Source organism: Sporosarcina sp. 179-K 3D1 HS, from assembly GCF_047228905.1.
Classification (GTDB): Bacteria; Bacillota; Bacilli; order Bacillales_A; family Planococcaceae; genus Sporosarcina.
Genome location: NZ_JBFEGI010000003.1, coordinates 403701 through 461371, shown reverse-complemented (window position 1 = coordinate 461371; position 57671 = coordinate 403701). Strand labels below are relative to the sequence as shown.

50 protein-coding genes and 1 riboswitch (1 of these 51 only partly in view) are annotated in these 57671 nt (G+C 41.7%); of the genes, 46 read left to right on the top strand and 4 right to left on the bottom strand.

Annotation, left to right across the window (positions count from 1 at the left end):
* Positions 1–26: 26 nt before the first annotated feature.
* The 27 genes from AB1K83_RS07395 to AB1K83_RS07265 all read left to right on the top strand — a co-directional run bounded on the left by AB1K83_RS07395 (position 27) and on the right by AB1K83_RS07265 (position 30730).
* Entirely contained in the window at positions 27–227 is a 201-nt protein-coding gene (locus AB1K83_RS07395; protein WP_413057509.1) for a hypothetical protein, read from the top strand.
* Positions 228–304: 77 nt separating this feature from the next.
* Complete coding sequence (locus AB1K83_RS07390) at positions 305–2422, top strand: transglycosylase domain-containing protein (protein WP_413057538.1); 2118 nt, start codon at positions 305–307, stop codon at positions 2420–2422.
* 237 nt (positions 2423–2659) lie between these two features.
* Positions 2660–4339, top strand: coding sequence for a sigma-54 interaction domain-containing protein (locus AB1K83_RS07385; protein WP_413057508.1), 1680 nt, complete (start codon positions 2660–2662; stop codon positions 4337–4339).
* Positions 4340–4349: 10 nt separating this feature from the next.
* Positions 4350–5258: a ketopantoate reductase family protein gene (locus AB1K83_RS07380; RefSeq protein ID WP_413057507.1), complete on the top strand. Its 909-nt coding sequence runs from the start codon at positions 4350–4352 to the stop codon at positions 5256–5258.
* A gap of 236 nt (positions 5259–5494) precedes the next feature.
* The gene (locus AB1K83_RS07375; protein WP_413057506.1) at positions 5495–6640 is read left to right on the top strand and encodes an acyl-CoA dehydrogenase family protein; all 1146 of its coding nucleotides are present in this window, start codon (positions 5495–5497) and stop codon (positions 6638–6640) included.
* 113 nt (positions 6641–6753) lie between these two features.
* Positions 6754–8367, top strand: coding sequence for a long-chain-fatty-acid--CoA ligase (locus tag AB1K83_RS07370; RefSeq protein WP_413057537.1), 1614 nt, complete (start codon positions 6754–6756; stop codon positions 8365–8367).
* On the top strand, positions 8357–9220 hold the full coding sequence (locus AB1K83_RS07365; protein WP_413057536.1) for a 3-hydroxyacyl-CoA dehydrogenase family protein: 864 nt from the start codon (positions 8357–8359) through the stop codon (positions 9218–9220). Before AB1K83_RS07370 ends, AB1K83_RS07365 begins: the two co-directional genes overlap by 11 nt.
* Before the next feature lie 14 nt (positions 9221–9234).
* A complete protein-coding gene (locus tag AB1K83_RS07360) occupies positions 9235–10383 on the top strand; it encodes an acyl-CoA dehydrogenase family protein (protein ID WP_413057505.1) in 1149 nt (382 codons plus the stop codon).
* A 14-nt stretch (positions 10384–10397) separates the two neighbouring features.
* Entirely contained in the window at positions 10398–11594 is a 1197-nt protein-coding gene (locus AB1K83_RS07355) for a thiolase family protein (RefSeq protein WP_413057504.1), read from the top strand.
* Positions 11594–11983: a PaaI family thioesterase gene (locus AB1K83_RS07350; protein WP_413057503.1), complete on the top strand. Its 390-nt coding sequence runs from the start codon at positions 11594–11596 to the stop codon at positions 11981–11983. The genes AB1K83_RS07355 and AB1K83_RS07350 overlap by 1 nt, the downstream gene beginning before the upstream one ends.
* 15 nt (positions 11984–11998) lie before the next feature.
* On the top strand, positions 11999–13162 hold the full coding sequence (locus tag AB1K83_RS07345) for a thiolase family protein (RefSeq protein WP_413057535.1): 1164 nt from the start codon (positions 11999–12001) through the stop codon (positions 13160–13162).
* A gap of 205 nt (positions 13163–13367) precedes the next feature.
* Positions 13368–14666 (top strand): MFS transporter, encoded by a 1299-nt coding sequence (locus AB1K83_RS07340; RefSeq protein WP_413057502.1) that lies wholly within the window; start codon positions 13368–13370, stop codon positions 14664–14666.
* Between the two features lie 107 nt (positions 14667–14773).
* A complete protein-coding gene (locus AB1K83_RS07335) occupies positions 14774–15562 on the top strand; it encodes an enoyl-CoA hydratase/isomerase family protein (protein ID WP_413057501.1) in 789 nt (262 codons plus the stop codon).
* A gap of 40 nt (positions 15563–15602) precedes the next feature.
* Complete coding sequence (locus AB1K83_RS07330; RefSeq protein ID WP_413057500.1) at positions 15603–16580, top strand: NAD(P)H-dependent flavin oxidoreductase; 978 nt, start codon at positions 15603–15605, stop codon at positions 16578–16580.
* A 46-nt stretch (positions 16581–16626) separates the two neighbouring features.
* Positions 16627–17409 (top strand): enoyl-CoA hydratase/isomerase family protein, encoded by a 783-nt coding sequence (locus AB1K83_RS07325; RefSeq protein WP_413057499.1) that lies wholly within the window; start codon positions 16627–16629, stop codon positions 17407–17409.
* 275 nt (positions 17410–17684) lie between these two features.
* A complete protein-coding gene (locus AB1K83_RS07320; protein ID WP_413057498.1) occupies positions 17685–18215 on the top strand; it encodes a histidine phosphatase family protein in 531 nt (176 codons plus the stop codon).
* Positions 18216–18258: 43 nt separating this feature from the next.
* Entirely contained in the window at positions 18259–19032 is a 774-nt protein-coding gene (locus AB1K83_RS07315) for an alpha/beta fold hydrolase (RefSeq protein ID WP_413057497.1), read from the top strand.
* A gap of 132 nt (positions 19033–19164) precedes the next feature.
* Positions 19165–19323, top strand: coding sequence for a hypothetical protein (locus AB1K83_RS07310; RefSeq protein WP_413057496.1), 159 nt, complete (start codon positions 19165–19167; stop codon positions 19321–19323).
* Positions 19324–19754: 431 nt separating this feature from the next.
* Positions 19755–20321 carry a TetR/AcrR family transcriptional regulator gene (locus tag AB1K83_RS07305; protein ID WP_413057495.1) on the top strand — a complete coding sequence of 189 codons (567 nt, stop codon included), beginning with the start codon at positions 19755–19757 and terminating at the stop codon, positions 20319–20321.
* Between the two features lie 320 nt (positions 20322–20641).
* Complete coding sequence (locus AB1K83_RS07300; RefSeq protein WP_413057494.1) at positions 20642–21763, top strand: hypothetical protein; 1122 nt, start codon at positions 20642–20644, stop codon at positions 21761–21763.
* 185 nt (positions 21764–21948) lie between these two features.
* Positions 21949–23169 carry a saccharopine dehydrogenase family protein gene (locus AB1K83_RS07295; RefSeq protein WP_413057493.1) on the top strand — a complete coding sequence of 407 codons (1221 nt, stop codon included), beginning with the start codon at positions 21949–21951 and terminating at the stop codon, positions 23167–23169.
* A gap of 111 nt (positions 23170–23280) precedes the next feature.
* Positions 23281–24486, top strand: a complete 1206-nt coding sequence (locus AB1K83_RS07290; RefSeq protein ID WP_413057492.1) for a saccharopine dehydrogenase family protein — start codon at positions 23281–23283, stop codon at positions 24484–24486.
* A 55-nt stretch (positions 24487–24541) separates the two neighbouring features.
* On the top strand, positions 24542–26080 hold the full coding sequence (locus AB1K83_RS07285; protein WP_413057491.1) for an acyl-CoA carboxylase subunit beta: 1539 nt from the start codon (positions 24542–24544) through the stop codon (positions 26078–26080).
* Between the two features lie 48 nt (positions 26081–26128).
* Entirely contained in the window at positions 26129–27814 is a 1686-nt protein-coding gene (locus AB1K83_RS07280) for a class I adenylate-forming enzyme family protein (protein WP_413057490.1), read from the top strand.
* Positions 27815–27883: 69 nt separating this feature from the next.
* Positions 27884–29437 carry an acyl-CoA carboxylase subunit beta gene (locus tag AB1K83_RS07275; RefSeq protein ID WP_413057489.1) on the top strand — a complete coding sequence of 518 codons (1554 nt, stop codon included), beginning with the start codon at positions 27884–27886 and terminating at the stop codon, positions 29435–29437.
* Positions 29438–29466: 29 nt separating this feature from the next.
* Positions 29467–30408 (top strand): MBL fold metallo-hydrolase, encoded by a 942-nt coding sequence (locus AB1K83_RS07270; protein WP_413057488.1) that lies wholly within the window; start codon positions 29467–29469, stop codon positions 30406–30408.
* A 109-nt stretch (positions 30409–30517) separates the two neighbouring features.
* On the top strand, positions 30518–30730 hold the full coding sequence (locus AB1K83_RS07265) for an acetyl-CoA carboxylase biotin carboxyl carrier protein subunit (protein ID WP_413057487.1): 213 nt from the start codon (positions 30518–30520) through the stop codon (positions 30728–30730).
* A 112-nt stretch (positions 30731–30842) separates the two neighbouring features.
* Here the strand turns inward: AB1K83_RS07265 and AB1K83_RS07260 are convergent, their stop codons facing one another.
* Positions 30843–31037 carry a hypothetical protein gene (locus tag AB1K83_RS07260; protein WP_413057486.1) on the bottom strand — a complete coding sequence of 65 codons (195 nt, stop codon included), beginning with the start codon at positions 31035–31037 and terminating at the stop codon, positions 30843–30845.
* 290 nt (positions 31038–31327) lie between these two features.
* Positions 31328–32173: a GGDEF domain-containing protein gene (locus AB1K83_RS07255; protein ID WP_413057485.1), complete on the bottom strand. Its 846-nt coding sequence runs from the start codon at positions 32171–32173 to the stop codon at positions 31328–31330.
* A 16-nt stretch (positions 32174–32189) separates the two neighbouring features.
* Positions 32190–32273, bottom strand: a riboswitch (cyclic di-GMP riboswitch).
* A 339-nt stretch (positions 32274–32612) separates the two neighbouring features.
* Here AB1K83_RS07255 and AB1K83_RS07250 point away from each other — a divergent pair.
* The 6 genes from AB1K83_RS07250 (at position 32613) to AB1K83_RS07225 (ending at position 39431) form a co-directional block, all read left to right on the top strand.
* Entirely contained in the window at positions 32613–33206 is a 594-nt protein-coding gene (locus AB1K83_RS07250) for a hypothetical protein (RefSeq protein WP_413057484.1), read from the top strand.
* Between the two features lie 420 nt (positions 33207–33626).
* Positions 33627–34979, top strand: a complete 1353-nt coding sequence (locus AB1K83_RS07245; RefSeq protein ID WP_413057483.1) for a sigma-54 interaction domain-containing protein — start codon at positions 33627–33629, stop codon at positions 34977–34979.
* A gap of 526 nt (positions 34980–35505) precedes the next feature.
* Positions 35506–36288, top strand: coding sequence for an enoyl-CoA hydratase/isomerase family protein (locus AB1K83_RS07240; RefSeq protein WP_413057482.1), 783 nt, complete (start codon positions 35506–35508; stop codon positions 36286–36288).
* A 5-nt stretch (positions 36289–36293) separates the two neighbouring features.
* The gene (locus AB1K83_RS07235; RefSeq protein WP_413057481.1) at positions 36294–37463 is read left to right on the top strand and encodes a thiolase family protein; all 1170 of its coding nucleotides are present in this window, start codon (positions 36294–36296) and stop codon (positions 37461–37463) included.
* Positions 37435–38286 (top strand): 3-hydroxyacyl-CoA dehydrogenase family protein, encoded by an 852-nt coding sequence (locus AB1K83_RS07230; protein WP_413057480.1) that lies wholly within the window; start codon positions 37435–37437, stop codon positions 38284–38286. Before AB1K83_RS07235 ends, AB1K83_RS07230 begins: the two co-directional genes overlap by 29 nt.
* 14 nt (positions 38287–38300) lie before the next feature.
* The gene (locus tag AB1K83_RS07225; RefSeq protein ID WP_413057479.1) at positions 38301–39431 is read left to right on the top strand and encodes an acyl-CoA dehydrogenase family protein; all 1131 of its coding nucleotides are present in this window, start codon (positions 38301–38303) and stop codon (positions 39429–39431) included.
* Between the two features lie 126 nt (positions 39432–39557).
* Here the strand turns inward: AB1K83_RS07225 and AB1K83_RS07220 are convergent, their stop codons facing one another.
* Positions 39558–41006, bottom strand: coding sequence for a purine-cytosine permease family protein (locus tag AB1K83_RS07220; protein ID WP_413057478.1), 1449 nt, complete (start codon positions 41004–41006; stop codon positions 39558–39560).
* A 357-nt stretch (positions 41007–41363) separates the two neighbouring features.
* Here AB1K83_RS07220 and AB1K83_RS07215 point away from each other — a divergent pair, with 357 nt between their 5' ends.
* Both AB1K83_RS07215 and AB1K83_RS07210 read left to right on the top strand, forming a co-directional pair.
* Positions 41364–41585, top strand: coding sequence for a hypothetical protein (locus AB1K83_RS07215; protein WP_413057477.1), 222 nt, complete (start codon positions 41364–41366; stop codon positions 41583–41585).
* 120 nt (positions 41586–41705) lie between these two features.
* Positions 41706–42266: a hypothetical protein gene (locus tag AB1K83_RS07210; RefSeq protein ID WP_413057476.1), complete on the top strand. Its 561-nt coding sequence runs from the start codon at positions 41706–41708 to the stop codon at positions 42264–42266.
* 57 nt (positions 42267–42323) lie between these two features.
* On the opposite strand, the gene AB1K83_RS07205 is transcribed toward AB1K83_RS07210, so the two are convergent.
* Positions 42324–43772, bottom strand: coding sequence for a PQQ-dependent sugar dehydrogenase (locus AB1K83_RS07205; protein WP_413057475.1), 1449 nt, complete (start codon positions 43770–43772; stop codon positions 42324–42326).
* Positions 43773–43941: 169 nt separating this feature from the next.
* Between AB1K83_RS07205 and AB1K83_RS07200 the strand changes: the two genes are divergently transcribed.
* The 11 genes from AB1K83_RS07200 to hemA form a co-directional block, all read left to right on the top strand.
* On the top strand, positions 43942–44724 hold the full coding sequence (locus tag AB1K83_RS07200; protein ID WP_413057534.1) for an alpha/beta fold hydrolase: 783 nt from the start codon (positions 43942–43944) through the stop codon (positions 44722–44724).
* A 243-nt stretch (positions 44725–44967) separates the two neighbouring features.
* Positions 44968–46647, top strand: a complete 1680-nt coding sequence (locus AB1K83_RS07195; RefSeq protein ID WP_413057474.1) for an S-layer homology domain-containing protein — start codon at positions 44968–44970, stop codon at positions 46645–46647.
* A 208-nt stretch (positions 46648–46855) separates the two neighbouring features.
* The gene (locus AB1K83_RS07190) at positions 46856–47611 is read left to right on the top strand and encodes a GTP cyclohydrolase II (protein WP_413057473.1); all 756 of its coding nucleotides are present in this window, start codon (positions 46856–46858) and stop codon (positions 47609–47611) included.
* Entirely contained in the window at positions 47604–48719 is a 1116-nt protein-coding gene (gene ribD, locus AB1K83_RS07185; protein ID WP_413057472.1) for a bifunctional diaminohydroxyphosphoribosylaminopyrimidine deaminase/5-amino-6-(5-phosphoribosylamino)uracil reductase RibD, read from the top strand. Before AB1K83_RS07190 ends, ribD begins: the two co-directional genes overlap by 8 nt.
* Positions 48716–49303, top strand: coding sequence for a 5' nucleotidase, NT5C type (locus tag AB1K83_RS07180; protein ID WP_413057471.1), 588 nt, complete (start codon positions 48716–48718; stop codon positions 49301–49303). Before ribD ends, AB1K83_RS07180 begins: the two co-directional genes overlap by 4 nt.
* Positions 49304–49408: 105 nt before the next feature.
* Entirely contained in the window at positions 49409–50383 is a 975-nt protein-coding gene (locus tag AB1K83_RS07175; RefSeq protein ID WP_413057470.1) for a tetratricopeptide repeat protein, read from the top strand.
* 265 nt (positions 50384–50648) lie between these two features.
* Positions 50649–51935 carry a trigger factor gene (gene tig, locus AB1K83_RS07170; protein ID WP_413057469.1) on the top strand — a complete coding sequence of 429 codons (1287 nt, stop codon included), beginning with the start codon at positions 50649–50651 and terminating at the stop codon, positions 51933–51935.
* Positions 51936–52060: 125 nt separating this feature from the next.
* The gene (gene clpX / locus AB1K83_RS07165) at positions 52061–53326 is read left to right on the top strand and encodes an ATP-dependent protease ATP-binding subunit ClpX (RefSeq protein ID WP_413057468.1); all 1266 of its coding nucleotides are present in this window, start codon (positions 52061–52063) and stop codon (positions 53324–53326) included.
* A 129-nt stretch (positions 53327–53455) separates the two neighbouring features.
* Positions 53456–55780, top strand: coding sequence for an endopeptidase La (gene lon / locus AB1K83_RS07160; RefSeq protein ID WP_413057467.1), 2325 nt, complete (start codon positions 53456–53458; stop codon positions 55778–55780).
* The gene (yihA, locus tag AB1K83_RS07155; RefSeq protein ID WP_413057466.1) at positions 55777–56358 is read left to right on the top strand and encodes a ribosome biogenesis GTP-binding protein YihA/YsxC; all 582 of its coding nucleotides are present in this window, start codon (positions 55777–55779) and stop codon (positions 56356–56358) included. The genes lon and yihA overlap by 4 nt, the downstream gene beginning before the upstream one ends.
* A gap of 163 nt (positions 56359–56521) precedes the next feature.
* A protein-coding gene (hemA, locus tag AB1K83_RS07150) for a glutamyl-tRNA reductase (RefSeq protein ID WP_413057465.1) crosses the window boundary here: on the top strand, positions 56522–57671 show its 5' portion. The gene runs 215 nt beyond the window's last position; 1150 of the gene's 1365 nt are visible here — the first part of the coding sequence; its start codon is at positions 56522–56524; the stop codon falls past the right edge of the window.

Sequence of the window (57671 nt, the reverse complement as noted above, 5' to 3'; positions counted from 1 at the left end):
TATTAAGTTTCTAGGAGGTTTTTTATTTGACGAAAAAACGAAGTAAACTCGCGGTAAAGGGGGATTTATCCGTCCCATTCGACGCGCCAATCGAAAACCCGGCGCAACCAACCTACGTATCCCAAAACTTCGGCTTGCCGATTCGGAAGGCGTTAGAAATCGTAGTAAAACAGATGACGACGGCAGGCTTGCGGTCGCGCACACATTTATCGGCCAAATTCAATTAAGTTAGGTTTCTTCTTTCCAGTATGCTAAACTTGAAAGTTCGAAAGGCATTGAAAAAGGTGGAATTGATTTGAGCAGAATGGAACATAAGCAGCAACAGAAACGATTGAATGCAGGAAATAAATGGTCTAACTTAACAAAACCTGTCCGAATACTTTTATTTGGAATGCTGGCTATAGTCATTTGTGGATTGGTCATGATAAACCTATTAATTTCATCAAGTGATGTAAGTAAATTGGAAGAGCCTGAACCGAGGCCGACATTTATTTACGATCAAAATGGAGAGGTCGCTAGTAAAATTTCGAATTCCAACATTGAAGGAGTTCATTTAGACCAAATTCCGAAAGAGCTAATCGAAGCTGTAATCTCTGTTGAGGATCAACATTTTTACAAACATAATGGGATTAATTATTTCGGGATTGCGCGGGCATTTACCCAAAACCTGATAAAAGGTGAAGTCGTTGCAGGTGGGAGTACAATCACTCAACAGCTTTCCAAAAATGTATTTTTAACGCAGGACCGTACGTACTCTCGTAAATTTAAAGAATTGATTCTAACGAAGAAAATTGAGAGAACGTATTCAAAAGATGACATAATGGAACGCTACCTGAATCAAATCTATTTTGGCGAAGGCGCATGGGGTGTTCAACGAGCGGCACAAATCTATTTTGGAAAAGATGTAAGCGAATTAACGTTGAGCGAATCTGCTACATTAGCGGGATTAATTAAAGCACCTTCCCGCCTATCTCCTTATAAAAACATGGAAAAGTCGGTGGAACGACGAAACATTGTCTTATCGTTAATGAAAAGAGAAAAGTATATTAGTAAAGCGGAGTTCAATGAAGCAACAGGACAAGAAATTGTGTTAGCTAATCAAACAATGGTGAATTATAAAGGAAAATATCCATATTATATTGACCACATTGTTGAAGAGGCAGTCAACAAGTACGGGCTAACGAAAAATGAAGTGCTATCTGGTGGATTACATATTTATACAGCGTTAAATCCTGTCATTCAGGATGCCTTGGAAGAAGTGTATGAGGATGATCGTTATTTTCCAGAGAGTAAGCCGGATCAACTCATTCAAAGCGCTTCCGTCTTCTTGAATCCCAAAACAGGTGGAATTAGTGCATTGGTCGGGGGCAGAGGAGAATATACGTATGGACGCTTTAATAATGCGACCCAGCTCATTAGACAGCCGGGATCAACATTTAAGCCACTTGCCGTCTACACTGCCGCGTTGGAGCAAGGCTTTCAAATTTCAGATTTGCTCGTTGACGAACCAATCAATATTAATGGATATTCTCCGAAAAATATCGATCAGCGATATAGAGGGCAGGTGACAATGTACGATGCAGTCGCTCAATCGTATAATATCCCTCCTGTCTGGCTTTTACATGATATCGGAATTGAAAATGGGGTGCGCACCGTAGAACGGTTCGGAATCCCATTGGAGGAAAATGATCATAATCTTGGCCTAGCATTAGGGGGCTTGCACAAAGGTACTTCACCTCTGCGAATGGCCCAAGCCTTTTCTGCATTTGCGAATAATGGAGTCATGATGGAAGCCCATGCCATTTTAGAAATAAAAGATTCAGAAGGCAAAGTAGTTGGAGAATGGCGTGAGCATTCTGAAGAGGTAACAAAACCGGAAGTTGCCCAGCAAATGACCTATATGCTGAAAGGTGCTGTCGAAGTAGGTACAGGCCAGAACGCTCAAATTTTAGGGATGGAAGTGGCCGGTAAAACAGGTACCACCCAGCTGCCATTCACGGGTGTGGGTGGATCAAAGGATCATTGGTTCGTTGGATATACACCAGACATCGTGGGTGCGGTTTGGTTAGGCTATGATAAAACGGATCCCGAACATTACTTAACATCGACTAGTAGTTTTACTGCGCCGCCAATTTTCAGGCAAGTCTTATCAAGATCGATCGGTGAATTACCTACAAAGAAATTTGATTTACCATTAATTGCGAAAAATAAAAAAGAGCTCGAGAAACAGCAAAAGAAGCTGAAGGACAAAGAACAAACAGAAGAAAAAAAGCAAAGGAAACAGGAGAAGAAAGAAGAGAAAGAACGGAAAAAAAGAGAGAAGAAAAAGGAGAAGGAAAGGGAAAAGAAGGAGAAGAAAAAAGAGAAAGAGAAGAGGAAACGAGAAAAAGAGAAAGAAAAAGAGAAAAAAGAAAAAGCATGAGTGGGTCTTTTTGGAACGCTTTTGAATAAAAACTGAATATGATACGAAGTCAGTTGAAGGCTGTAAACATTGTCATATCAATGTTTACAGCTTTTTCTGTTTTTAGAGAATACATTTGAAGACAATTGAAATAAAATCAATTACACACTTTTCCAGGACCTATTCATAAAAAATTTCATAGTCAAAGAGATTTTGCATTATTTCAAAAACAGGGGTAATATTGTTCCAAGAGGGGGGATGAATGTGATAGTAGTAGATACCTTACCGTTTTTCTGTCTGGAAACGTCATTAAATGATGAGGTAATCGATATGAATGAGCGCCTTTTAGCCGACATGAAAAAAGACTTTCAGCATAAGCCAATCAAGGAACTCTTTGATGTATGGCATGTTGAGCGCGGCGGTAAATTGATTCATGCCCGATTGAACGATGATAGCTATATTTTTTTAAAAGAGCAAATGAATGAGAACCGGATTGTCTATGTTGGCATTCGGTCACGGGAACTTGAAAATAAAAACAAGGAACTACAGGAGCTAGAGTTGCTGAACCGGCACCTGGACGCAGTCATTGAAAATTCATATGATGGAATTTACATTACAAATCGGGATGGCGTCACATTGCGAACGAATTCGGCCATTGAAAGAATTACAGGAATCCCGAAAGAATATTATATAAATAAAAATGTGGATGCTTTAGTGAAGCGGGGAATTCTTGAGAATTCCATCACAGATAAGGTCATAAAAAAGAAAAGAAGCGTATCCCTTGTGCAACTCAATTATTCTGGCAAAGAAACACTTCTGACGGGGAATCCGGTATTTGATGATCAAGGCGAAGTGGAAAGTGTAGTGACGAATATCCGTGACTTGTCTGATCTGAATAACTTGCAAACCGCACTCCGGCAAGCGAATGAATTAAATAAAAGCTACCAACTGGAAATTGAAAGATTAAAAGGAAGCGGGCCATACTTAGATGGAAAGACTGTCGTGGAAAATAAACGGATGCGCTCCATCTATGACACCGCCAAGCGAATTGCCAATGTGCCAGCTACGGTGCTGATCCTTGGTGAAACGGGAGTTGGTAAAGATGTGCTGGCAAAATATATTTTCAATGAAAGTGAACGGAGCAGAACTGGTAAATATATTAAAGTGAATTGTGGTGCTATTCCGGCAAACTTACTTGAATCCGAATTATTCGGATATGCTGGCGGGGCTTTCACGGGTGCCAACAAGAATGGGAAACCCGGAATGTTTGAAATGGCAGATAAAGGGGTTTTATTTTTAGATGAAATTGGTGAAATGCCATTGGATCTTCAAGTGAAATTGCTTCGGGTCATTCAAGAAAAGGAAATTCAGAGGGTTGGTGGAACGTCTACGAAAAAAATCGATGTTCGCCTAATTGCTGCAACCAATCGGAATTTAATAGAGATGGTTCAAGAGGGCAAATTCCGTGAAGATCTCTATTATCGTTTAAATGTCATACCGATAACCATTCCTCCTTTACGAGAGCGTCCCGAGGAGATTTATTCGTTCATCAAAATATTTTTGAATGATATAAATGAGAAGTATGGAATGAAAAAGGAATTAGATGCGGAGCTCACTGCTTTTTTTTACCGACACCAGTGGCCGGGAAATATTAGAGAGTTGTCGAATTTACTGGAACAAATCGTGTTGCTAAATAAAGAAGAAATGTTAAAGCTAGAGCATCTTCCAGCCGAATACAAAAAGGAAGAAAGCTTCCATACTATTTTGGATGATGGATTGATTACACTGAAAAAAGCAGTAGAACAAGCTGAGGAAAATGTGTTACAGCAGGCAGCCGAAAAATATATGACAACTTATGACATCGCAAAGGCTCTGGACACAAGTCAACCAACGATTGTTAGGAAATTGAAAAAGTATAATATCGTATTGAAAGGATAGTTGATCGTCTATGAAAATTGGAGTCATGGGAAGCGGTGCAGTCGGCTCTTTTTTCGGCAGTTTCTTTTCTGAAGCCGGGCATGATGTAACATACATTGCACGCGGGGCTCACTTATCCGAAATGAAAAAGAATGGACTGTCCATCATTAAAGAGAAGGAAAAAGTAGTGATTCAGCAAGCGTTTTCCGAAAATGTGGAAGACCTTGCCGATTGTGAACTCATTCTGTTTTGTGTGAAATCTGGAGATACGAAAGAGGCCGCAAAAAGAATGAACGAAGTGATTCAGGATACAGCTTATGTCATGACACTTCAAAATGGCGTGAGCAATGAAGAAATACTTGTCGAGATATTCGGCAAAGACCGGGTGCTGTCAGCAGCGGTATACGTTCAGTCAGCAGTCGAGTCGCCAGGTATTATACAGCAAAGTGGAAGGTATAAACTTGTGATAGGTTCGTTAAGTGAAGTTGGACAAGAAGTAGAAAAACGGTTTTCAGAACTTTTCAACGAAGTCAAAATCCCTACGGATATTTCCAAACAAATTTTATTGAGAAAGTGGAAAAAGTATTTATGGAATTTAATATTTAATCCGTTATCTGCGGCAACCGATAAGTCAGTCGGACAAATACTTGACGATCCTTACTTAAGGCAAATAGCATGGATGATTGGATTGGAATCTATTGAAGTGGCCACATTTTCGGGCTATGCGTTAAATGAAAAGGACATCCAAAACGCTTTTCAAAATGCCGAATTTGCAAGAACGCATACAACGTCAATGCTTCAAGACATTCGAAAAGGAAAAGTGTCGGAAGCGGAAGAGTTGGTAGGCTATTTAGTCACTAAGGCAGCTGTTCACGGAATATCAATTAACACTTTGAAGACGGTTTATTTATTATTAAAAAGTAAAGAAAGTTCCCTTTAAACCTGTATTTTTTACAGGTTTTTTATTTTTTAGAAGGAACGAACAATAATGAATCATTAATTCATTTTTGAATCGCATAAAGAAAGGAATGCACATGTTTTGATTCAAAAGTGAATTAATGGATTAGTTAAAAACATACAAAAAGTCTGAAGATATAAGGAAAGTAGCCATTTTAAACTTGGCACGAAACTTGCAATATAGTAATTGAGATTGACCATTCAAGGGAGGCAACGATTATGGTAATGAAATTGAAACCAGAAATTGAACAAATGAAACAAATGGTTCGGAACTATGTGGAGAAAGAAGTGGAACCTTACGCACAGCAAATAGAAGAAGAGGATAAAATTCCACAGCATTTAATCGAACAGGCAAAAGAACTTGGATTGTTTGGAATGAGTATTCCTGAAGAATACGGTGGAATCGGATTAAATACGGTTGGTAAAGCGATTGTCCTAGAACAGCTTGGCAGGACACATAATGGTTTTGTGAGTTTGATCAGCGCACATACCGGGATAGGAAGTACCGGTCTAGTGAAATTGGCTTCTCCTTATTTAAAAGAAAAGTATTTGCCAGAGATGGCAGCCGGAGAAAAAATTGCGGCATTTGCGCTTTCAGAACCGGGGGCGGGATCTGATGCAACCAATCTAGAAACGAGAGCAGAAAAACGGGGCGATAAATGGATTGTAAATGGTACGAAACACTTTATTACCAATGCGCCCGTTGCGGATGTTTTTACTGTCTTTGCTTTAACGGATAAAGAAAAAGGAGCAAAGGGTGGTATTACTGCGTTCTTGATCGAGAAAGATTTTCCTGGTTTTACGATAGGAAAAATCGATAAAAAAATGGGGCTTCGTGGTTCTTATACTGCTCAGCTCATTTTTGAAGACTGTGAAGTGCCAGACGTAAATGTCATTGGAGAAGTAGGGATGGGCTATATGTCTGCGTTGAAAATTCTTGGTGAAGGCCGTATTGGGCTCGCTGCCAGAGCAGTCGGCTCTTGCGATAAATTGATCGAGATGTCTGCGACGTATGCAAAAGAGAGGAAACAGTTCGGTAAGCCAATTGCGGATAACCAAGCAATTCAATGGATGCTTGCGGATATGGCAACGGAAACGGAGGCAGCCCGTATGCTGACATTGAAGGCAGCCCATATGGTTGATGATGGGAAAAAAGTCATTAAAGAAGCGTCCATGGCGAAACTCTTTGCATCTGATGTATTTAATAGGGTTGCAGATAAAGCTGTGCAAATCCACGGTGGTATGGGGTATGTAGCGGATTATCCGATTGAGAGATTTTATCGCGATGCACGCATAACGAAAATTTACGAAGGTACAAATGAAATCCAGCGGCTTATAATTGCTCGTAACGTTTTAGAAAATTAATAGACGAGCGGTTATTTTCATGAATTGTTGAATGGACAAAGTACAGGGCATCAAATGACGAAAAACACGAATATACAAATAAATCATTGGAAGTGGGGGTGCAATAGGTGAAAATGGCTGTAAATAAACCGTGGAAACAATGGTATGAAGAAAATACATCATCCATTCAGCTTCCAGAATGTTCAATTTACGCTTTGCTTGAAAATACTGTTCAGCAGTTTCCGAATCATACAGCAATCCTATTTGAAGACGTGCCAACAAATTATATTACGTTAAAAACGCAAGTCGACAGACTGGCTGGAATGTGGAAAGAAATCGGATTGAACAAAGGGGATCGAATTGGACTGATGATGGCTAATCATCCTCTTTATATTGTAAGCTACTATGCTGCACAGGCGTTGGGCCTCGTCGTTGTCCAACTGAATCCTATGTATACCCCTCGTGAGTTAATGCAGATTTTGGTTGATTCACGCGCGCAATATCTTGTGTTTGATAAGATTGCGAAACGCACAGTTGAAGAAATAAAAGATATGTATGCGTTTGAGCAGTGCTTTACGAGTGAAGACAACGACAGTGAATATGTATCACTTTCAACTCTGATTGACAATGGTAAGGAGATAAGTGGACCTGTAGACATTGATCCGCATGAAGACATTGCTGTTATCCAATACACAGGTGGAACAACTGGCGTCATGAAAGGGGCAATGCTCACGCATTACAATCTTACTTCCAATGTCGTTCAAAGTGTTGAAATGTACAGTCCAGCAATGAGACGGGGTGAAGAAACGATCCTGACTGCGACACCGCTTTACCACGTCTATGCAATGACAAGCGCTATGAATCTTGGTATTTACATGGGCGCAACGATTCTATTGTTTCCGAAATTTGATATAGAAACCGTCCTTTCGAATGTAAGGAAATATCGACCGACTTTTTTTCCAGGTGTACCTAAAATGTATAATGCGTTCGTCAATTATCCACATATCGAAAAATACGATCTGAAGTGCTTGAAGTTTTGTTCTTGTGGCTCCGCTCCGCTTCCTATTGAAGTCATTAAACGTTTCGAAGAATTGACAGGTGCAGTCATTGGTGAAGGATTTGGTTTATCTGAAGCCTCCCCTTCGACACACCGCAATCCGATATTTGCTAAACGAAAAATAGGGAGCATAGGGATACCGTTTCCAGGCACCGATTGCATAATTATTGACGATAACGGTACGGAGTTGGGACCTTATTGTGTTGGTGAGTTACTTATTAAAGGTCCCCAAATTATGAAAGGCTACTGGAATAATGCAGAAGAAACGAAAAAAGCGCTACGGAACGATTGGTTGTTCACAGGGGACCTGTCGATGATGGACGAGGAAGGCTATTTTTATATTGTCGGCAGAAAAAAAGAAATGATTATTGTCGGGGGCTTTAATATTTACCCTCAGGAAATAGAGAGTGTCTTATACGAACATCCGGATATTCAAGAAGCTGCAGTCGTCAGTATTCCTGAAGCGGAGCTAGAGGAAACGATTATAGCGTTTATTGTTCCCAGGGACGGTGCCACAATTGATTTCGATGAATTAAAGGCGTATTGCTATGCAAGATTAACGCCCTACAAAGTACCGAAGGAATTTGAAGTGATTGAAGAATTACCAAGAAATACAGTCGGAAAGCTTTTAAAACGACTGCTTATTAAAGAAGAATTAGAGAAAAGGGGTTTGGGACATGGTGAAAAATAATGAGATTAAGAAAGTAGCGGTTGTCGGTTCAGGTGTGATGGGTTCGCAAATCGCGATGGTTTGTGCGCTTGCGGGCTATCCGGTTACATTGCAAGATATTGAACGGGATAGTCTTTCTAAAGCAAAGGCGTTTCTCCAAGAACAGATGGACAAGCGAATTGCAAAAGGGAGATATACCGTAGAAGAAGTAGACAACGCATTTACACGTCTCAGTTTTACTGAACATGTTGAGGATTTGTCTAATGCAGATCTGGTCATTGAAGCAATCGTTGAAAAACTGGATGCGAAACGAGAACTTTTTGCCAAGCTCGATAAAATTGTCGCTCCTCATACGATATTAGCCACGAACAGTTCAACAATTGTAAGTTCAAAAATCGCAGATGCCGTAACCCATCCGGAAAATGTTTGTAATATTCACTTCTTTAATCCTGTTCTTGTCATGGAAATGGTTGAAGTGGTGAAAGGGCCTCATACATCAGATGAAACGGCTGAGAGAAGCATGGCATTTGTGAAGAGTATCCGCAAAACCCCGGTCTTGCTGAAAAAAGAAATCTCAGGCTTTATTGCCAATCGCATTCTCGGAAAATTAATGGATGAAGCTTTATTTTTATATGAAAACGGTTACGCCACGCATGAAGAAATTGATCTTGTCTGTAAAAAAGCGTTGAATCATCCGATTGGTCCGTTTGCTTTAATGGATTTAACAGGCCTTGATGTAAATTATTTTGTGCGGATGCAACGATATCACGAGAGTGGTGATGAACAGGATAAGCCATCCCGTACTGTCATTGAAAAAGTAGAAAAAGGCGAGCTAGGTAAAAAGACAGGTAAAGGATTTTATCAATATAACTAAAGAGGTGCCGACCAATGAATTTTCAGTTGGATGAAGATATTCAGTTTTTAAAACAAAATGTCCGTGATTTTGTGCAGAATGAAGTAGAAAAAGTGGCCATGCAGATTGAAGAGGAAGATAAGATTCCAGAGCATATTGTTGAAATGTCCAAAGAGATGGGATTGTTCGGTTTGAGTATCCCCGAAGAGTACGGCGGTCTCGGCATCGGAATGGTTGGAAAATGTGCGTTATACGAGGAGATAGGAGCCACCCATAACGGCTATACGACACTAATCGGTGCCCATACGGGAATTGGAACGGTTGGTATCGTGGAAATGGGCAATGAACAACAAAAGAGAAAATACTTGCCTGATATGGCTTCGGGAAATCGAATCGGGGCTTTTGCCCTCACTGAACCGGCAGCGGGTTCGAACGCTACGAATTTGAAATCGACAGCCGTGAAAAAGGGCGGTAAATATATTTTAAATGGAACGAAACATTATATCACCAATGCGACGGAAGCGGATATCTTCACTGTCATGGCAGTGACAGACCCTTCAAAAGGAGCTAAAGGAATCACTTCTTTTATCGTTGAAAAAGACTTTCCTGGTTTCCATGTTGGGGCAGTTGAGAAAAAAATGGGACTACGCGGCTCTCATTCTGCCGAAATCATTATGGAAGATTGTGAGGTTCCGGTCGAAAATGTGTTAAGTGGAGAAGGCGAAGGGTATGTCAATGCCTTGAAAATCTTAACAAACGGGCGAGCGGGGCTGGCCGCGAGAAATTTAGGCTCCTGTCAGAAATTGCTTGATTTATCAGCCGTGTATGCAAAAGAGCGGGTGCAATTCCAAGTCCCAATTATAGAACATCAGGCGGTCGCACATATGCTTGCGGAAATTGCAGTCGACATCGAAGCGCTTCGTTCATTTACATACCGGGTCGCTTGGATGGTTGATGAAGGACAAAAAGTCATTAAAGAGGCAGCGATGTTAAAGCTTTTTGGATCAGAGGTGTATAATCGCGTTGCCGATAAAGCACTGCAAATCCATGGTGGTATCGGCTATATTTCAGACTATCCGATTGAAAGGTTTTATCGCGATGCAAGAATTACGCGTATCTATGAAGGTACATCAGAAATCCAGAAAAATATTATCGCAGGTCAATTAAATAAAGAATATTCGTAAGGGGGGTCAATTTGATGAGCGAGCGTGTGGTCATTGTGGAAGGGGTTCGTACGCCGATCGGAAGATATGGAGGCACTTTAAAAGAAATCAACTCAGGGTTATTAGGGGCACATGTTATTGAAAAACTACTGGAAAAAACCTCCCTGTCACCTGAGTTGGTCGATGAAGTGATTTTAGGCGAGGTAAGACAGACGACTGAATCTTCGAATGTTGCTCGTGTAGCGGCCATTCGTGCAGGGATTCCCGTTGAAAAACCGGCTTTCACAGTGAATCGCCTTTGTGCTTCAGGCATGCAGGCAATCGCTTCCGGAGTCCAGCAGATTCAGTCCAACCAGGCAACGATCGTCGTGGCTGGCGGTACAGAGAGTATGAGCTGTTCACCTATTTACTTGAGAGGAGCCCGTTTTGGCGGAGATAAAACATATTTGGTCGATTCTAATTTAGAGGCTGGCCAGCAACCGAAGGAACTGTACGGTGAGTCTATGGGGATGGGGATCACCGCTGAAAATGTGGCCGAGAGATATCGGATTTCAAGAGAAGATCAAGATGCGTTTGCGGTGGAAAGTCAGAGAAGGGCTGCTGCAGCGATTGAGGAGTATAAATTTAAGGAAGAGATTGTTCCTTATGAAGTGAAGACGAAAAAAGGAACGATTCTTTTTGACACAGACGAACATCCACGACCGGAAACAACGCTAGAAAAACTGGGCCAATTAAAGCCGGCTTTTAAGAAAGAGGGAACCGTAACAGCTGGCAATGCGTGTGGTCGAAATGACGGTGCTTCAGCCGTTCTCTTAATGAGTGAATCAGCTGCGATAGAACAATCTCTGGCACCACGAGCTGCCATCGTTGACTGGGTAGCAGTCGGCGTACCGCCGGAAGTGATGGGAATCGGTCCTGTGCCTGCAATTCAAAAACTACTGGAAAAGACCAATATACCAATTGAAGAGATTGATTTATTTGAAATCAATGAAGCGTTTGCCTCCCAAGCACTTGCTGTGCAGCGCGAACTTAATATCAATCCAGAAAAGTTAAATGTCAATGGTGGAGCGATTGCGCTTGGACATCCCGTAGGTTCTACAGGATCAAGGATTGTCATCACCCTAATGCACGAGTTGCAAAAACGCAAGGGGCGTTATGGAATTGCATCTCTATGTGTTGGCGGTGGGCAAGGAATGTCCATTTTAATCGAAAATTTACAGGGACCGAAATAATGAACGCTCAAGTTATAAAAGTCGATAGTTCTTCCTTCTTTGAGCATCTCGGAATGGTAAGAGAAGAAAATGATAAGGGAGCAGTTGTCATATCACTAACCATTCAAGATACTCATATAGACGAGGTGGGCCACATCTCCAGTGGCCTTTACTACTCATTGCTTGATGTCGCGATAGGTACGGCCATATCAGACCAAGTAGCAGGCGTTACATCAACCATTGATCTGTATGTTCAAGTGTTTAAGCAAGAACAGATTGAAAAACTCCCATGTAAAGGGTATATCATTCAAATGGCAGGGACCACAGGAAGTGGTAGAGGGGATATATTGGACGAAAGCGGTAACCTTATTTCATATGGTATGGCAACTTTTAAAATACAAAGAGACTAAGTGAAAGAAGGTGTGATTATGACAGAACCGGTTATTGTATCAGCGGTAAGAACAGCGATCGCCAAACAAGGCGGTGCACTCTCGGAAGTACCCTTTTATGAATATGGAGCAGAAGTAATGACAGAAGCGGTTAAAAGAGCTCAGCTTAAAAAAGAGGAAATTGATGATGTCATTTATGGCAACTGTTTAAGTGGTGGTGGCAATGCAGCACGGATGACGTTGCTAGAGGCGGAATTTCCTGTTACTGTGCCAGGACTGACCATTGACCGTCAGTGCGGATCATCGATTAATAGTGTAGCGCTTGCGGCCGACTTGATCCGAGCCGGAAGAGGGACGATCTTTGTAGCAGGGGGCGTGGAAAGTATGTCGCGTTCACCCCATTTGCTGGCGCCGGCATCACGTACTTATGACCGGCAGCCTCCCACTTTTGTTAAAAGACAATTATCACCAACAAAGATAGGTGATCCACCGATGGGAATCACAGCGGAAAACTTGGCTGAGGAGTATAACATTTCACGCGAAGAACAGGACAACTATGCAGCTGAAAGCCAGAGAAGAATGGCGAAGGCAATGGAAGAGGGATTTTTTGTGGAACAAATCGTTCCTATTCAAGTGAAAGTGGGAAAAAATACGGTCTTGTTTGACCGCGATGAGCATCCACGCCCCGGAACGTCAGAAGAAAAACTGATGAAACTTCGTCCAGTTTTTAAAGAAGATGGTTCAGTCACGGCTGGCAACTCTTCCGGCGTGAACGATGGTGCGTCAGCTGTTGTTGTTATGTCCGCGGTAGAAGCAGAAAAGCGTGGACTAGAAGTCATGGCACGTGTTGTCGACTCCCAAGTTTCGGGTGTAGATCCTAATATCATGGGGATTGGCCCAGTGCCGGCTGTACAGGAACTGTTAAAGCGGAATAACTTAACAGTGCAAGATATTGATATTGTTGAGTTAAATGAGGCGTTTGCCGCCCAGGTACTTGCCTGTAATCGCATATTAAAGATACCCCATGAAAAATTGAATGTAAATGGGGGTGCTATCGCGCACGGCCATCCGATTGCAGCTACAGGGGGAATGCTCGTTGCCAAAGCAGTGTATGAAATGAAAAGAAGAAGTGCTAAACGAGCCATTGTAACTGCTTGCATCGGTGGGGGACAAGGAATTGCCTTGCTTCTTGAAAAATAAGTGTTGAAGGAATAGATGAATAATTACCAAAAGTTAGAGTGGAGACGAAAGTGAAAAACGTGCTGGGTAGAATATAAAACAATAGAAAGACAAATCTTGATATGTTTCTGAATCATTGGTCATCTATCATTGTGGGGTACAGGTATTGAAAGTTGCGAAAGGACCTAATAATTAAGAGAAAATATTAGGGAAAAGAGGGATTTTTATGCGCTGGTTTGTTCTTATACTACTATTTTTAGGCATGGTTATTAACTTTGCAGACAAATCAATTGTAGGACTTGCAGCTGTAGCTATAATGAAGGACTTTGATTTGTCTTATTCGGAGTGGGGGTTAGTCGGGAGCAGCTATTATTGGTTGTATCCTGTTACTGGAATTTTTGGTGCTGCTATAGCGGACCGCCTTGGTGCAAAGAAAATACTAGGCTTTCTTATGCTGACATGGGCCGTTTTACAGTTTGGCGTACTGGCAATTACTGCATTGCCACTTCTTATTATTTACAGGATATTGCTTGGCGTATTCGAAGCTCCATTCAGCCCAGTTGCATATAGTCATGCAAACAAATGGTTCCCTCCAAAACAAAGAGGATTTGCAAATTCGGTTGTTGTATCCGGTGGTACAGTCGGTGCAATGGTTGTTGCTCCGATCCTCGTTGCGTTAATCGCCACTTTAGGCTGGAAAGTCGCTTTTGCCTGTCTCGGTGCCGCGAGCATCGTTTGGTTCTTCCTATTTCAATTTTTCACGAAAGAAAACCCAGTCGAAGTGTATAAGGAGAAGAAAAAGACAGAGAAAGCCCAACTTGAGAAATTTAAAATGAAAGATTTTCTAATGGTGCTTGCTTCGCCATCTGCATTATTTACGACATTAGCCTATTTCTCTACGTATTTCGTTGTTGTCTGGATTGCAATATGGTTACCGATTTATTTGGTGGAAGTTGTACAAATGTCTGCAGTTCAAATGGGATATGGCGTTGCGGTAATTGGTGTTGTTTCCATGATAATTTATATAGGTGTTTCGATGCTGTCAGATTACTTATATAAGAAGAATCAAAACTGGCGTTTATCCAGAGTATATGTGGTTGCCGGTGCGATGATTATCGGTGCATTATTTATGGCTTCCATTACGGTTTTTCAAAATCCAGTTTGGGTTGTTGTTGCGATGTGTTTGGCGAAAGGGCTTACATACGCAATATTGCCGATTGGCCCTACCATTATGATAAACGAATTACCTGAAAGGGGTGGGCTGATGACGAGTATTTTAACTTCCTCAGGAAATCTCGCAGGTATTGTAGCACCTCTTCTCACGGGTTACATTGTGGCCTTAGCGGGAGCAAATAAAATAGCGGGTTATAATTTATCGATAATATTTATGGCTGGTCTTGTCTTAATTTTTGGGGTCCTTTTTGCTATTTTTGTTAAACCGGTTTTGAGGAGGAAAAATGAAGAGGTCCAATACACGGAGCAAGAGGGAGACGCGAGGAGAAGTGAGAATTCAGTTCCTGTTTAAACAGATTTTATGAACAATAATAAGTTCGTTTCTCGAAAATTGTTTAGAAGCTGTATAAATCATTCATGGCGTTTGTACGTTATCACCGATAATGGAGGAGAAATGAAATGAACGAGCTTACCATCAGTACACAGGATGGAGTTAGGGTTTTAATGTTAAACCGACCAGAAAGACTCAATGCGATTAACGATTCTCTTAGTTTACAAATGGAACGGGCTTTAACAGAAGCCTCTATGGACGATGAGGTTCGCGTAGTTGTCATCACCGGGGCAGGACGGGGATTTTGTTCGGGGCTTGATTTGACGGATCGGAAAAACAGAGATGCTTCTTCCATGTCACGTCACAGGCGATTGGATGAACTGGATTGGGTCGGACGCCAGGCACTCGGAATCGTTCAGTGCGATAAACCGGTCATTGCTGCGATTAATGGAGTTGCTGCGGGGGCGGGGCTGTCATTGGCTTTGGCGTGCGATATGCGCTTTATATGTAAAGAAGTGCAAGTAACGGCCGGATATATCCGTCGCGCATTGACCCCGGATGCTGGAATGAGTTATTTCTTGCCAAGACTTGTTGGACATGGAAAAGCAGCTGAGCTTATTTTTACCGGGCGTGAAATTACTACTGATGAAGCCGAACACATCGGACTTGTGAATGGTGTATTTGCCGCGGACGAATTTCATGAACGTGTCATGGAATTCGCAAGGGGGCTTGCAGACGGTCCTCCGGTTGCCTTGACACTTTCGAAACGGTTATTGGCGACAAGTTGGGATGAAGATTTAACAACCGTATTGAAAAATGAGATTAAAACCATTCGAACCTGTTTCCAAACGGAAGATTCTACGGAGGGTGTACAAGCTTTCGCGGAAAAGCGTAAACCAGTTTTCAACGGTAAGTAATGACACTTTATATACGTCAAGTAAATGGAGGATGAAAAGGATGAGAACGCGTATAACCGATTTATTGAAAATTGAATATCCAATTATTTGTGGCGGTTTATTTAGGGTTGGCCGTGCACCTTTAGCGGCAGCTGTATCGGAGGCAGGGGGACTCGGAATTATTACGTCGGCCACTTTCGAAACGGCGGAGGAATTACGCCAAGAAATACGCATTGCGAAAAAGGCTACGTCAAAACCCATAGCAGTGAATATCAATCTGTTCCCAAGTGTACGAAAAATGCCGAATGAAGCATATATCGATGTATTAATCGAGGAAGGCATCCGAATCGTGGAAACTTCGGGTCGGAGTCCGGAACCTTATATGAAGGTGTTAAAAGACAACGGTGTCACAGTCATCCACAAAGTTGCAGGGGTTAAATATGCCAAGACAGCAGAACGGGTGGGTTGTGATGCTGTCACTGTGATTGGGTTTGAGGCGGGAGGCCATCCTGGCATGGAAGATGTGGGGAACGTCGTGCTTGTTCCGCAGACAATTGATGCTGTCAAGATTCCTGTTTTAGCAGGTGGAGGAATTGCAGACGGACGTGGATTGATCGCGATGCTTGCTCTTGGAGCGGAAGGGATTGTGATGGGGACCCGTTTTTTAGCGACGCAAGAAGCCCAGGTGCATGACAATGTCAAACAGTGGATGGTTCAGGCGTCTGAATTGGATACAACCCTAATTCAGAAAACAATCGGTTCTACCTCGCGTGTTGCACGAAATGAAGTCGCTTTGCAAGTGATGGAAGCAGAAAGTAGGGGTGCAGAACTTGATGAGCTATTACCATTAATTTCGGGACGTAGAGTAATGAAAGTATATGAGGATGGAAACATCGATGCCGGTATTTTTTCTTGCGGGCAGTCAGTTGGAAGAATTAAAGATGTCCCAACCGTAAAAGAACTCATAACAGAGATGGTGTCAGAGGCAAAGCGGACTGTAAACAAATTGGAGCGAATCACTACTACAATAAATGTTTAAAAATCGGGGAATGCCTTACTACTAAAAAAATGGAGTGGGTGAAAAGATGAATAACTATCAAAACATCTTAGTAGAAAAATCAAATCAGCTTGCTTACATTATTATTAACTTACCTGAACAGCGAAACCCGTTAAGTAAAGAAACACTTGGTGAAATGAAGGACGCACTCGAGAAATTAAAAGATGACAAAGAAACGAATTGTATTATTTTTACAGGGCAAGGAGATAAATCATTCGCTGCCGGAGCGGATATCAGTCAACTTAAAAATCGCGAACCTTTGGATGTATTCACACCCGGCGGTATGCAGGAAATCTATGATTATATCGAAGCGTATGAAAAACCGACAATTGCAATGATTAACGGCTTTGCGCTCGGCGGTGGCTGTGAATTGGCAATGGCGTGCGATATTCGGATCGCCTCTACAAATGCAAAGTTCGGTCTCCCTGAGTTGAATCTTGGCATTATTCCAAGTGCGGGCGGCACGCAGCGAATGGCTCGCTTGATCGGGAAAGGGAAAGCAGTTGACTTAATCTTAACGGGGAAAATTATTACAGCGGAAGAAGCGGAAAGAATCGGACTTGTTTCAGAAACCGTCCCACTAGTCGAGTTAAAAAAAGCGGTGGAAAAAACAGCGGCTCAAATCCTCTCGAAAGGCCCGTTAGCTGTGAAATTTGCAAAGATGGCCATTCATGCTGGATTTGACGCGGATATGAAAACAGGTTTACTAATCGAAAAGCTTTCCCAAGCCATACTTTTCTCAACCGAGGATAAAAGTGAAGGGACAAGCGCCTTTTTAGAGAAACGTACCCCGGAATTCATCTCCAAATGATTTCATACTAGTAAGTGAATAAAATAGCACGTAAGAAGGAATGACCGTAAACCTTGGTAACGAAGGTTTACGGTCATTCTTCTGTTTTTATGTACGTATAAAAATGCCAAGGAGTCCTAAAAGAGTCGATACAGAGGAAAAAGGTATAGATTTAATTGACGAAGGAAATCCTTTTTGGCGTAGACAATTCAATAAATGGCTGTGTAGAGCTAGAAAAGGTTGCCTTTGTTGAGAATGAAAAAACGTTGTAATTAATGATACTAGGAGCGGAACAAATGGATAAAACAATATATCTGGTCAAGCATTGTCAAGCTACAGGACAAGAGCAGAAGGCAGAACTGACTGGAGAGGGAAAAGAACAAGCGAAAGAGCTGGTGCGCTTTTTTGAGAAGCGGAATGTTAAGCGAATCATTTCCAGCCCTTTTACGAGAGCGGTTCAATCCATTCAGCCAACAGCGGACAGCCTTGGCCTGCAAGTGGAAATTGACGGTCGACTAGGTGAGCATAAGCTAATTTCAAAAAACCTCAAAGACTGGATAGAACGCCTTGAAGAGTCCGTGCGTGATATGGACTTGAAAATGGCAGGCGGAGAGTCAAGCCGCGAAGTAGCCAAAAGGGGAATGGAAGTGCTTGAAGCAGCAACCGATGGCACTGTGCTAGCTACTCATCGCAATACAATGGCGCTTTTATTGATGCAAATTGATGGCATACAGGGGCTGAAGGAATGGACAGGATTGTCGAACCCGGATGTCTACGAAGTGCAAGTTAAAAAGGATTCCTATTACGTAAGGAGAATCTGGGGCTGAAAAATTGTCGGAAAATATCTCCTTGAAACGGATGTGCAATGCGTTGCCAATTATAAATGTAGATGGAGTGGACTTGTATTATCATGTTCAAGGAGAAGGGATACCTATCGTGTTCATCCATCCTCCCTTACTCACGAGCACGAATTTTATCTACCAAATGAATGAATTATCGAATCACTTCAAAGTTATTTTATTTGACATACGAGGTCATGGAAATAGCTCGTTTTCCGAAAAAACGTTGACTTATCCATTAATTTCACATGATATTACAAAACTATTGGATCATTTAAAAATAGAAAAAGTTTTCATCTGCGGCTACTCAACTGGAGGGTCCATTGCTCTAGATTTTTTGCTGACATTCCCCCAGCGTTCTCTAGGAGGCATTCTGATAGGAGCCATGTCAGAAGTGAAAGATCCATCATTAAAAAATAAAATCACTTTAGGGGTAAAGCTAGCGGAATCGAAGGCGCATAAAGCTCTTGCTCTATCCGTTTCCTTTACTAACTCCAATACTAGACAATTGTTTAAAGACTTATATATCAACGCGAAAAAGGGAGAAGCCCAAAATATTGAACAATATTATCGATACAGCTTGCACTATAACTGTACAGACCGTTTAGATCAAATTAAATCCCCTGTTTTGTTGCTGTATGGAGAGAAAGATAAGCCGTTGCATCGCTACGCCCATTTATTACACGAAAAGCTCCCTGTCAACGAGTGCATACTCATAGGTGGCGTAAAACACCAGCTTCCTACAAAAGCGGCCGCGGCAGTGAATAATTTCATTAAGCAGTTTGTTTCTAATTATGGAGTATAAAACGGAAAAAATTAAATGCCTGCTATCCTTTTTTGCAAATCAATGGAAGAAAATCACTTGTTTATTTCATAAAGTAATACACAAGCTATAAATGGTTAAGGAATAACAATCAACAAGAAAGGTGGAGTGAAAATGAAGAATAACATTCAGGTATTACCAATCGTAGCGGCCATTGGGATCGGGGCTGCTGCCTATAGCATGATGACTGGGCGCGGCGGACAATTACAAAATATGATACCGCAGTTATCTAAAATGACCAACCAAGGCGCAGCAAACCAACAATCGATGTAGACCTGGAACAAGGTAAACTGACAGTTAGCTATATCATTGATATTAGCTAGCTGTCGTTTACAAATCAGAATTTTTACAACAATTCTGTCATCTAACAAGAAAGGTTCTTGTTTATAATAGGTCTTTTTAAATGCTTATCTTATTGACAGTAAGCATTATTTTTTGTTTTTAAGATAATAGTAATTATTAAATTTTTATAATTTTGAAAATAGTGCTTGAATTATAACTAACTTTCGAATATAGTTTAATCAATATACTGAATATACTGGTTGGTCAGTATAAAAAAAGGAGAGGGTGAAATGGAAATCTTATTCAACTACCGGGGAAATTCTAGTTTGGATGGGAGAGCGCACACATTTTAAGATGTAGCACATGATAAGTGTTTATGGTAAATTGAAGGAAACATAAAAGAGAAAGCTGGTGGGTCCTTCATGAAAAGAAAGTTGACCGAAAAGAGTATTGAACTTTTTGAAAAGAAAGGTTTTAGCCAAACGACGATCCAAGATATCACGGAAGCGCTAGAGGTAACGAAAGGCACGTTTTATTATTATTTTTCGAGTAAAGAGCAGTTGTTAATGGATATTCACAATGAATATATTACTAATTTACTTGAACGCCAACAACAAATCTTGGATGCCAAAAATAAGTCAAATAAAGAAACATTAAAGAAAATAATCGAGTTGTTAATCTATGATATTAAAGATAAGGGTCCAAGTGGCCGTGTTTTCTTTCGTGAAATGCGTCATCTTATGAATGAAAACATTGAATCTATAGAAAAAAAGCGTAAACTTTTCCGCTTGAATATTGAACAGGTTATTCGGGATGGGGTAAACAATGGAGAGTTTCGTTCCGATTTACCAGTGGAAATGGTGACTTTAGGCGTTTTGGGTTTAGCAAACTACAGTTATAATTGGTTTAATCCAAATGGAAAAATAACACCAGAAGAACTTGTAAATACTTATACGGAAATGATTTTAGGAGGAATGGTCAAGGATTGAAAGAGTCTATTAAAGCCATTAATAGGCGTTATGTCTTTTTGTAGCCAACATACTATCCGGTTAGTTAGTGCAAGAGGCGTATCCTTATTAATTCGTAGTATTAAGGATATTTAGTTTAAATCTTGAAAGGATGTGAGAGAAAAAGGTATCAAAATTATTTTTGGTGGACATCATCAGCTGTGGTACTTGAAAAGAAATTGCACAGTGTTTTGAAAGCGATACCATCCTTGTTATTGCAGAAGTCCCGAGGTTTCACGGTAATTGAATTACAGTGAGAAAACTCATTTGGCGAACTGAATTAAAAAATAAGGGGGAGAATTATGAAAGACGGGAACTCGATAGGTTGGAAAAGAATAAGTATTCTAGCCGGTGCCTTATGCGCTTATTTAATTGGGGCCGCCACTGCTACAGGGCAAGAATCACTGCAGTTTTACGCTTCACATGGATATATCAGTATTGCCTCAATCGTAATTGCTTCAATTCTATTTGGATGGGCCGGTTCCTCTATAATAGCGTTGGGTCGAGATACTAGTAATACAAATTCAAGTGCCTACAAACATTACTTTGGAAATGTAATAGGGACAGTATTTGAATGGTTTGTCATAATGTTTTTGTTTTGTTTAGTCGTAACGTTAATTTCAGGGTCTGGTACAGTTATTGCGGAGTTTTATGGAGTAAATAAACTCGTAGGATCAACATTGATGGCGGGATTAATATTCATAACGCTTTTGTTGAGTCTCAATAAGCTTGTGGATGTCCTTGGTTGGGTGGCACCATTGATAATTATATTTATTATAATTATCAGTGTCATTAGTATTACAAATAATATGAATGGACTTATCAATGCCGGCGAGGTATTAGGAGAGATTGAGGCGGTACGAGCTGTCAACTCATGGTGGTTTTCAGGTGTTTTGTATTCAGCCTTTGGTATAACTGTGGCTGCCCCTTTTCTTCTTCAGATGGGTTTAACAGCTAATAGTCATAAAGAGGCGTTTTCGGGGATATGGGCCGGGATTGTGGTATATGCCTTAACAACTGTTCTGATCACTTTAGCATTGCTTGCGAATCTGACATCCGTTTTCGATAAAGAAGCACCCTTAGTATTTTTAGCTAATCAGCTACACCCGGTTCTTGCCATAGTATTTTCGATTGTAATATATGCGGGAATTTATACTACGGCTGCACCGATGTTTTGGTACGTTTGTAATCGGATTTCCTCAGAAAAAACTAGAAAGCATACAATTATCGCATCCATTTTGATAGTAATTGCTTTTATTGGTGGTATATATTTACCATTTGGAAAACTGGTCGGAACTGTATATCCTTTAACAGGGTATTTGGGAATCTTTCTTTACATTGCAATTGGATATAGCCAAATAAAGAATAGGATGAAAAGTCGCGTCAGTTCAAATGCAGAAAAGGAATTGCTTAATAAAAATTAACTGAATATTACGTTATGCCGAATAGTCACTCATTCGGGAAGGTTATTGTTTTATGCACTAGAGGTAACTATACTCTACCATTTTGGAGTCGTCTCAGAACGACTCCAAAAAAGAGTACTATACATGGCATAATCTTGGAAGTTACTCCAGGATATTGGATTTTAATATGAAAGGATGAAGAAATAATGAAATTAGTTATTTTAGGTGGAGCAGCTCATATGGCACAGCCAGCGGTCAAGTATCTACTTGAAAGGGAGAATATAACAAACATTGTTCTTGCTGATATTAATGTGGATCAAGCGAACAAGTTAGCGAACCAACTTGGTTCCAAAGTGTCTGCGCAATTCTTGGATATAAATGATAAGGCTATGCTTGCCGATTTAATCACAGATGCAAACCTTGTTATGAATTTTATTGGCCCTTATTTTCGTTTCGGAACGAAAGCATTAGAGGTTGCTATTGATGTGGGGGTTGACTATTTGGATATTTGCGATGATTATGACGTAACAATTGAAGCATTGAAACTGAATGATGTAGCCAAGAAAAAAGGGATTACAGCATTGATAGGGATCGGTGCATCACCGGGAATTACAAATGTATTATCGCGATTAGGCTCAGATGCACTCGACAGTACCGAGGAAATCAACACCTATTGGGTAGTCGGAGATGCTGAGCCAAGCGGCTTTGGTGCATTAACCCATATGTTTCATATTATCAAGGGGGAGGTACCAACCTTTTCGAGTGGCAAGCAGCAAAATATTAAAGCGTTTCAAAAAGGGTCTTCGGAAATTATCGACTTTGGAGATCCAGTTGGAGCAGTTACTTTATACCATGTTGGGCATCCTGAACCAGTCACATTACCTAAGTTTATTCCTGGAGTTAAAAAAGTCACCAACCTTGGAGCATTATTACCTGAATTTCAAAATCCGATGTTTAAAAACCTTGTCGACATAGGGATGACAAGTGAAGAACCGATTATGTTTAGAGATGAACCCGTCGCTCCACTTGAATTTTTGTTGGCTTTGTTTAAACAAAAACAAGATGAGGATAAGGAGAAGCGAAATTCAGTAAGAAAACAAAAGTCAATTGGTGCCGTGCGTATAGAAGTTATTGGTGAGAACACTGGCGGACAAGCAAGTTATACATTTACCAAATCAGCGTCCGATAGTATGGCGAATGGCACATCAATACCCGCTGGAGTTGCCGCAACCTTAATATTAGAAGGGAAAGTTCCTATTAAGGGTGTAATTCCACCCGAATGTCTGGATCCAAAAGAAATGATTTCCGCTCTTAACCGTGTTAATTATTTTGAAGGTGATAAAGGATTCGAAGTGAAGAGAATGCGTGATGGGAAGACTGAGTCTGGTTCTCTTTTGGATAAAAATATGTTCCCAGAGTTTTGGTGAGAATTACGATTTAAAAATACGTAATTTACTAGAGAAACCAAAGGCATAAAGATAAGCACGCTCGATGGGAGTATGCTTAGAAACTTACTTAAAATAAGGGGGTTAACAACTATGAGGATAGTTATTTTAGGCGGGGCGGGTGCCATGGGCTCAACCGCGGTCAAGGATTTGGCACTTAACGATACTTTTGATGAAATAGTAGTTGGTGATATAAATATTGATTTAGCTCGAAGACTAGCAGAGAGTGTTAATAGCGCTAAGGTTTCAGCGTTACAAGTTGATGTAACGGATGCCGATAGCCTTAATCAGATATTGAAAGGTGCAACCATTGTTTTAAACTTTGTAGGTCCCTATTACAAATTTGCACCTCCAATTATTCGGGCATGTATGGAAGCAAAAGTTCATTATGTAGATATTTGTGATGATTATGATGCTGCGAAGATTATTTTAGATATGGATCAAGAGGTGAAAGAAGCAGGTATTACTGTGTTAACAGGAATGGGAACTTCACCTGGGATAACAAATATCCTTACAAGAATGGGAATGGATGAATTGGATGTAACAAAAGAGGTCGATACGATTTGGGTAATGGGAGAGCCAGAGGTGGGATCGGCAATATTATATCATTTTTTCCATAGTTGTTCAGGATTAGTTCCGGGTTTTGATAAAGGTGAGCATACACTGATCCAACCTTTATCGGAACAAAATGCTATGGAAGTTGATTTTCCGGAACCTCTTGGAAACGTTAAAGTTTATGATATAGGCCATCCGGAGCCAATTACAATTCCGCATTTTTATCCAGATGTTGAAAGAGTAACTAATAAAGGTGCGGTATTACCGGAAAAGGTTTTCGATGTTTTTAGAAAACTCGTTGATTTAGGATTCGATTCGACTAAACCAATTGAATTCAATGGAACAACAATTTCTCCACGTGATTTTATTGTTAGATATCTTCAGGAAAATAAAGAACTACTTGCATTTGATGAACCTTTAGGATTAGGGGGATTAAGGGTGATTGTTAAAGGCGTTAAAGATGGAAAGGAATTAAGTTATGTTTACACAACTGTAAGTTCGGAAACAACCGCGGAGTCTGTTGCAATCCCAGCAGTTGTTGGTGCTGAACTAATTGCTAAAGGGAAAGTTGAAAGCTTAGGTGTCATTGCTCCAGAGGTTTTACATCCAATAGACGTATTTAAAGGATTAGGTAATCGAAAAAAGATAAGTCATGACTCTGTTAACTCGGGTTTGATTGTACAAAAAATTATGTCGGATGGAAAAATCGAGACAATAAGAGCTGGCAGGCCAATTCTTGTCTAATGCTTTTGTGTTTTTTACTCCTATCTATATTGATTGATTATCGGAGGGTATTTAAATGGAAAAAGTCATTAATGAATTATTGGAAAAAAGGGAAAATGCAAAATTTGGTGGTGGCAAAGAAAAAATTGCCCGACTACATGAGGAGGGTTTTTACAGCGCCAGGGAGCGAATCAATATGCTGGTCGATCCTGATTCATTTTTAGAATTAGGAATGCTTGCCCATTCCGACCAAGTTGGCAGTGAAAATAAAAGCGCTGGTGATGGCATCATTGTCGGTCTTGCAAAAGTTGATGGGCGTCCCGCGGTCGTACAAGCAATAGATAAAACTGTGTTTGGGGGCACTGCTGGGATAATTCATGCTAGAAAAACTGAATCCATTCATGCATTCGCTCTTAAGCGTGGTTTACCCATATTTCATTTAACTGAAGGAGGAGGACTTCGTATGCCCGATGGTATGGGGTCCGATGGAATTAGCCAAATGTTATTTCCGGAAGAGCTATTGTTGCATAGACGTGAGGTGCCAATGATTACAGGCATATTGGGTGACAGTTTTGGAGACCCGGCATGGGTGGCAGTATCTTCTGATTTTGCGACACAACGAAAAGGGGTTTCTATGGCAGTGGTGGGTCCGCGTATACTAGAGGTCGCAACTGGTGAAAAGGCAGCTGTCGAAGACTTGGGTGGATGGAAGTTACACGCCAATACGACAGGACAAATTGATCATTTTGGCGAGACCGAAGAAGAATGTATTCAAGAGATGAAAAGGTTTTTTAGCTATATGCCACTGAATGCTACAGAAGAACCACCTTTTAAAGCAACAGAGGATGACCCTTTCAGAAGATTGGATGAAGTCGTTGATATTGTGCCTACTAGGCGGGCACAAGTGTATGACATGAAAAAATTAATAAAAATAATCGTTGATGATGGACAATATCTCGAAATCAAACCAACATTTGGTGCAGCACTTATAACTGTTTTAGCAAGGATAAACGGACGAGTGGTCGGAATTATTGCAAACCAACCTATGAAATATGCTGGCTCAGCAGGACCTCAAGAATGTGAAAAGGCCACTGAATTTATTTGTCTTTGTGATTCTCATCATATCCCTTTGATTTTCTTACATGATAATCCGGGATTCCGTGTCTCGCGTGACGCCGAGAAGTACAAAATGCCAACTAAAATTTTAATTTGGAATCAAGCGCTTGCACAATCCACAGTTCCCAAAATTTCAATTGTTATTAGAAAAAGTATTGGAGCAGCATTCGCAAATATGTGTGGTCCGACAATGGGGGCTGACTTTGTTGTCGCATGGCCAGGTGCTGAGATTAACTTTACGGGTCCCGATGTCGGAATTAATGTTGTGTATGGTCGTAAAATTGAACAATCAGCAAACCCAGAGGAAGAACGAGCTGAGCTACTAAAATCATGGGGGTTTGACAGTTCACCATATAAGGCGGCTGCTAAGTATTTATTAGAAGATATTATTGACCCGAGAGATACGAGGAAGTTTTTAGCGCAAACGCTTGAATATGCGTGTACAAAAAAAGGTTCGAAAAGTGAACGACGTCTTGCGAATTGGCCAACACAATTTTAATTAAAAGAATCGTATTACTATGTTAAGGAATTAGGGAGGGAAGAAAAGTTGGAACAAATATTGAAAAAAAGCTGGCCACAGAATCTTCCGGAAACATTAACCTATAAATTTGGTGAAAAGCCCTTACGTGAATATTTAAAACAGAATGCGATAGATCACCCGAATCGGATAGCTTACCATTTTTACGGGAATCAAATCAGTTGGAGTCAATTAAATGATTCCACATGTCGTCTTGCACAATTCCTTACAGATAAAGGAGTGAAAAAAGGGGAGCGGGTAGCTTTATATATGCAGAACTGCCCTCAATATATAATTGGTTATTTCGCAATCCAACAGCTCGGTGCAATTGTTGTTCCTTTGAATCCTATGTATAAAGGTGCTGAACTGGAATATTTCATAAATGAAGTAGGTATTAAAGCTGTAATGTGCAGTCAGGAATTGTATCACAATTTACATGCTATCCAAGAACAGATTCCGATAGTCGAATTTATCATTACAACAAATTACGCGGACTTTCTCTCAAAAGATATTTCTTTGCCACTTCCCGAGGAATTGAAAATTAAGAAAGAGAAAATAAGAAACACAAATGATTTGCAAGAAATATTGGAAACATATCCGCCATTAAACGAAAGCACAGAAATTAATGTTTGGGAAGATATTGGATTAATGTCTTTTACTTCAGGCACGACAGGAAGGCCCAAGGCGGCTATGCTTACATTCGGCAATGCTTTATTCAAAGCAGCTGCAGTGAGTCATACATTTGGCTATACAGAAGATGATAGAACAATTATCATTCCTCCGCTTTGCCATATTGGGGGAAAAATGGTGGGGATATGCGTTCCAATCTACAGTGCCTGTGAAAGTGTACTTATGACAAGATTTGATCCTGAAGCAACCATTTCCGCGATAGAAAAATATAAAACAAATTTATTATACACATTAGCTCCGATGAACGCCGCAATTTTAAATCACCCGGGCATTGAAGAAAGGAATCTAACTTCTCTAGAAGTAAACTTTGCAACAAGTTTTGGAATCCAGGTAAGTGAAAAGCTTGCTAACGAGTGGAAAAGGATAACAGAGGGTTGCTTAATGCTTGAAGCTACTTATGGATTAAGTGAAACGCATGATGCTGATACTTTTATGCCGAAGAATAAGGTGAAATATGGTAGCTGTGGAATTCCAACCTATGACACAGAAATACGTATTCTGGATTTGGAAAGTGGTGAAAATCTCCCGCCGAGAAAACAGGGTGAAATTGTCATTAAAAGTCCCGGTGTATTTAAAGGATATTTTAAACGAGATAAGGAAACACATGAAACTTTGAGAGATGGCTGGCTTCATACCGGAGATATAGGATGGATCGATAACGAAGGATATTTGTATATTTCCGGTCGCATCAAAGAGATGATTAAATGTTCAGGTTACAGTGTTTTTCCAGAAGACGTGGAAGCTTTATTGGAAAGGCATGAAGCGATATCACAAGTTGCAGTCATAGGGGTAGCAGACGAAAAAAGAGGCGAGAGCGTCAAAGCGTTTATTGTTTTAAAACCGGAATACCGAGGTAAGTTGACTGAATCTGACATGATTGAATGGTCCAAGAAGAATATGGCGGCCTATAAATATCCTCGACATATTGAATTTCGAGATAGTCTTCCTATAGCGATTTCAGGAAAGGTGTTAAGGAAATCTCTGAAGGAAGAGGAGAGTGAGGAAGTCACTAAAATAGTAAATTAATTTCATTAAAATAGATTGTTAATTTGGAATGATGTGCTTTTTGTCTAAATTCTAAAGGAGGACTGAATCATGACATGGCAACCTGAAATTGATGAGCTTTATAGAAGACAAAAATTATCCCATCAAATGGGGGGAGAGGAAAGTGTTGAAAGGCATCAATCAAGAGGCAAATTAACTGTAAGAGAAAGGGTAAGTCGTTTGCTTGATGAAGATACTTTTCATGAGACGGGTGCTATTGCTGGAGCCGCGAAATATGAAGACGGGGAATTGAAAGATTTTCAACCAACCAATGTCGTAATTGGAAGAGGTAAGATTGACAATCGAAAAGTCGTAGTATGTGCAGATGATTTTACTGTGCGCGGTGGAGCTGGTGATCAGGCTAGTATGGAGAAACAGGTGTATTCGGAATTAATGGCACATGACTTACAAATCCCAATCATTCGACTAGTGGATGGAACCGGTGGAGGGGGAAGTGTCTCATCTCTAGATGACCTTGGTTATGCGTATATACCCGTTAACCCTGCTTGGAATCATGTCGTGAATAATATGGGGCGGGTTCCCGTTGTCGCAGCATGTTTGGGGTCTGTTGCAGGACTTGGGGCAGCACGGGTTGCGGCATCCCATTTTTCAGTGATGGTTGAAGGGATTTCACAACTATTTATTGCCGGGCCGCTGATTGTTAAACATGGTATGGGACAAGACCTATCAAAAGAAGAATTGGGTGGGGTGGAGGTACATCGCTCAAGCGGAGCAATTGATAATGTTGTGAAAACAGAAGATGAGGCATTTGAACAAATCAGGCGTTTCTTGTCTTATCTTCCAACTAACGTTTGGCAATTGCCGCCTGTAATGAAGACAGATGATTCGCCAACTAGAAAAGAAGAAGAGCTTATTTCTGTCATTCCTAGAAGTAGGCGTACCCCTTATAAAATCCGTCCCATCTTAGAGAAGATTTTTGATAGTGAATCTATTTTTGAAATGGGACGGGACTATGGTGGCGAAACGGTTGTTGGATTCGCTAGGCTTAATGGTCATCCCGTCGGATTTTTAGCAAATGATCCATTGGTCGGAGGTGGGGGGTTATCCGTTAAGGCTTGCGATAAAATTGAACGTTTCGTTGATTTATGCCAAACTTTTCATCTACCCATCGTGAATTTTGTTGATCAGCCGGGGCTGACCATTGGTTTAGCTTCTGAGAAGAATGGGTTGATCAGGCATGGGGTCCGTGCCATATCAGCAATCTATCAAGCTTCTGTACCAATGATTGAAATTATTCTCAGAAGAGTGTATGGCGTAGGTGGTGCCGGTATGATTAATGGCCATGGACTTCACTTGCGATACGCTTGGCCGTCGGGAGATTGGGGCTCTTTACCTTTAGAAGGCGGAATACAAGTTGCCTACCGACGTAAGTTGGAGTCAAGTGATAATCCACAAGCATTACTAGAAAAGTTGGCGGCTCAATTTGAGAGTTATCGATCGCCTTTTAAAACCGCAGAGGCGTTTGGCATAGAAGAAATAATTGATCCGCGGGATACTAGACCACTACTGTGTGAATGGATTGAAGATGCTTATTCATTATTACCACAACTTTTAGGTTTATCTAATCATACGATGCGTCCGTAAAAATAAAGGGGTTGGGATGGGGGTTGCATATGCTTACAGAACTGGGTATTACTTCGATCAGAATTGATTTACCCTTTCGCTTGAACCATATAAATTGTTTCATTGCCCAAAGTGAAGATGGCTGGACGGTAATCGATACGGGTTTGCATAATAAAGAAACAGTAGCAATATGGGATGAGTTTCTTACAGGGAAAAAGGTGACTGATATATTAATATCTCATTATCATCCTGACCATTTTGGCTATGCAGGTGGTCTTCAACAGAAAACAGGTGCAAGGGTTTCTATGTCGGAGATTGATAAACAATCGGGTATGACCGTATGGGAAGAAAACTTCACGCAAGGACTTCGTCATAATTATAAGCTTGCCGGAGTTCCTATGAAAACAGCAAGTGAAATGTCAACAAATACGGTAGGATTTTCATCTGTCATTACACCATATCCCAAAGTTGATCATTACTTTGAGGAGGGGGAAAAAATCCAAATAGGGCGCTGCGAGTATGAGGTTATCTTCACACCGGGGCATTCAGACGGGCTTGTAGTATTTTATAATCGCGAAAAAAGCGTCCTTATATCAACCGACCATATATTGCCCAATATAACACCCAATGTTGCATATTGGTTCCATGGTATTAAGAACCCCTTGGAATCATATATAACATCTCTGAAAAAAATCAAGAAACTAGATGTGGAATATGTTATCCCCTCACACGGCGATCCTTTTCATCATGCAAATAAGCGAATTGATGAAATAATTATACATCATGAAGAAAGGCTGGATTTTGTAATGAATGAAATTGCAAATGGCGTAACGGTTTATTCAATCTGCAAAAAATTATTTGACAAGGATATGGATGTTCATGAAATGCGTTTTGCTTTAGGTGAGACGCTGGCACATTTGGAATACTTACGATACGATGGCCAGCTGAAGAGAGAGATAATAGAAGGGGAATGGCGATATTATTTAATATAATCATGATTTAGCACTCAAGTTAGTTTAATAATGATCTGCGTAGGGGGACATTCCTAATATACTTTACACATTCACGTACGGAAAATTTAAAACATAGGAGAATCAATGTATGAGTGAATTGAAGTCGAATATGGCGGGGAGTATCTGGAAAGTAGTTGTGAATGAAGGGGAGCAAGTTGAGGAAGGCCAAGTTATTGTTATTTTGGAATCTATGAAGATGGAAATTCCAATCGAAGCTGAAAAAGCTGGGATTGTTAAAAGTATGAACGTTTCTGAAGGTGACTTTGTGAATGAAGGCGATATAATTGCAACAATTGAATAAAATGATTTGACGGCTGTAACATGCGCATTCGGTATGTTCAGGATGATAATGGATGACTTCCTTTTCGATATCTTCCGCAGATGATAAAGATGTTTTGGACCCTGGTATAATGCTACCCCATCGATGGATCAGCTCCCTTATGACGGTCTGGATGAGGCGCTCCTCCACGCCATTCTGGAAGGTGACCTTGGCATTGCCAAGTTTTAATGGTACAAGAAACGGGGTATTTGGATGAAATGGCCGTCAGGCCGTCGTTCAGCGCAGGATGCAATGTAACGGGATCTATGGTCAATGGTTTTTGTGGCATTAGAAAGGCACCCCCCTTCAAGTTGATACATCGATCATACTAGGAGGTGCTTTGTAAAAATATGTGTTGTTTGATTGGGGGCTTAAGATATTTTTATAAGTTCTCCTTGGACGTATCATTAAAAAATGAATACGCTAAGAAGTTGAAAGAATGACCGTAACCCTTGGTATCATAGGTTTACGGTCAATCTTTGTCTTTTTAAGTATCCAAATAAATAGGGCAGTAAGAGGGCCATCGAATCTTTATTCCATTGGATTAATGGTAATTTGATCCATGCAGTGAAATCTCTATCACTTAATTATTGCTATCTGATTTCTACCGTTTTCTTTTGCTTTATATAACGCAATATCTGACCTTTCGATGAATTCCTCGACAGTACCCCCATTGTAAAAAGATACTCCAATGCTGATTGTAAAATGAATACGTTCATTTTTATAAATGAACTCGGATTTCTCAACAGCCTCACGTATACGTTCTGCTATTATTAGCGCTTCAGCAACATCGGTGTTGGGTAGAATGACCGCGAATTCTTCTCCTCCAAAACGAACGAAAGCGTCAGAGTTTCTTATGTTCTTATTAATAATACTAGAAGTATGCTTAAGAGCTTCATCCCCACATTGATGACCATAATCATCATTAACTTTTTTAAAATGGTCAATGTCTAACAACATAAAAACTAAAGAACTGTTCGTCCTTTTACTAATAGGGATAGTTTTTTCCATAAAAAGTTCTAAGTATCTTCGATTGTAAATACCAGTTAAAGAATCCGTAATGGTCAGCTCTTCTACTTTTAATAATAATTTATAAGATTTGATTATATAGTATCCAAAAGTTAGAGTAATAGACCAATTTATGAACGAACCTAAAATAAGTGCGCTAATTTCGCTATTATCAGGGTTAATTTTTTGACTAAACTCTGTTGTGTACTTCAAAATGCTATAGAAGATTCCAGACCCTATAATTACTTTCCATTTAGGATACTTATTTGTAATCAAGATAATTGGAATCAGAGAGAGTGACCATATAAATGGATAATGTCCACTCGCTTCCTCAGTCAGAATTGTATCAATAATAACAAGGCCAACAGTAAATAAAAAAATTAAAATTAATGAGTAATTAAAACGTTTTCTTTTCAATTACTTTCTTACTCCTTTCGGTAACCCAGCCATCTTAGCTTAATGCCTTAGACCTGTGGCTTTGCGTCATTATCTTTCGATAATTTTGCCTTTTTCAATAGAGTTGCTTAGTAAATAAGTATACAACAATTAGACGCCTCAAAGTTTAACTAAATCTCTGGTTTACATCTGTATCCATTGTCTCTGGATGAACCAACACCTATATGAAGCTTATGTATTTATGTTTGTGACAGGAGCTAAGCAGCTGTTTGTTTCTGATTACATTTAATCTAGGAGAATAGCAATAACTGTTAAGCGCAACAATCGGGCCATATTGTTAAACAATTAACTTGACAAAATATTCAAAGTGTTATTAATCTTGGAGTAACTATTGGCATTATTTTTAGGGATTGAGGGTTTTGGCAGTCGGTGAACAATCGCAAAAAAGGAGTTAGCCTACATGATTTCTCCTCCCCTGTCAAACGATATTTCCAAGTCTATTCGATCTCCGGGGCCAGGTATCACTGTGATCGGGGTTCTAATGGCTCTGTGGTGCATCGCGTTTGCGGTGGTCAATATTGTCTTTGAGATCACAGACCATTTCGCCGGGGGACCATTTGCCGAGTACACGACCGGCATTACGGTGATGAACTGGATTGTCGTTGGCTTTAAGGTATTAGGTGCGGCTGTGGCGCTATTATCGGTTTCGAATGTCCCGAAATTTCACCTACCGGCTCTCATGACAGTGTTGGTGTGGGGAGCTTTCGCCACGCTCGGATTATATGCTCTGGGCAGCGTGACACAGGCGGTTGGCATGATTTTCGGGGTTTCGGGCAAAGCCGACCAAATTAATCTGGCAAGCGTTGGCTACGTATTTATGTTCCTGTTGGCCGCGGTTGGCTATGGTTTCTTGGCCGTCTCCTACTCGCGGCGTTACCGCACACGAAGAGGCTACGCCGTTCTCGGGGTGATCGGCGCACCCATGGTTCTTGGTTTGATCCTAATAGTGGTCCCGATGCTACTGGTTGCCCTGGGACTCATCCCCGCATACTGATGACCCTTTCGCTGACAGGAAAAGCTAGGGCATTATTTAATGATTATCATGGCAATGGCGATCCTTTTGGCATTTCTTGCGCCATGTCAACGTTCATCCCACTTTCACATCAACATTCTGAAGGGCCGCTTATCGATTTTTTCGACTGGATAAGCGGCCCAGTTCATTTTCTGTTATATGCTGTCCAGGACCCTCCTATATTCCAACAAAACAGAAAATCTGCCCAACTCTAATCGGATTGTATTTGCAGCAAAACAATTCACTGATTCCCAATCAAAATCCTTTTGCTATAGGGACAAACGAAAATTTCACGAATCCTTGTGGTAGTATTATATTAATTGACAAATCCGTCTTATTTGACAATTGTATAAGAGCTTGTTACTCAATGGAACAATCATTTGATGGAAAGGGGATGTCTAGATGAATAATCTGTCTGAATTATTACCCCAGGCTCTATTACAAAGCTATGAGGGATTTTTATTGTCCGATCATGAGGGACGGGTATTTTTTGCTAATGCTGCTGTTGAGGTGATTTCAGGGGTAAAGTTAGATCAGATCATTGGGAAGACACCAGAGGAAATGCAGGAAGATGGTCTGATCCTCAAACAATCGCAGCGAATTCTTCAAAGAAATCCTTTGACGATTTATCAAAAATTGAACACAGGAAGGGAAATCTTTATAACAAGTAAGCCGATTAGGGATGAAAATGGCAAGATCTTATGTTACGCCTCCAACTATCGTGATTTAAAGGATCTGAATATGCTGTTTGACGAACATTTGAATTACTCCAAAATAAGTTTTTTGGAATTGGAGAGATTACGTGAAAGTTTGACGAAGACAGATGGCATTATCAGTAATTCTTCTCAGATGCAAGAATTGAAACTGTTGGTCGGGAAAATTGCAAAAACAGATGCGACCATTTTGATATTAGGAGAGTCTGGAACGGGGAAAGAAGTAATTTCCAAGAATATACATAGTTTAAGTAAACGCTCCGATGCACCTTATATTCAAATTAATTGTGGGGCGATTCCAGAGAACTTAATAGAATCGGAGTTATTTGGATATGAGAAGGGGGCATTTACAGGTGCTAACTCAAGCAAGCCTGGATTACTTGAAGTAGCGAATCACGGCACGGTGTTGCTTGATGAAATTGGAGAAATGCCGCTGCACCTCCAAGTAAAATTATTACGTGCGATTCAAACGAATGAAATTACTCGAGTTGGCGGTACTGTGAAAAAGCAGTTGGACGTTCGCTATATCGCAGCGACCAATAAAGATTTGAAGAAGCGGGTCGAGGAAGGACTGTTCCGTGAAGACCTCTTTTATCGATTAAATGTCGTGCAAATCGAAGTACCTCCATTACGTGAACGTGTGGAGGATATCAGGTATTTAAGCAAGTTCTTCTTAGATAAGTTTAATAGAAAATACAATAAGCAGTTGGATTTCTCCGAGCGTGCATTGCTGCTATTGGAACAGTATGAATGGCCTGGAAATGTTCGGCAACTCGAAAATATGGTTGAACAATTAGTGATTTTATCCGAAGGGCCTTCAATTGTCGAAAGTAATATTCCCCATGAAATTTCCCGTATTAAATGGAAAGAGGCAAATCCTACAACGAGTATTCGGCCACTGAAAGAGAGTGTCGAAGAATATGAGAAAGTAGAAATACAAAGAGCTCTTCAATTGTATCCTTCTATTCGCAGCGCTGCCAAAGCGTTAGAAATAAGCCATTCTACTCTGTTGCGCAAAATAAAACAGTATAGCCTTACGTAGAAATTCCTCCAAATGGAGGTTTTTTTATGATTTGGCGGGGGTGCGATTTGGCAATCGTCCGAGAGCGATTCTAATGCGCTGGTTTAGTCGTTTAGAGGGGTTGTAATTGCTCGGGAGCTGTTCGTTTGTGTTTGTTTGGTCGTTTAGCGGGGGGTTAATTGCCCGGTAGCAGTCTGTTTGTGCTGGTTTGGTCGTTTAGCGGGGGGTTAATTGCCCGATAGCAGTCGGATTGTGCTGGTTTGGTCGTTTAGAGGGGTTGTAATTGCCTGGGAGCGGTCGGTTTGTACTTGTTTGGTCGTATAGAGGATCTTTATATACCCGGGAGCGATTCGTTTGTTCTTTTGTGGTCTAAAAATGAACCGCTTTCTAGTTAAAAATCCAAGATTCATCAAAAAATGAACCATTAATGGTTTGGAAATAGACCATTCCTAGTTTTGGATCGTATTATTAATTTAAAAATGTTGATTTTATGCAGTTTACATCTTGGCATGATAATTGCAATGTAGTAGGCAAAGGAGGTGGAGCTGTGAGTTTGGACTATATCGAACAAGAAAGAATTCAGGATTCGCCACAAATATGCGTTTTGACAATTAATCGACCAGCAGAAAAAAATGCTTTGAATAGCCAGGTTGTCCAGCAACTGACTCAATTGATCGAGACGCTTGAGCAGGAGGCATCGACGAGGGTCGTCATTTTGCGGGGGAAGCAAGAAAACTTTGCGGCGGGAGCAGATATTAAAGAAATGCTACATGCGGATGTAGCGGCGATCGATAGGATAAGTGCACAAGTCCATGAATTGCACAGACGGATGAATATAAGTCCGATGATTTTTATTACTGCAATCGAAGGCTATTGTTTAGGCGGAGGCTTTGAGTTGGCTCTTGCGAGTGATATACGAATCGCTTCTCCAACAGCAGTATTTGGGTTGCCGGAAGTAAAGCTAGGGATTTTACCGGGGGGTTGGGGGACGCAAAAATTCCAGTCTTTAGCAAGTAATTCCTTTGCCACGAAGTATATTTTGACGGGTGATTTTTTTGATGCAGAGAAAGCTCTTTCTTTTGGTCTAATTAGTTCCGTTGTCAATGATCCCTTTCAAGAGAGTTTGAAAACGGCCGAGAAGATTGCTTCCCATAGTTTTAATGCAGTCCAAGCAATTAAAAGGTTATTAACAGGCGTTGAATATTCAAACCTGGAAGAAAGGTTTGAATTGGAACGAAACGCTTTTAAACAATTATTCATAGAAGGTGAAGCAAGGGAAGGATTGCTTGCTTTTACTGAAAAAAGAAAACCAAATTTTAAAGGGGTGTGAAGGGAATGGAAAACGTATATATTGTGGCAGCCAAGCGAACGGCAATCGGGGCTTTTGGTCAGTCATTAAAATCATATTCTGCTGTGCAGTTAGGTGAATTCGTTGTGAATGAATTGTTCTATGACATCCCTGCCGTCAAGGAAGAGGTGGACGAAATTTTAATCGGTAACGTATTCAAACATGGCTTGAAAGGAAATCCAGCGCGTCAAATTGGAATTGGTACAGGGTTGCCCATTTCCGTTTCGGCAACGACCATCGATATGCAGTGCGCATCGGGTCTAACTGCGATTATCCAAGGGATGAATAATATCCGAAGCGGTCAAAGTGATATCGTTGTGGCAGGTGGCATTGAAAGTATGACCAATGTACCGCATTTGATGTTGCAAAGCAGATGGGGAACACGTCTAGGTAATCCACCAGTCGTCGATGCGTTGCTTCATGACGGATTAGTCTGTGCAATAGAAGATTATCATATGGGCCTCACAGCGGAAAATCTAGTGGAACGCTATGGAATTTCACGTGATGTGCAAGACGCATTTGCAATGGAAAGTCAGCAGAAGGCATTACGGGCCATCGAGGAGAATCGGTTTGTAGAAGAAATCGTTCCGATACCTTGTCAACGGGAGGACCAATATTTCAGTACAGACGAACACCCGCGTCGTACATCGCTCGAACGGTTGGGGAATTTAAAGCCGGCCTTTAAAAAGGAAGGTACTGTAACGGCAGGCAATGCGTCGGGATTAAATGATGGTGCAGCAGCCGTTCTGCTCGTCTCTGAGAGAGCATTAAAACGACTGAATCTGAAGCCTTTAGCGAAAATTATTGAGACAGCTACCTGTGGAGTACAGCCTTCGATGATGGGAATCGGACCTGTACCAGCCATTTTGAAAGCACTCGACAAATCCGATATGAACATAGATGATATCGACCTGTTTGAAATTAATGAGGCGTTTGCGGCGCAAGTGCTTGCCGTCAATATGGAACTTAATATACCGACTGAAAAATTGAATGTCAATGGTGGGGCCATCGCATTGGGGCATCCGGTAGGCGCTTCAGGAGCCCGTATTATCGTCACATTACTACATGAATTAAAAAGACGAGGCTTACACAAAGGAATCGGTTCATTGTGCGTAGGAGGTGGTCAAGGTGCAGCAGCAATCATCGAAGTTGTTTGAGGATGTACTCGTTGTCGGTGGAGGATTGATGGGGGCCGGGATTGCACATGTCCTTGCGGAAAGTGGAGTGCATGTCACATTAGTCGATCAATCGACTCAAGACTTGGAACGTGCGCGACGGCAAATTGAAAAAATGCATGGAAGGAAGCATCCGGAAACTGATGTCCAATCGGTTCTCAATAACATCAATTTTTCCACAAATGTGGAAGAGGGCAAGCATTGTCTATTGGCCATTGAAGCTGTTCTGGAAAAAATGACGATCAAGCAAGCGGTTTTCAAGCAGTTAGATGAACTATTGCCGCCACAAGCCATTCTCGCAAGCAATACATCGTCTTTATCGATTGCGGCTATGAGTAGCGTGACAGCAAGGCCGGCGCAAGTTGTAGGAATGCATTTTTTCAGTCCGGTACCTATCATGCGACTTGTGGAAGTTGTACGTGGGATCAATACATCAGATGAAACAACGGAAAAGATCCGGACGTTTGGTGAACAAATCGGAAAAGAAGTGATTGTCGCCAAAGACTACCCCGGCTTCACGGTGAATCGTGCATTAGTTCCGTTTTTGAATGAGGCTGCGTATCTCGTCATGGAAGGCAATGATCCTGCGGAAATTGACCGCGGCTTGATGCTCGGCGCCAATCATCCGATCGGTCCATTGAAACTGATTGATTCCTTAGGCGTCGATGTTTTACTATTTACGATTGAAAGCTTATATGAAGGATTCAATGATTCGAAATATAGACCATGCCCTCTTTTAAAGAGAATGGTAGAGGCTGGACATTTAGGGAAGAAATCAGGAAAAGGATTTTATGACTATTCATAAGGGATGTGGCGTCGATGAAATTAGTGGAAGAAGGACAGATGATAAGAGATGTAGTGAGAAAAATTGCAAAAGACCAGATCGAACCGCGAGCGGCGGCTGTAGATAAAAAGGGTGAAATGCCGTGGGATAACTTGAAGGTTCTAGCGGAAAATGGACTTTTCGGTGTGCATGTACCAGAGGAGTACGGCGGGGTTGGTGCCGATTATGCCAGTCATTTAGCGGTAGTGGAGGAAGTGGCCAAAGCATGTGCCTCTACATCGGTCGCATTGTCTACACAGGCTCTCGCCATGGCACCGTTTTTATTGGCGGGAACACATGAGCAGAATTTGAAATATTTAACGAAATTGGCCTCTGGTGAAGTGCTCGGTTCTTTTGGCATTACAGAGCCTCAAGCCGGTTCGGATGTATCGGGCGTTCAAACGACTGCTAAAAAGGACGGTGATGATTACATTTTAAATGGGCATAAAATTTTCATCACCAATGCGGGGGAATCTGAAATTTATGTGTTCGTGACACGGACTTCTGAGGAGCGAACGAAAGGGATCACTTTATTTATCGTGGAGAATGGCACACCAGGATTGTCTTTTGGAAAAAAGGAAGAAAAGATGGGGATTAGAGGCTCCGTGACCCGCGAAGTGTTTTTAGAAAACGTCCGAATTCCCGCCACCAATATGATCGGTGCTGAAGGGGAAGGATTTAAGATTTTGATGAATGTCTTTAATGAAACAAGACCGGTTGTGGGCGCGCAAGCATTGGGGATTGCGACAGCGGCATTCGAGTATGCCAAAAATTATATTTCTGAACGTAAACAGTTCGGGAAGACACTTGATCAATTTCAATTATCACGCGCGAAGATTGCCGAGATGTTTATGCAGTTAGAAACGGCACGTCTTCTTGTTTATGAAGCTGGGCAGAAAATACAGGGGCAAGATGCACAAGTCCCACTCTACTCGTCGATGGCTAAATGTTACGCGTCGGATGTAGCGATGAGCATTACAACGGATGCAGTACAACTGCTTGGTGGGAATGGCTATATACAGGACTATCCAGTTGAACGTTATATGCGCGATGCGAAAATTACACAAATTTATGAAGGCACAAATCAGATCCAATTATTAATCATCGCAAATGAATTGTTTAAATAATAATTGGAGAATCTTTCCTTCGAATTTAAACTTGCCCTTTGACAGGCTATCTAAAACAAAAAAACCGCACCCCAGTACGTAAGCTGAAGGGTGCGGTTATTCATTGCTAGAATATTGTAAGTTATCTTAGGCAATCCAATCCTCTTTCGGAATATCATTCGCTTTTCTCTTCGCGTAATAACGGCCTTTTGTCGTTACTCCGAGGAGAACGGTAAGAATCGCTGCCATGAGTGCTGCGAAAAACGCTGCCGTACTTTGCAGGAATGTGCCCATATAGCCGAGCGCTGCAATCGTCCCGATCACAGTTGGGACAATCAATGATACAACGCCGACCGGATTCCATTTGTATAAGTATTCCTGTCTCGATTCATAAAAGCGTGGGCCGATCTTTAGCCATTTCTTGATAATAAGGGCATCTGTCACCAGCACTGCCGCCCAGCTCATCAATGCGACACCTTGGAAAGTCATAGCGGTACCAAGATGATCGACAATGCCGCCGAGCATCAGAATCATAGCAGTGATTCCCCCCACAACTACCCAAAAGCGGCGACCAGGCGTAAAGCCGAATACGTTTTCAAAAAAGCTCGACAGGGACAGTGAGCTGCTGTAAATATTGGTGACGTTGATGCGGATTTGTGTCAGTAGCGTAAATAGTACACCGCCGAGCCCTAATAAGACGACGATGTAAACGCCCGGGTTTGATTCACCGAGTGTGACACCGAACCAAATGCCTAGACCACCCATCACGCCAAAACAGAAAATTTGTGGAATAAAACCGATGGCAATTGAACCGATTTTCAAGTCTTTCGGTTTTAGGAAACGCGCGTAATCCGAAGCGATCAATGCGGTCAGTCCCATAATGCCATGCTGCATTCCGATGCATAACAACAATGCTGTTCCGCCGATTTGGACGCCTTCGGGCATATAGGTCCAGAAACTGCCCTCATATAACGATGTGCGGTTGAACGTGAGGACAATCGCCGTAATCAGGAAGACGGCGAAAAGGGGTAAGGACCATTTCTGTAGCTTGTCCAATTGTTTAATGCCAAACCAGTTTAATGGAATAACCACTGAACCGAAGATGACAATCAAAAGCCACATGGGGATGGCGGGGAAGTAAGCATGGACAGCAGCAACCAGAATCATGCCTTCAAAGGCACAATACATGATAAAATTCGAGGCGTAGATTAATGAGGTTAGTGAGGCCCCGATGTAACCGAATCCTCCGCGGGATAATAAGTTGACGTTCATGCCGGATTTTGCGGATAAATAAACGATGAAGCTTCCGAGGATGCCTGCAACGATAATGGCATAGGTTGCAGATATGATGGCATTGGCCGCTCCGAACTGCAGTGCCATGACACTTCCCATTTGGAAGTAGAAGATGGCGGTTGCGATGCCGAATGTAATATTGGTGATGCTTAACCATCCCATATTTCGTGCTTCACGTGGGACACGGTCAAATGTATAGTCACCAGTTGTTTCTTCTCCGTGGCGTAAGTCTCTTTCCCGAACTTTTTTTTCTCGTAAGTCTCTTTCGCGTACTTTGTGATCTGCTGTAATATCAGATCGCATCCAATCAAACCCTTTCTCTATTCATTTGTACTTTATTTGTCTCAGGGAACGTTATCTGGGATGGGTTGCTCTTCGAAGAAATGGCAGTGTGCAAGCTACGGGGGTATTATCATTCTGTTGTTCACCAGAGACAAAAAAAAGCAGGGTAGTATTATCGTCCAACCATTTATGGAGCGGATAATATTACTCTGCTTTTTATATTAACATATTCAACATTAAATATTGGATTTTTTTCGCCAACTCATACTAATTTACTATATGAATTTCACTACTTTACAATGTTATATATAGGCGATAGTACGGTCTTTCCATCCATAATTGACATAACCTAAATGGAAATCAAAAGGAGGAAAAATAATGACGCGCTTTGATTACGATCGTTATGATAGATACGATGATGATGACTATGAATACGATTACGATGGTTATGGGAGACGTCGCAGAAGAAGACGTCCACGTTATCAATACCCATTTTTCCCGATTTATCCAACCTATCCAATCTACCCACCTTACTATCGCTATCCTTACTATCGTTATCCATACTACAACCGACCTTATAACCGTCCTTATGGGTATTAATAGAAAAATGCCTACTATTTAGAAAGCAAGGACCGACTGAATCTTACATTAAGATACTGTCGGTCCCGTTTCATTTATCGCGTTCATGAACGCGGGTAATTTTAAAAATGAGGTGGAACGATGTGGTTATTAAAAATAATATCAGACGATGTTCGACTTGCCCAATCCAAATTTCGTCATCATACAAAGACTAATAGGCTGGCTATTGGATCCTTTCTCGCCTGTATAGCTGCTGGGTTACAGGCAGCAGGCGGCTTGTTACCAGGGATCGGTTATTTTATCAGCCCATTTGCCACTTTACCCATTTTGATTGGTGCCATGTTGTCCGTTCAGATGGGAGTGATGTCTTATCTTCTTACCATCCTGTTGCTATTCATTCTGTTTCCTAGTGAACTAGTCATTTTTCCATTTACAACAGGGTTGTTAGGGTTTGGGATCGGTGCAGCTTTTTCTTTTTTCAAGAAGAGAGTAAGCATTATTATTATTGGTGCCATCCTCTTGACGATAGGTATTTTAAGTCTATTATATGTGTTCCATTTTCCTGTGCTGGGTCCAACCGTATCCGATTCCTTTACATTCCTTACAGCTGGAAGTGTTCTTCTGTTTTCTGTCCTTTATAGCTGGTTATGGGTGGAGGTGGGTTTATTCTTTTTTAAAAAATTAAAGGCCGTTATAACTTAGTCACTCCTCAATTTACCCTAAAATTTGGAGGGATTTGAATTTTTGCTCCTACTGGAATTAAGGAATAATCTCAAAAATAGTGCCTTGATTGAAGTCAGTTACATTCATAGATCCATAAGCTCCTAAATATAGTCTTGTTTGATCCAAATTCGCTCCTAAACTAACATAATAAGCTGATTGAGACCCAAAGTTATAATCGGTTTCTATCACGCTAAAATCACTTGGTTTACCATCCGTTCTGACCTTCGTATAAGCGAGAACCCCTCTTTTTGGAGGCGGAGATTCCTCGTTCCGAGCTAGATCGGTAAACACAACGCTTCCCGTTAAATTGGGGATGCCATTCCCCATGTAGGCTTGAACTCCTGTTAGTGAAATTCCACTAAACTTATCGGGGCGGGAATCTTCATGAAAATAACTAGTCAATGGCTGAAGACGCTTCGATGAAGTGTTGACTGTATCATTATAATAAGCCATTGTTTTCTCATCCAAAGTCGAATTTGCAGAGCAGTCCCGTATAAACGAGGTAGGAAAAGCGCCTTCCCACCCTCGCCAGCCCAAGTTAATAAGTCCTTCCGTGTCAGGTTCAGATGTCATTAAGGAATCTTGAATCAGCTGCATAACCGGAATTGGTTGATATTGAACGAATGAAAAAATAGATTCTACCAAATCCTGTCCGACATTTCCCACATATTTGATATATTGATTGTAAAACCATTGGAATGAAATGCCTGGTATATTTCGAACGCCTTTGGCAATCACCGTAAGTGTTTCCTGAATAGTTGCAGGGAGTTCATCGAAACGTGTGGCGACGGGTGGATTGGGGACAAAAGTATTCTTATTAACATCAATTTCAATGATTTTACCGGCTATTTCCGTATCATTCTGACTTAAATTAAATGGATCATAGCCTGATCCACCATCTCCGGTTGTTAAGACAAGTTTTCCTGTTTCTGGTGAAAAGTTCAAGCTGTTGACGCCATTATGATTAAAGAATGGTCTTCTTATATTAAGTAATGTCCGCCGTTTTTGAGGCTGGCCATTCGATTGTAAAATCCATTCTTCCACTGTATCAATATGGTCATATTGAGTTTCCCTATTAGTCCACTTTAAATTTAACGTACTGGGATCGCATGGGTTGGGCTTAAAAAATTCAGGAAGAGCACCTTGACCTTGTCTTACAGCTTCTGAAAGAGCACCAGGACCTTGTGTTCCAGCTACGGAATAATGAAGATAAAACAGGCCGTTATAATAAAAACCGGGATGAAACGCTAGACCCAGCAACCCCCGTTCATCATACCCACCACCAGAAACACCTAGTTTAATAATGCGCGGGCGAATATCCAAAAAAGACTTTATTTCTCCGTTTCCTATGTAAAAGATTTCTCCTATCTGGGTTGCAATGAATAATCTTTCAATGGAGTCACCCGGTAGTATAGCTGTTTTCAATATAGTAGGTAAATTAATCTTATTTACAATGGGACGTAAACCAACCTTCACTTTTTTCAACTAACCTTACACTCCTTCTAATTGTTTTCTTTTGTAAGAATATGATTAGAAGGAATTTACTAGTACCAAGTGAGAGAAGGGGAAACTGACCAGGCAGTTAGGAAAGCACATATGCTTATATAGATGAATATCCTATTTGCGAAGCTATTTAAACAACGGAGGAATTGTTATCGGATATTTTGTTAATGTGGAGTCTGGTGTAAATCTATATGTTGAAGATCTTAACCCGGAGGGGAACAAGACCCTAGTATTTATACACGGCTGGCCGTTGAGCCATAAGCAGTTCGAATATCAGTTTGATGTTCTTCCATCAATGGGGTATCGATGTATTGGCATCGACTGGAGGGGCTTTGGGAATTCGGATAAACCATTTAGTGGCTATACGTTAGATAGATTGGCGGATGATGTTCGTATGGTCGTTGGCACACTCCAATTAGAAAGCTTTGCGCTCGTCGGTCATTCTACAGGTGGGGCCATTGCAATTAGATACATGACTCGATACAACGGTTACGGAGTTTCCCAGCTTGTCCTTGTGGACGCAGCTGCTCCTAAAGGCTTTTCAGCAGAAACAGCCACTAAATATTTGACGCAAACTTTAAACGACCGTCCGAAGATGATGCAAGATGTAATAGATGGCTTTTTCTTTCAGTATATAACTAAACCATTTTCGGATTGGTTTTTTCAAATGGGAATGCAGGCTGCAGGATGGTCGACTGCGGCGATTATTGTTTTATTACGAGATGTAAATTTGTATGAAGATCTTCCGCAAATAGTTGCCCCCACATTAATTATTCACGGTATTCATGACAAAGTGATTCCTTATTCACAAGCTAGGGAATTACATCAATTAATGCCAAATTCGCAGCTGGTCCCGTTTAACTATAGTGGTCATGGTGCTTTCTGGGAAGAGCGTGAAAAGTTTAACCGGCTATTGATGCAATTCATTCAGTAACAAAAAGGTTCGGTTAGTTCGAATTACAAGCACCCATTCAATGATTGGTTATAGCCTTTAAGAACATATAGGGCCTCGGTCAGTATGGAGGTAATATGGAAGGCGGCCGATCGGCGTCCTGTATCATTTGTAGGGGGTTTTTTCTATGATGATAAACAAAGTGGAAATATACATTATATACCTCTATACATTCAAAAACCTTTCTATTAATATATAGAAATTGATATGTGTAGAGGTGTTTTTATGAAGAAGTGTGCAATTTTAGCATTCGGTTTGTTTGCTTTACTAATGACAATGTCAGATGTCCAAGCTGCCAGTTGGCAAGAAGGTGAAGTAATCACAGGTGCTTTTATGGAAAAAAAGGTTGATACATACACGATTACAATCGAAGAAGATGCACGTGTGACATTTACATTAAAAGATAATGAAGATGAACATGAGTATAGTTTTCTTACAGACTATAATGTGATGTTGTACGATAGCATGGAGCAGAGGATTGCATCTATATCAACGTATCGTGCCGATGACGATCAAGATAAAACGGTGCTGCCTGTGAATTTAAAAAAAGGCACATATCAAGTCAAGGTCGCTGGTACGGGGATTGATTCTCAAGGTGATTATGCAGTGAGCTATAAAACGGGTCCCATTGAAGGAAATGATTTGGAGTCGAACAACGAAAAATCAACGGCAACTCCGTACAATCTCGGTGAAACATACCAAGGCGACTTGAACGGTTCCGTTTTTTCGAATGATTATGACCTATATAAAGTCGAAATCCCGACATTCGGGAAAGTGAAGGTTCAGCTGCAAAAGACAGAAGGTACGTCAGTCGGAAATGCTCATTTTGATATGACTATTGTCGATGAGAAAGATGTAAATAGATTCTCGCTGACAAGCTTTTACGGCAATCCGAACGATATCGAAGTATTACTTCAACCCGGCACGTACTATTTCAATATCCGTTTAGCAAACTCAAGACAAGCCATTGCGAAATACACGTTTACAACTAATTTTGTACCGCTAAACGAACAGGATTGGGAAAGTGGGCGCAATACGAGTATTGCCAGAGCTGATGTGCTCGAAAATAACAAAACATATAATGGCTTTTGGTACAGTTCACCTTATGGCCATTCGCAGACGCATGATTATTACAAATATACTTTGGCGAAAGATGCCAAAGTGACGTATATTGCCGATTCTCCGGGAACTAAAGGGGAACTCACTTTTTTAGATGAAAACGGTGTGCAGTTACCATATCTCGGTTACGCAAACAGTGACACCAGTAAAATCATTACGACAAAAGAGTTGAAAGCCGGGACGTATTATTTAATTTACTACTCGCGCCACGGAGGAAGGAAAGGCTATGAAGGGTATAATCTCACCTTACGCATCCAAAGCTTTTCTGACGTTCCGATGACACATCTATATTACGAACCAATTGAAGTACTTGCACAATTGGGCATTAATAAAGGATATCCAGATGGCACGTTCCATCCGCATGAAGCGATTCAACGAAAGCATGTCTTTGCTTTATTGAACCGTATTGAGGGACTGACATTGCCGAAAATTCGTACAATGAAAACTTTCAAGGATGTAACTGCAAAGCACCCAAATTACCCGGAAATGAAAGCTTTTTATGAAGCTGGGATCATTGACGGCCACGGTTCGTACATGAACCCGGGATCGAACTTGACACGTGCGCAATTAGCAAAAATTTTAGTGAATACGTTTGATTTAAAAATGAACGGTGCAGGGATTAACTTTAGTGATGTGAATTCCTCAAACAGCTTTTATGAGTACATTCAAATTCTAGCAAGCAATGGAATCACCATCGGATCAAACGGAAAGTACATGCCAAACGATCCGGTCACAAGGCAACATTTCTCGGTCTTCTTACAACGGACATTGGAATTGAATTCTTAACAAATGCGATCATGTGAAAACATGGTCGTTTTTTTCATTGGTGTGATAGAACAGCTTCTATTTAATGACAAAACCAAAATATCGTAAATCGTAGTTTCCTATGCTATCATGAAAGCGTCATTCCGTGTCCTAAGGCATGGAGGATATGGAGTCAACCTAGAATGGCTAACTTGCCATTAATATAAATTAATATAGAAGGAATGATTTTATGGTCCAAGCGAGTTTGGCAACAAAACCACTGGATATTTTAAAAGGAAAAATACAAATGATTGAAGCAGACGAGGGTACTATCTATTTAGTGGGACCCATTCAATTGCCTGTCAACCTGTACGGAGAGACCGTACTGTTTCAATGGTATAGTTGGTTGAGTCATTGCCAAGTAACGGGGGATCCCCAAGAAATCATCGATCAGCTGGCATCCGCCAATTTGGCGGAGCACCAACAGTCCAGTGTGCTCGTCTATGGGGATTTTGAAGAAGCGGATGATGCGCTGATCCGGATGCATTCCATTTGTCATACAGGAGACATATTCGGAAGTAAACGTTGTGATTGCGGTTATCAATTGAAGCAATCGATGAAGAATATTGTCGAGCATGGGACGGGTGCATTGTTTTATTTAGCCAACCATGAAGGCCGGGGAATCGGTTTATTCAGCAAAGCGATGGCTTATGTGCTCCAGGAAAATGGCTATGATACTGTGGAGGCGAATGAAAGCCTCGGATTCGTCGATGACTCCAGAAATTACGATGATGCCATCCGTGTTCTGAAGGCGTTGCGCTCGAAGCCTGTCAAGCTCATGACCAATAATCCGAAGAAACTGGAAGCGCTCCAGAAAGCCGGTCTCCCGGTAGCGGGACGTGAACCGTTATGGGGCGACCACTCGGAGTTCAATGAGAAGTATTTACAAACAAAAATTCTGCGTTCCGGACATATTGGGGAAGAAGGAGCTTGTCCAAATGACTAACCATGAATTTTATATGAGCTTGGCACTGGAAAATGCAACAGCAATGAAGGGACAAACCGATCCGAATCCTCTTGTTGGGTCGGTCATTGTCAATGAAAGCCGGATTGTCGGGATCGGCACGCATCTGAAGGCGGGGGAACCCCATGCTGAAATCCATGCCATCCGGATGGCTGGCGATAAGGCGAAAGGTGGCACGATTTATGTCACGCTTGAGCCATGCTCGCATTTCGGGCGAACAGGACCATGCGCAACGGCTATTGTGGAAGCGGGGATAACAAAGGTGGTCATTGCAACATTGGACCCGAACCCGGTAGTCGCCGGCAACGGAGTCAAAATGCTCGAGGAAGCGGGTATTGAAGTGATCGTCGGTGTGATGGAAGAGGAGTCCCGGATGATGAATGAAGTCTTTAATAAATTCATCGTCGAACAGAAGCCATTCCTCACAATGAAAGCCGGGAGCACGTTGGACGGAAAGATTGCGACACACACGGCCGACAGCAAGTGGATCACCTCTGCCGAAGCCAGACATGATGTCCATCTGCTGCGCAATCAAAATATGGCGATCTTGGTCGGTGTCACGACGGTTATCAAAGACGATCCCGAATTGACGACAAGAATTCCGAATGGCAGAAATCCGATTCGCATCATTTTGGATTCCACATTACGGATTCCACTGAATTCGAAAGTTGTCACGGACGGACTGGCGGAAACGTGGATTTTCACGGCACGGGAGTATGACCAGGATGCCAAGGAAGAATTGGAGAAGCGTGGTGTCTCCATTTACCCGACCTCCGGTATCAAGCATGTGGACCCGAATGATGTTGTTCGGATTCTTGGTGAAAAACTCGTCTCTTCGGTTTTGCTTGAAGGCGGGGGCACCATTCATGCGGCTTTCCTTGAAAATCAGCTCGTCGACAAAGTGGAACTCTATCTTGCACCTAAACTGGTCGGAGGCGCACAAGCTCCAACTTTTCTGGAAGGAAGAGGTGTCGGGTTGATGCGTGATGCCGTGGATTTGGAAAATCTTCGCATTACACAAATAGGTAAGGATTTTAAATTTACGGGATACCCGAAATATATTACAAAGCAAACAGAGGGTGTTAAATGAAATTCGGATTTGATATCGATGATACGTTGATTAATTTAAGGGAACATGCCTTTCATCTCTATAATAAAAAGTTGAATCAAAATGTGGAGATTGATCTTTTTCATGCTTTAGATAAAGTTGAAATTCACGAACTTTTTGGCATGACCGCTGAACAGGGCGGAGAGATGTGGAGTAGTTCATTGGAAGAAATCTATTTCACGTCTTGTCCAGCTTATCCTGATGCAGTGGAAACGTTGCAGAGACTGGAAATGGAAGGTCACGAAATCTATTATATTACGGCAAGGCCAAAAGAATATGGCGAGCGAACGATGGATTGGATGATTGACAATGGGTTCCCAGTTCGTAAAGATCGATTTTTTTATGGAATGAAGGATGAGGATAAGGTGCATATCATCAAAGAGTTGAAATTGGACTTTTATTTCGATGATAAGCCTGCCGTCCTGGAAACATTAAGTACTGACACTTTACAAGTGTTTGCGAAGTGTCAATCTTATAACAGGCACCTCGATATTCCACGAATCACAAACTGGTCAGAATTATTTGAGGTAATCGAATCCACTATCATGAAAAGGGCCACTTCCTAAAAGCAGGGAGTGGCTTTTTGGCCCTTTTTAAAAAGGATAGGTTTTTATTTAAAAAATTAAAAAGTCTGTGCTATATTGGGAAAGAGGAAAGAAGGTGACGGTGTAATGCGAAGGAAGTACGGAAGGCTTCGGAAGAAAGGGAATATGATCGTATTTCCAGGAACATTTGAAAAGCTTATCGAGGAAGGCTATACATATGTGGAAAAAGCACAGTTTGACAAGGCGGTAGATGCTTTCGACCAGGCTATCCGTTATGAACCTAATTCCGTGGAGTTTCTTGGCCCTTACGCTGTCGCCTTGTATGAAACAAAGGATTTCGAACGAGCGAAAGAAGTGGCGGGCCGCTTGCTGCATAGCGGGACGGCCGATTATGTGGATGCGATGGAGCTCTATTTGACGATCAACATGCAGTTGCAGGAATATGAAGAAGTGGAAATGACGATTGGTGCCCTGTTGGACGAAGGCGTAGTGCCCCATGAGATGTTGAATAAGTTCCAGTATTTAAGGGAATTGAACGAGCGTCTTATGAAGCGCTATCCCCCTGAAAAGGAAGCGATGCCAACGCCATTTCCATATACAGTAGATGAGTTTTTGCAATTGGACCGGGATGCGCAGCAAATGGCGCTTGCATCCATAGAGGGAACTAATCTGTCCCAGTCGACGCCTTTACTCGCTGAAATTGTGGAGAGGGAAGAGGTTGCGCCCCTCGTTATTACGTTTGCCTTGATTCTACTTCACCAAGCCGGTTATGAAGGCGAGCTGACGATCTGGAAATTTGGTTCTTCCAAGACGATCATTCCTGCGCATCTCGAGCTACCGACAGAAGACAAACGAACCACTGAGGTATTGCAGGAAATCGAAAAGCTGTTGATGAAAGACCCTTCTCGGCTTGAATTGGCAAAAGGCTTGATCAAAAAATATTCATTCCTTGCATTTCCGTTCAGTTGGGGTGATTATCCCGCAGAGGAGGTCGCACTATCATATAAATCATATTTGGATTGGTTATTTGATGAAGTGCCCTTATTGGATTCTGAGCTGATGAAGCGCATCCGGAAAGTCGATGAATGTTCGGAGTTCTAAAATCAATTACGCCTCGGCGTAATTGTGTCTAGATTTTTTCGAGCTTGCTCGAAAAGCTCCTTTAAAAATCTGTGATATCCGCCGGAGGCTTCACCTGAATTCAGCTAGGGTTTGATCCTCCATTTTAATAGTAGATGATTTTCTGCTGAATTCAGGTGAATGAAATCTGTTGAAAGATGAAGAGACTGTGATATACTGAAATGGTTGTCAATGAGAATATACGTGTGAAAACATATTGTCTAAAATGATTCGGAGGTTTTTGGTTATGTCAGTTAAATGGGAAAAACAAGAAGGTAATAAAGGGACACTTACTGTGGAAGTTCCTGCTGAAGAAGTGAATGTAGGTCTTGACAAAGCATTTAAAAAAGTAGTGAAACAAATTCAGGCGCCTGGTTTCCGTAAAGGGAAGATGCCTCGTAAAATGTTTGAAAAAATGTACGGAGTTGAAGCTTTGTATAATGAAGCTTTAGATTTCATCCTTCCAGAAGCCTACGCGAATGCTGTCGATGAAGCGGCTATTGAGCCGATCGATCGTCCGGAAATTGATGTGGAGCAAATGGAACAGGGTAAATCCCTCATTTTCAAAGCGCTTGTGACGTTGAAACCGGAAGTGAAGCTAGGAGACTATAAAGGTCTGGAAGTGACACGTCAAAGCACGGAAGTGACAGACGAAGAAATCGAAGAGCAACTGAAAGATCGTCAGCAGGCATTTGCTGAAATGATCGTTAAAGAAGACGGTGCAGTCGAAGATGGCGATACGGTTAACATCGATTTTGAAGGTTTCGTAGACGGCGAAGCGTTCGAAGGCGGAAAAGCGGAGCAGTATGACCTTGTCATTGGATCTGGCTCTTTCATCCCTGGCTTTGAAGAGCAATTGATCGGCTTGAAAACAGGTGAAGAAAAGGATGTAGAAGTGAACTTCCCTGAAGAGTACCATGCGGCTGAACTTGCTGGAAAGCCTGCTGTATTCAAAGTGAAAGTACACGAAATCAAAGCGAAAGAACTTCCGGAGTTGAATGACGAACTTGCGAAAGAAATCGACGAGGAAGTTGAAAACTTGGAAGCGTTACGTACTAAGTTGAAAGAAAAAACAGCGGAAGAGAAAAAAGCGGCATCCGATACAGCACTACGTGATGACCTCGTAGAAGCCGCAGCCCGCAATGCAGAAGTCGATATCCCAGAAGTGATGATCGAAACAGAAGTTAATCGCATGATGGACGAATTTGCTCAACGTCTTCAAATGCAAGGTATGAATCTTGACCTATACTTCCAATTCTCCGGTCAAAATGAAGAAGCACTCCGTTCCCAAATGAGAGATGACGCATCGCAACGCGTACGTGTATCACTTACACTCGAAGCGATCGGCAAATCGGAAAACATTGAAGTGTCCGAGGAAGAAATCAACGAGGAACTTGAGAAAATGTCAAAACAATTCGGAATGGAAACTGAGCAGATCAAAGCGACTCTTGGTGGAACATCCATGCTTGAAAACGATCTTCGTTTCAGCAAAACAGTTGAGCTGCTAGTCGATAATGCAAAAATCACCGAATAAGTAAGGTTGGATAACAAGGTACGGAACACCGTGCCTTGTTTTTCATAGTAATGAATTACAATTCGTATTAGTTGATAAAATACAGGGAATCTTGTAAGATTGTCACTTGAATAGGGGTGAGCATAATGTTCAAATTTAACGATGAAAAAGATAACCTGAGCTGTTCTTTTTGCGGAAAATCCCAAGAGCAGGTCCGTAAGCTAGTCGCCGGACAAGGCGTCTATATTTGTGATGAGTGTGTTGAACTTTGTGCTGAAATCGTAGAGGAAGAAGTCGGACTCGAGGAAGGTTTCGAGTTAAAAGACGTTCCGAAACCGAAAGAAATACAAAGTGTACTTGATGAATATGTAATCGGACAGGATCGTGCCAAGAAATCCCTTGCGGTTGCTGTATATAATCATTATAAACGTATTAATTCAGGCAGCAAGATTGATGACGTTGAACTGTCCAAGTCGAATATCGTTTTGATCGGACCGACGGGTAGCGGGAAAACGTTGTTTGCCCAAACGCTTGCACGCATCTTGGACGTACCATTTGCCATCGCTGATGCGACTTCGCTAACTGAAGCTGGATATGTCGGGGAAGATGTCGAAAACATCTTATTAAAACTGATTCAAGCGGCAGACTACGACGTAGAACGTGCTGAAAAAGGAATTATTTATATTGATGAAATTGATAAGGTCGCCCGAAAATCAGAAAACGCTTCGATTACGCGGGACGTTTCCGGCGAGGGCGTTCAACAGGCCCTGCTGAAGATTTTAGAAGGGACGGTTGCCAGCGTGCCGCCTCAAGGTGGGCGTAAGCATCCTCATCAAGAATTCATTCAAATCGATACAACGAATATCTTGTTCATCGTCGGAGGGGCATTTGACGGGATCGAAGATATCATTAAGCGCCGGATCGGACAAAAGGTGATTGGTTTCGGAGCTGACCCGAATACAGTGGTCGAAACGGAATCCTTCCTTTCCAAACTGATTCCGGAAGATCTTCAGCGTTACGGGCTAATTCCAGAGTTCATCGGACGTTTGCCGGTCTTGGCAAGCTTGGAACCATTAAGCGAAGAGACATTGTTCCAAATTCTGACGGTTCCGAAAAACGCGATTGTGAAACAGTATCAAAAAATGTTGGAGCTTGATAATGTGGCGCTTCGCTTTGAAGAAGAAGCATTATTGGAAATCGCGAAAGAAGCGATTGAGCGCAAAACGGGAGCTCGTGGTTTGCGTTCAATTATTGAAAATATCATGCTTGACGTAATGTATGAGTTGCCATCACTCGAAGAAGTGACAGAATGTGTCATTACAAAAGATGCCGTCCTAGGACATTCCAGTCCTCTCCTGTATGGAGCTGATGGCAAGCAAGTAGAGCTGGATCAAGAGAAAAATTCAGCATAAAGTGCCTTGATGGATGGAGCCGACTCCGAAGACGCGCGTGTTACAATGCGTTTCATCGGTTGTCGGCTTTTTCCAACTAATAGGTTCACTCATTTTTGGACATACATATTATATGGAGGTGACGTTCGCATGCCAATTCAAAAGAAGAATAACATTCCTTTATTACCTCTTCGTGGTTTGCTTGTCTACCCAACAATGGTTTTACATATTGACGTAGGCAGAGAGCGTTCTGTTTTCGCCATTGAACACGCCATCGCGCAAGATAACTATATCTTTTTAGCTACTCAAAAAGATATAAGCGATGAAAATCCAGGACCCGAAGACTTATACAAAATAGGAACGTTGGCTTTCGTCAAATCGATGACCCACTTGCCGAACGGAACATACCGCGTGTTGATTGAAGGAATCGAGCGGGGTGTATGGTCGAATTATGAAGAGGCGGATCTCTATCCGGTTGTAGAAGTGGAAAGTGCACCCGACAGTGAGGAAGTGACCCTTGAGACAGAAGCACTGATGCGTACTTTGTTATCCCACTTTAAGAAGTTCACAAAAATCTCTAAGAAAATTAGCAATGAAACCTTTGAATCCGTTGCATCCATTAAAGAACCTGGCAGATTTGCGGATATGATTGCTTCTCATCTGCCGCTTAAAATGGCAGCAAAGCAAGAAGTATTGGAGCTGCGGGATGTCAATGATCGACTGGAATGGCTGATTGAACGGCTCTACAATGAGCAGGAAGTCCTCATATTGGAACGTCGGATCAATGAACGGGTCAAGGAAGCAATGGAAAGGACCCAAAAAGAGTTCTATTTACGTGAGCAGATGAAAGCCATTCAAACCGAGCTTGGTGATAAGGACGGAAAAGGCCTAGAAGTGGCTGAGCTGAGCGAACGAATTGAAGCGGCTAATATGCCAGAGGGTGTCAAGGAGACGGCGCTCCGTGAATTGGACCGTTATGAGAAAATTCCTGCAGCTGCTGCAGAAAGTGGCATCATCCGAAATTATATCGATTGGCTTGTGACACTCCCTTGGTCTGTTGCTTCCAAAGATCAACTTGATATTAAACGGTCCGAGGAAATCTTGGATCGAGATCATGAAGGGTTAGAAACTGTCAAAGAGCGGGTATTGGAATATCTAGCGGTGCGACAATTGACAAATTCCCTACGAGGTCCCATTTTATGCCTTGAAGGACCGCCGGGTGTCGGGAAGACATCTTTGGCTCGATCTATAGCGGAATCATTAGGCCGGAAATTTGTCCGCATTTCATTAGGCGGCGTCCGCGATGAATCAGAAATACGGGGTCACCGACGGACATATGTAGGTGCGATGCCAGGTCGAATTATCCAAGGGATGAAAAAAGCGGGGACGATTAACCCTGTCTTTTTATTGGATGAAATTGATAAAATGTCCAATGATTTTCGCGGTGATCCTTCATCCGCAATGTTGGAAGTGCTTGATCCCGAACAAAATAATACATTCAGCGACCACTATATCGAAGAGCCTTATAACTTATCAAACGTGCTATTTATTGCCACGGCCAACGATCCAAGTGCGATTCCGGGGCCTCTTCGTGACCGAATGGAAATCATTTCGATCGCCGGTTATACGGAAATTGAGAAACAATCCATTGCGACAAATCATATGATCCCGAAACAGTTGAAAGAGCATGGACTGACGAAGTCCCAAGTCCGGTTTAATGATGAAGCGATTCTGGATATTATCCGGTATTATACACGGGAAGCGGGTGTCCGGAACCTCGAACGAGAAATTGCGGGAATCTGCCGGAAAGCCGCTAAACAGATTGTGACCGGTGAGAAGAAAAGCATTACCGTGAGCACACGGACTTTGGAGTCATTGATTGGTAAAAAGAAATTCAGATATGGACAGGCGGAGCTAGTCAACCAGATCGGCGCGGCTACAGGACTTGCCTATACACAAGTCGGCGGAGATACACTCCAGATCGAAGTATCTCTATCCCCGGGTAAAGGGAAACTGATCTTGACCGGGAAATTGGGGGATGTCATGAAAGAGTCCGCCCAAACCGCGCTCTCCTATGTCCGTTCCAAATCGGAAGAGTTTGGTATCGACAGTGATTTCAATGAAACGTGCGATATTCACATTCACGTACCGGAAGGAGCTATTCCGAAAGACGGACCTTCAGCTGGTGTGACAATTGCGACTGCCCTTGTTTCCGCGCTTACAAAACGACCGGTGAAGAGGGAAGTCGGCATGACAGGGGAAATTACACTCCGAGGCCGTGTCCTCCCGATTGGCGGTGTAAAAGAAAAAACGCTCAGTGCACATCGTGCCGGGTTGACGACCATTATATTACCGCGAGATAATGAGCGGGATATTGAAGATATACCGGAAAGTGTCCGGAATGAATTGACTTTTAAATTGGTTTCGGATGCAGAAGAGGTCCTTGCCATTGCATTGGAGGCGAAATCGAGATGAAGGTTAATAATGTGGAAATGATTATGAGTGCTGTGAAGCCTGAGCAATATCCGATAGAAGGTTATCCTGAATTTGCGCTTGCTGGCCGATCGAATGTTGGGAAATCATCATTCATCAATAAAATGATCGGACGTAAAAGCTTGGCGCGCACTTCTTCGAAGCCAGGTAAGACCCAGACTTTGAATTTTTATAAAATCGAGGAACAACTCTTTTTCGTGGACGTTCCAGGTTACGGCTACGCCAAAGTATCCAAATCGGAACGGGAATCGTGGGGCAAAATGATCGAACGCTATTTGACAGGGCGTGAGGAATTGAAAGCCGTTGTTCAAATCGTCGATCTGCGCCACCCTCCTTCTGCCGATGATTGTGCCATGTATGATTTTTTGGTCCATTACAATATTCCAGCTATCATCATAGCAACAAAGGCGGATAAAATTCCGCGAGGCAAATGGGAAAAGCATAAGAAGATCGTTAAGGAACAGCTTGACATGCGCAAAGGCGACCCATTGATTATCTTCTCATCTGAAAAAGGGATCGGTGTAGAAGAGGCGTGGAGAGAAATTGAAAGCCGCATGTAAATTTGTGTATTAAGTTTCGATTGCAAAAAATATGTCCGAAAAATGTAAAAAGAACTCCAAACCATTACCTTCTTCATAGGTTGTTCACATTTCCCTGAAGAACATGGACAAGATTATGTTATAATATAAACATGAATAAGAATGTGAGAGGTGTGAGCACCTGATGCATACAATCGTAGTCGGTGTCAATCACCGGACAGCACCAGTGGAAATCAGGGAGAAGTTTTCGTTTGCAGAACAGGAACTACCACAAGCGATGCAAACGTTACAACAGCAAAAGAGCATATTGGAAAATGTCATTATTTCAACGTGTAATCGTACTGAAATATATGCGGTAGTCGACCAACTCCATACAGGACGTTATTATGTGAAACGTTTTATGGCAGATTGGTTCGGAGAGCCGTTGGAATCCTTTTCTTCCCACTTGGTCATCCGTGAAAATGACGGAGCGGTAGAGCATTTGATGAAAGTGGCGGCAGGAATTGATTCGATGGTGTTGGGCGAGACACAGATTCTTGGACAAGTCCGCTCCAGCTTCTTGCAAGCCCAGGAAATCGGAACGACAGGTACCATTTTCAATGAATTGTTCAAGCAAGCAGTCACATTTGCGAAACGGGCCCATTCAGAAACGGCCATTGGGGAAAATGCAGTTTCCGTCTCCTATGCAGCAGTTGAACTTGGTAAAAAAATCTTCGGATCGTTGGATCGTAAGCATATAGCCATTCTTGGCGCCGGTAAGATGGGCGAATTGGCTATTAAAAACCTCCATGGAAGTGGAGTGGGCAAAGTCACGGTTATAAACCGGACTTTTTCAAAGGCAGAAGAATTGGCAAAGCAATTCAACGGAGTTGCGAAATCTATGCAGGAATTGCAGTGCACTCTCCTGGAAGCGGACATTTTGATCAGCTCCACAGGGGCAAGCAATTTCGTCATTGATTATGAACTTATGCAATTCGTGGAAAAATTGCGGAAAGGTAAGCCGATCTTCTTGGTCGACATTGCGGTTCCCCGCGACTTAGATCCACGAATCGGTGATTTGCCGAATGTGTTCCTCTATGATATTGATGATTTGCAAGGTATCGTGGAGGCGAATCTCGCAGAACGGAAACGTGCTGCCGAAGAAATCGGCATCATGATTGAACAGGAAATCGTCATGTTCAAAGAATGGGTCGCCACACTTGGTGTCGTACCGGTCATATCAGCCCTTCGTCAAAAAGCTCATCAGATCCAATCGGAAACGATGACAAGTATTCTTAATAAAATGCCGGATTTGACGGAACGGGAAAAGAAAGTGTTAAGTAAACATACAAAAT

Bases quoted from the DNA above. Each gene is read 5' to 3' on its own strand.
- AB1K83_RS07390 (WP_413057538.1), top strand. From the start codon at position 305: ATGGAACATAAGCAGCAACAGAAACGATTGAATGCAGGAAATAAATGG.
- AB1K83_RS07385 (WP_413057508.1), top strand. From the start codon at position 2,660: ATGAATGTGATAGTAGTAGATACCTTACCGTTTTTCTGTCTGGAAACG.
- AB1K83_RS07380 (WP_413057507.1), top strand. From the start codon at position 4,350: ATGAAAATTGGAGTCATGGGAAGCGGTGCAGTCGGCTCTTTTTTCGGC.
- AB1K83_RS07375 (WP_413057506.1), top strand. From the start codon at position 5,495: ATGGTAATGAAATTGAAACCAGAAATTGAACAAATGAAACAAATGGTT.
- AB1K83_RS07370 (WP_413057537.1), top strand. From the start codon at position 6,754: ATGGCTGTAAATAAACCGTGGAAACAATGGTATGAAGAAAATACATCA.
- AB1K83_RS07360 (WP_413057505.1), top strand. From the start codon at position 9,235: ATGAATTTTCAGTTGGATGAAGATATTCAGTTTTTAAAACAAAATGTC.
- AB1K83_RS07355 (WP_413057504.1), top strand. From the start codon at position 10,398: ATGAGCGAGCGTGTGGTCATTGTGGAAGGGGTTCGTACGCCGATCGGA.
- AB1K83_RS07350 (WP_413057503.1), top strand. From the start codon at position 11,594: ATGAACGCTCAAGTTATAAAAGTCGATAGTTCTTCCTTCTTTGAGCAT.
- AB1K83_RS07340 (WP_413057502.1), top strand. From the start codon at position 13,368: ATGCGCTGGTTTGTTCTTATACTACTATTTTTAGGCATGGTTATTAAC.
- AB1K83_RS07335 (WP_413057501.1), top strand. From the start codon at position 14,774: ATGAACGAGCTTACCATCAGTACACAGGATGGAGTTAGGGTTTTAATG.
- AB1K83_RS07330 (WP_413057500.1), top strand. From the start codon at position 15,603: ATGAGAACGCGTATAACCGATTTATTGAAAATTGAATATCCAATTATT.
- AB1K83_RS07325 (WP_413057499.1), top strand. From the start codon at position 16,627: ATGAATAACTATCAAAACATCTTAGTAGAAAAATCAAATCAGCTTGCT.
- AB1K83_RS07320 (WP_413057498.1), top strand. From the start codon at position 17,685: ATGGATAAAACAATATATCTGGTCAAGCATTGTCAAGCTACAGGACAA.
- AB1K83_RS07310 (WP_413057496.1), top strand. From the start codon at position 19,165: ATGAAGAATAACATTCAGGTATTACCAATCGTAGCGGCCATTGGGATC.
- AB1K83_RS07305 (WP_413057495.1), top strand. From the start codon at position 19,755: ATGAAAAGAAAGTTGACCGAAAAGAGTATTGAACTTTTTGAAAAGAAA.
- AB1K83_RS07300 (WP_413057494.1), top strand. From the start codon at position 20,642: ATGAAAGACGGGAACTCGATAGGTTGGAAAAGAATAAGTATTCTAGCC.
- AB1K83_RS07295 (WP_413057493.1), top strand. From the start codon at position 21,949: ATGAAATTAGTTATTTTAGGTGGAGCAGCTCATATGGCACAGCCAGCG.
- AB1K83_RS07290 (WP_413057492.1), top strand. From the start codon at position 23,281: ATGAGGATAGTTATTTTAGGCGGGGCGGGTGCCATGGGCTCAACCGCG.
- AB1K83_RS07285 (WP_413057491.1), top strand. From the start codon at position 24,542: ATGGAAAAAGTCATTAATGAATTATTGGAAAAAAGGGAAAATGCAAAA.
- AB1K83_RS07275 (WP_413057489.1), top strand. From the start codon at position 27,884: ATGACATGGCAACCTGAAATTGATGAGCTTTATAGAAGACAAAAATTA.
- AB1K83_RS07270 (WP_413057488.1), top strand. From the start codon at position 29,467: ATGCTTACAGAACTGGGTATTACTTCGATCAGAATTGATTTACCCTTT.
- AB1K83_RS07265 (WP_413057487.1), top strand. From the start codon at position 30,518: ATGAGTGAATTGAAGTCGAATATGGCGGGGAGTATCTGGAAAGTAGTT.
- AB1K83_RS07260 (WP_413057486.1), bottom strand. From the start codon at position 31,037: ATGCCACAAAAACCATTGACCATAGATCCCGTTACATTGCATCCTGCG.
- AB1K83_RS07250 (WP_413057484.1), top strand. From the start codon at position 32,613: ATGATTTCTCCTCCCCTGTCAAACGATATTTCCAAGTCTATTCGATCT.
- AB1K83_RS07245 (WP_413057483.1), top strand. From the start codon at position 33,627: ATGAATAATCTGTCTGAATTATTACCCCAGGCTCTATTACAAAGCTAT.
- AB1K83_RS07235 (WP_413057481.1), top strand. From the start codon at position 36,294: ATGGAAAACGTATATATTGTGGCAGCCAAGCGAACGGCAATCGGGGCT.
- AB1K83_RS07225 (WP_413057479.1), top strand. From the start codon at position 38,301: ATGAAATTAGTGGAAGAAGGACAGATGATAAGAGATGTAGTGAGAAAA.
- AB1K83_RS07220 (WP_413057478.1), bottom strand. From the start codon at position 41,006: ATGCGATCTGATATTACAGCAGATCACAAAGTACGCGAAAGAGACTTA.
- AB1K83_RS07215 (WP_413057477.1), top strand. From the start codon at position 41,364: ATGACGCGCTTTGATTACGATCGTTATGATAGATACGATGATGATGAC.
- AB1K83_RS07210 (WP_413057476.1), top strand. From the start codon at position 41,706: ATGTGGTTATTAAAAATAATATCAGACGATGTTCGACTTGCCCAATCC.
- AB1K83_RS07195 (WP_413057474.1), top strand. From the start codon at position 44,968: ATGAAGAAGTGTGCAATTTTAGCATTCGGTTTGTTTGCTTTACTAATG.
- AB1K83_RS07190 (WP_413057473.1), top strand. From the start codon at position 46,856: ATGGTCCAAGCGAGTTTGGCAACAAAACCACTGGATATTTTAAAAGGA.
- ribD (WP_413057472.1), top strand. From the start codon at position 47,604: ATGACTAACCATGAATTTTATATGAGCTTGGCACTGGAAAATGCAACA.
- AB1K83_RS07180 (WP_413057471.1), top strand. From the start codon at position 48,716: ATGAAATTCGGATTTGATATCGATGATACGTTGATTAATTTAAGGGAA.
- AB1K83_RS07175 (WP_413057470.1), top strand. From the start codon at position 49,409: ATGCGAAGGAAGTACGGAAGGCTTCGGAAGAAAGGGAATATGATCGTA.
- tig (WP_413057469.1), top strand. From the start codon at position 50,649: ATGTCAGTTAAATGGGAAAAACAAGAAGGTAATAAAGGGACACTTACT.
- clpX (WP_413057468.1), top strand. From the start codon at position 52,061: ATGTTCAAATTTAACGATGAAAAAGATAACCTGAGCTGTTCTTTTTGC.
- lon (WP_413057467.1), top strand. From the start codon at position 53,456: ATGCCAATTCAAAAGAAGAATAACATTCCTTTATTACCTCTTCGTGGT.
- yihA (WP_413057466.1), top strand. From the start codon at position 55,777: ATGAAGGTTAATAATGTGGAAATGATTATGAGTGCTGTGAAGCCTGAG.